The 57,671-nt window shown below is 70.4% G+C and carries 49 protein-coding genes (1 of these 49 running past the window's edge); 30 read left to right on the top strand and 19 right to left on the bottom strand.

Features of this window, described 5'->3' with window-relative positions; all coding sequences use genetic code 11:
- The 5 genes in view from EJK15_RS19855 to EJK15_RS19835 are tightly spaced (each overlapping or abutting the next) and all read right to left on the bottom strand, a layout consistent with a single transcriptional unit that may run on beyond the window.
- On the bottom strand, positions 1-417 hold the 5' portion of the coding sequence (locus EJK15_RS19855; protein WP_206060982.1) for an ABC transporter ATP-binding protein. It extends 288 nt beyond the left edge of the window; the window shows 417 of its 705 coding nt (coding positions 1-417); it begins with the start codon at positions 415-417; the stop codon falls past the left edge of the window.
- Positions 414-1,190 carry an ABC transporter ATP-binding protein gene (locus tag EJK15_RS19850; protein ID WP_138711941.1) on the bottom strand — a complete coding sequence of 259 codons (777 nt, stop codon included), beginning with the start codon at positions 1,188-1,190 and terminating at the stop codon, positions 414-416. Before EJK15_RS19850 ends, EJK15_RS19855 begins: the two co-directional genes overlap by 4 nt.
- Positions 1,187-2,188, bottom strand: coding sequence for a branched-chain amino acid ABC transporter permease (locus EJK15_RS19845; RefSeq protein ID WP_138711940.1), 1,002 nt, complete (start codon positions 2,186-2,188; stop codon positions 1,187-1,189). The genes EJK15_RS19850 and EJK15_RS19845 overlap by 4 nt, the downstream gene beginning before the upstream one ends.
- On the bottom strand, positions 2,185-3,057 hold the full coding sequence (locus tag EJK15_RS19840) for a branched-chain amino acid ABC transporter permease (protein ID WP_138711939.1): 873 nt from the start codon (positions 3,055-3,057) through the stop codon (positions 2,185-2,187). Before EJK15_RS19840 ends, EJK15_RS19845 begins: the two co-directional genes overlap by 4 nt.
- Positions 3,054-4,262 carry an ABC transporter substrate-binding protein gene (locus tag EJK15_RS19835; protein WP_138711938.1) on the bottom strand — a complete coding sequence of 403 codons (1,209 nt, stop codon included), beginning with the start codon at positions 4,260-4,262 and terminating at the stop codon, positions 3,054-3,056. The genes EJK15_RS19840 and EJK15_RS19835 overlap by 4 nt, the downstream gene beginning before the upstream one ends.
- Positions 4,263-4,549: 287 nt before the next feature.
- Here EJK15_RS19835 and EJK15_RS19830 point away from each other — a divergent pair, with 287 nt between their 5' ends.
- The 9 genes from EJK15_RS19830 to EJK15_RS72835 all read left to right on the top strand — a co-directional run bounded on the left by EJK15_RS19830 (position 4,550) and on the right by EJK15_RS72835 (position 14,345).
- Positions 4,550-5,416, top strand: a complete 867-nt coding sequence (locus tag EJK15_RS19830) for a 3-hydroxyacyl-CoA dehydrogenase family protein (protein WP_138711937.1) — start codon at positions 4,550-4,552, stop codon at positions 5,414-5,416.
- Complete coding sequence (paaZ, locus tag EJK15_RS19825) at positions 5,413-6,957, top strand: phenylacetic acid degradation bifunctional protein PaaZ (protein ID WP_138711936.1); 1,545 nt, start codon at positions 5,413-5,415, stop codon at positions 6,955-6,957. The genes EJK15_RS19830 and paaZ overlap by 4 nt, the downstream gene beginning before the upstream one ends.
- Positions 6,958-7,000: 43 nt before the next feature.
- Positions 7,001-8,479, top strand: a complete 1,479-nt coding sequence (boxB, locus tag EJK15_RS19820) for a benzoyl-CoA 2,3-epoxidase subunit BoxB (RefSeq protein ID WP_138711935.1) — start codon at positions 7,001-7,003, stop codon at positions 8,477-8,479.
- Between the two features lie 128 nt (positions 8,480-8,607).
- On the top strand, positions 8,608-10,293 hold the full coding sequence (gene boxC, locus EJK15_RS19815) for a 2,3-epoxybenzoyl-CoA dihydrolase (protein ID WP_138711934.1): 1,686 nt from the start codon (positions 8,608-8,610) through the stop codon (positions 10,291-10,293).
- 2 nt (positions 10,294-10,295) lie between these two features.
- Complete coding sequence (locus EJK15_RS19810; RefSeq protein ID WP_240777067.1) at positions 10,296-11,876, top strand: benzoate-CoA ligase family protein; 1,581 nt, start codon at positions 10,296-10,298, stop codon at positions 11,874-11,876.
- Positions 11,876-12,874, top strand: coding sequence for an NAD(P)/FAD-dependent oxidoreductase (locus tag EJK15_RS19805; RefSeq protein ID WP_138711933.1), 999 nt, complete (start codon positions 11,876-11,878; stop codon positions 12,872-12,874). Before EJK15_RS19810 ends, EJK15_RS19805 begins: the two co-directional genes overlap by 1 nt.
- Before the next feature lie 14 nt (positions 12,875-12,888).
- Positions 12,889-13,218 carry a ferredoxin gene (gene fdxA, locus EJK15_RS19800; RefSeq protein WP_138711932.1) on the top strand — a complete coding sequence of 110 codons (330 nt, stop codon included), beginning with the start codon at positions 12,889-12,891 and terminating at the stop codon, positions 13,216-13,218.
- 28 nt (positions 13,219-13,246) lie between these two features.
- Positions 13,247-13,774, top strand: a complete 528-nt coding sequence (locus EJK15_RS19795) for a gamma carbonic anhydrase family protein (RefSeq protein ID WP_138711931.1) — start codon at positions 13,247-13,249, stop codon at positions 13,772-13,774.
- Positions 13,775-13,787: 13 nt separating this feature from the next.
- A complete protein-coding gene (locus tag EJK15_RS72835; protein WP_206060981.1) occupies positions 13,788-14,345 on the top strand; it encodes a DUF6158 family protein in 558 nt (185 codons plus the stop codon).
- Between the two features lie 32 nt (positions 14,346-14,377).
- Here EJK15_RS72835 and EJK15_RS19785 read toward each other — a convergent pair whose 3' ends face one another.
- Together EJK15_RS19785 and EJK15_RS19780 are read right to left on the bottom strand one after the other, a co-directional pair.
- Positions 14,378-15,121 (bottom strand): enoyl-CoA hydratase/isomerase family protein, encoded by a 744-nt coding sequence (locus EJK15_RS19785; protein ID WP_206060980.1) that lies wholly within the window; start codon positions 15,119-15,121, stop codon positions 14,378-14,380.
- Positions 15,122-15,222: 101 nt separating this feature from the next.
- A complete protein-coding gene (locus tag EJK15_RS19780) occupies positions 15,223-16,257 on the bottom strand; it encodes a zinc-dependent alcohol dehydrogenase (protein ID WP_206060979.1) in 1,035 nt (344 codons plus the stop codon).
- A gap of 158 nt (positions 16,258-16,415) precedes the next feature.
- On the opposite strand from EJK15_RS19780, the gene EJK15_RS19775 reads away from it, so the two are divergent.
- Positions 16,416-16,865 (top strand): MarR family winged helix-turn-helix transcriptional regulator, encoded by a 450-nt coding sequence (locus EJK15_RS19775; protein ID WP_138711929.1) that lies wholly within the window; start codon positions 16,416-16,418, stop codon positions 16,863-16,865.
- Positions 16,866-16,919: 54 nt separating this feature from the next.
- On the opposite strand, the gene EJK15_RS19770 is transcribed toward EJK15_RS19775, so the two are convergent.
- A complete protein-coding gene (locus EJK15_RS19770) occupies positions 16,920-17,261 on the bottom strand; it encodes a DUF190 domain-containing protein (protein WP_138711928.1) in 342 nt (113 codons plus the stop codon).
- 144 nt (positions 17,262-17,405) lie between these two features.
- Between EJK15_RS19770 and EJK15_RS19765 the strand changes: the two genes are divergently transcribed.
- Positions 17,406-17,789, top strand: coding sequence for a DUF190 domain-containing protein (locus tag EJK15_RS19765; protein ID WP_138711927.1), 384 nt, complete (start codon positions 17,406-17,408; stop codon positions 17,787-17,789).
- A 69-nt stretch (positions 17,790-17,858) separates the two neighbouring features.
- Here the strand turns inward: EJK15_RS19765 and EJK15_RS19760 are convergent, their stop codons facing one another.
- Positions 17,859-18,554 carry a GntR family transcriptional regulator gene (locus EJK15_RS19760; protein WP_138711926.1) on the bottom strand — a complete coding sequence of 232 codons (696 nt, stop codon included), beginning with the start codon at positions 18,552-18,554 and terminating at the stop codon, positions 17,859-17,861.
- Positions 18,555-18,717: 163 nt separating this feature from the next.
- The gene (locus EJK15_RS19755; RefSeq protein WP_138711925.1) at positions 18,718-18,900 is read right to left on the bottom strand and encodes a hypothetical protein; all 183 of its coding nucleotides are present in this window, start codon (positions 18,898-18,900) and stop codon (positions 18,718-18,720) included.
- Between the two features lie 258 nt (positions 18,901-19,158).
- Here EJK15_RS19755 and EJK15_RS19750 point away from each other — a divergent pair, with 258 nt between their 5' ends.
- The 4 genes from EJK15_RS19750 (at position 19,159) to EJK15_RS19735 (ending at position 27,516) form a co-directional block, all read left to right on the top strand.
- Positions 19,159-20,067 (top strand): GNAT family N-acetyltransferase, encoded by a 909-nt coding sequence (locus EJK15_RS19750; RefSeq protein WP_206060978.1) that lies wholly within the window; start codon positions 19,159-19,161, stop codon positions 20,065-20,067.
- A 197-nt stretch (positions 20,068-20,264) separates the two neighbouring features.
- Entirely contained in the window at positions 20,265-22,286 is a 2,022-nt protein-coding gene (locus tag EJK15_RS19745) for an alpha/beta fold hydrolase (RefSeq protein ID WP_138711923.1), read from the top strand.
- Positions 22,287-22,417: 131 nt separating this feature from the next.
- On the top strand, positions 22,418-26,245 hold the full coding sequence (locus tag EJK15_RS19740; protein WP_206060977.1) for a Pls/PosA family non-ribosomal peptide synthetase: 3,828 nt from the start codon (positions 22,418-22,420) through the stop codon (positions 26,243-26,245).
- Positions 26,242-27,516, top strand: coding sequence for a M1 family metallopeptidase (locus EJK15_RS19735; protein WP_138711960.1), 1,275 nt, complete (start codon positions 26,242-26,244; stop codon positions 27,514-27,516). The genes EJK15_RS19740 and EJK15_RS19735 overlap by 4 nt, the downstream gene beginning before the upstream one ends.
- A gap of 10 nt (positions 27,517-27,526) precedes the next feature.
- Here EJK15_RS19735 and EJK15_RS19730 read toward each other — a convergent pair whose 3' ends face one another.
- A complete protein-coding gene (locus EJK15_RS19730) occupies positions 27,527-28,084 on the bottom strand; it encodes a CGNR zinc finger domain-containing protein (RefSeq protein ID WP_206060976.1) in 558 nt (185 codons plus the stop codon).
- Between the two features lie 92 nt (positions 28,085-28,176).
- Between EJK15_RS19730 and EJK15_RS19725 the strand changes: the two genes are divergently transcribed.
- From EJK15_RS19725 to EJK15_RS19715, 3 genes are all read left to right on the top strand, one after another.
- Positions 28,177-28,656: a DinB family protein gene (locus EJK15_RS19725; protein ID WP_138711921.1), complete on the top strand. Its 480-nt coding sequence runs from the start codon at positions 28,177-28,179 to the stop codon at positions 28,654-28,656.
- Positions 28,653-29,855, top strand: a complete 1,203-nt coding sequence (locus EJK15_RS19720; RefSeq protein WP_138711920.1) for a MalY/PatB family protein — start codon at positions 28,653-28,655, stop codon at positions 29,853-29,855. The genes EJK15_RS19725 and EJK15_RS19720 overlap by 4 nt, the downstream gene beginning before the upstream one ends.
- Before the next feature lie 344 nt (positions 29,856-30,199).
- Positions 30,200-32,338 (top strand): discoidin domain-containing protein, encoded by a 2,139-nt coding sequence (locus EJK15_RS19715; protein ID WP_138711919.1) that lies wholly within the window; start codon positions 30,200-30,202, stop codon positions 32,336-32,338.
- A gap of 14 nt (positions 32,339-32,352) precedes the next feature.
- On the opposite strand, the gene EJK15_RS19710 is transcribed toward EJK15_RS19715, so the two are convergent.
- The gene (locus tag EJK15_RS19710; RefSeq protein ID WP_138711918.1) at positions 32,353-33,552 is read right to left on the bottom strand and encodes an RNA-guided endonuclease InsQ/TnpB family protein; all 1,200 of its coding nucleotides are present in this window, start codon (positions 33,550-33,552) and stop codon (positions 32,353-32,355) included.
- Positions 33,553-33,695: 143 nt separating this feature from the next.
- On the opposite strand from EJK15_RS19710, the gene EJK15_RS19705 reads away from it, so the two are divergent.
- Together EJK15_RS19705 and EJK15_RS19700 are read left to right on the top strand one after the other, a co-directional pair.
- A complete protein-coding gene (locus EJK15_RS19705; protein WP_138711917.1) occupies positions 33,696-35,396 on the top strand; it encodes an alpha-galactosidase in 1,701 nt (566 codons plus the stop codon).
- Positions 35,397-35,549: 153 nt separating this feature from the next.
- Entirely contained in the window at positions 35,550-36,452 is a 903-nt protein-coding gene (locus EJK15_RS19700; RefSeq protein WP_138711916.1) for a CHRD domain-containing protein, read from the top strand.
- A gap of 263 nt (positions 36,453-36,715) precedes the next feature.
- Here the strand turns inward: EJK15_RS19700 and EJK15_RS74605 are convergent, their stop codons facing one another.
- A complete protein-coding gene (locus EJK15_RS74605; RefSeq protein WP_240777071.1) occupies positions 36,716-37,024 on the bottom strand; it encodes a cytochrome P450 family protein in 309 nt (102 codons plus the stop codon).
- Between EJK15_RS74605 and EJK15_RS19690 the strand changes: the two genes are divergently transcribed.
- Both EJK15_RS19690 and EJK15_RS19685 read left to right on the top strand, forming a co-directional pair.
- Positions 37,006-37,392 (top strand): hypothetical protein, encoded by a 387-nt coding sequence (locus tag EJK15_RS19690; protein WP_138711915.1) that lies wholly within the window; start codon positions 37,006-37,008, stop codon positions 37,390-37,392. The two genes, EJK15_RS74605 and EJK15_RS19690, sit on opposite strands and share 19 nt — an antisense overlap.
- Positions 37,393-37,796: 404 nt before the next feature.
- Positions 37,797-39,560, top strand: coding sequence for a thioesterase domain-containing protein (locus tag EJK15_RS19685; RefSeq protein WP_138711914.1), 1,764 nt, complete (start codon positions 37,797-37,799; stop codon positions 39,558-39,560).
- Between the two features lie 78 nt (positions 39,561-39,638).
- On the opposite strand, the gene EJK15_RS19680 is transcribed toward EJK15_RS19685, so the two are convergent.
- On the bottom strand, positions 39,639-40,541 hold the full coding sequence (locus EJK15_RS19680; RefSeq protein ID WP_138711913.1) for a ParB/RepB/Spo0J family partition protein: 903 nt from the start codon (positions 40,539-40,541) through the stop codon (positions 39,639-39,641).
- 433 nt (positions 40,542-40,974) lie between these two features.
- Between EJK15_RS19680 and EJK15_RS19675 the strand changes: the two genes are divergently transcribed.
- The 7 genes from EJK15_RS19675 to EJK15_RS70710 all read left to right on the top strand — a co-directional run bounded on the left by EJK15_RS19675 (position 40,975) and on the right by EJK15_RS70710 (position 50,168).
- Positions 40,975-41,241 carry a hypothetical protein gene (locus EJK15_RS19675; protein WP_138711912.1) on the top strand — a complete coding sequence of 89 codons (267 nt, stop codon included), beginning with the start codon at positions 40,975-40,977 and terminating at the stop codon, positions 41,239-41,241.
- A 308-nt stretch (positions 41,242-41,549) separates the two neighbouring features.
- Positions 41,550-42,419, top strand: coding sequence for a diiron oxygenase (locus tag EJK15_RS19670; RefSeq protein WP_206060974.1), 870 nt, complete (start codon positions 41,550-41,552; stop codon positions 42,417-42,419).
- Positions 42,420-42,430: 11 nt separating this feature from the next.
- Entirely contained in the window at positions 42,431-43,255 is an 825-nt protein-coding gene (locus EJK15_RS19665) for an aminoacyl--tRNA ligase-related protein (RefSeq protein WP_138711911.1), read from the top strand.
- A 41-nt stretch (positions 43,256-43,296) separates the two neighbouring features.
- Positions 43,297-43,515: an acyl carrier protein gene (locus EJK15_RS19660; RefSeq protein ID WP_138711910.1), complete on the top strand. Its 219-nt coding sequence runs from the start codon at positions 43,297-43,299 to the stop codon at positions 43,513-43,515.
- A gap of 17 nt (positions 43,516-43,532) precedes the next feature.
- A complete protein-coding gene (locus EJK15_RS19655) occupies positions 43,533-48,545 on the top strand; it encodes a non-ribosomal peptide synthetase (RefSeq protein WP_171074417.1) in 5,013 nt (1,670 codons plus the stop codon).
- 4 nt (positions 48,546-48,549) lie between these two features.
- Positions 48,550-49,362 carry a hypothetical protein gene (locus EJK15_RS70715; RefSeq protein ID WP_171074416.1) on the top strand — a complete coding sequence of 271 codons (813 nt, stop codon included), beginning with the start codon at positions 48,550-48,552 and terminating at the stop codon, positions 49,360-49,362.
- Positions 49,363-49,388: 26 nt separating this feature from the next.
- Entirely contained in the window at positions 49,389-50,168 is a 780-nt protein-coding gene (locus tag EJK15_RS70710; RefSeq protein WP_171074415.1) for a 4'-phosphopantetheinyl transferase family protein, read from the top strand.
- Here the strand turns inward: EJK15_RS70710 and EJK15_RS19645 are convergent.
- The 5 genes from EJK15_RS19645 to EJK15_RS19625 all read right to left on the bottom strand — a co-directional run bounded on the left by EJK15_RS19645 (position 50,150) and on the right by EJK15_RS19625 (position 56,053).
- A complete protein-coding gene (locus tag EJK15_RS19645) occupies positions 50,150-51,538 on the bottom strand; it encodes an aspartate aminotransferase family protein (protein ID WP_138711908.1) in 1,389 nt (462 codons plus the stop codon). The genes EJK15_RS70710 and EJK15_RS19645 overlap by 19 nt on opposite strands.
- Positions 51,535-52,866: a methylaspartate mutase gene (locus EJK15_RS19640; protein ID WP_206060973.1), complete on the bottom strand. Its 1,332-nt coding sequence runs from the start codon at positions 52,864-52,866 to the stop codon at positions 51,535-51,537. The genes EJK15_RS19645 and EJK15_RS19640 overlap by 4 nt, the downstream gene beginning before the upstream one ends.
- A gap of 64 nt (positions 52,867-52,930) precedes the next feature.
- Complete coding sequence (locus EJK15_RS19635; RefSeq protein WP_171074414.1) at positions 52,931-53,386, bottom strand: cobalamin-dependent protein; 456 nt, start codon at positions 53,384-53,386, stop codon at positions 52,931-52,933.
- A gap of 27 nt (positions 53,387-53,413) precedes the next feature.
- Entirely contained in the window at positions 53,414-54,622 is a 1,209-nt protein-coding gene (locus EJK15_RS19630) for a fatty acid desaturase (protein ID WP_240777066.1), read from the bottom strand.
- 15 nt (positions 54,623-54,637) lie between these two features.
- A complete protein-coding gene (locus tag EJK15_RS19625) occupies positions 54,638-56,053 on the bottom strand; it encodes a pyridoxal phosphate-dependent decarboxylase family protein (RefSeq protein WP_138711906.1) in 1,416 nt (471 codons plus the stop codon).
- A gap of 489 nt (positions 56,054-56,542) precedes the next feature.
- Between EJK15_RS19625 and EJK15_RS19620 the strand changes: the two genes are divergently transcribed.
- Positions 56,543-57,671, top strand: a 1,129-nt coding sequence (locus tag EJK15_RS19620) for an ACP S-malonyltransferase (protein ID WP_171074413.1), incomplete at its 3' end; no start/stop codon positions are given.

The raw sequence follows: 57,671 nt of genomic DNA, 5'->3' as shown, positions 1-57,671 counted from the left end.
CTGCTCGCCGCCGGACAGCTGGTCGCCCCGGTTGCCGCGGCGCTCGGCGAGCCGCGGCATCAGCTCGTAGACCCGCTCCGGCGTCCAGCCGTCGCGCCCTCGCCCGGCCGCGATGCGCAGGTTCTCCTCCACGGTGAGCGGCGCGAACACCCGGCGGCCCTGGGGGACGATCGCGACGCCGCTGCGGGCGACGGTGTGCGCGGCCGCCCCGGCGAGCTCGCGGTCGCCGACGCGGACGCTGCCGGAGTACGGCTTGAGCATGCCCATGACCGTGTGGACGAAGGTGGTCTTGCCGGCGCCGTTACGGCCGAGCAGCGCGACCACGCCGCCCGCGGGCACGGTGAGGTCGACGCCGTCGAGCACAGTGCTGCCCGCGTAGCCCGCGCGCAGGTCGCGCACGGTGAGCACGTCCGTCATCGGGGGCCTCCGGTGAAGAGATCGTCGGTTCTGGCCGAGCCGAGGTAGGCGCGCCGCACCTCGTCGTCGGCCCGGATCAGCTCGGGCGGCCCGGAGGCCAGGACCCGCCCCAGGTGCAGGACGGTGACGCGGCGGGCCAGCCGGAACACCACGTCCAGGTCGTGCTCCACGATCAGCAGGGTCAGGCTCTCCGGCAGCCGTTCCACCAGCTCCGCGAACCGTTCCGTCTCGGCCGCGGACATGCCCGCCGTGGGCTCGTCGAACATGACGAGGGAGGGCTCCGCGGCGAGCACCATCGCGACCTCGAGCTGCCGGCGTTCGCCGTGGGAGAGGGCGGACGCCCGGTCGGCGGCCCGCCCTGCCAGCCCGACCGACTCCAGGTGACGGCGGGCTTCGGCCTCGGTACGCCGGAAGCGCCGCGCCGCCCGGTCGAACCGGTACGCCACCCGCTGGATCCGCTGGACGGCGAGCGCGACGTTGTCCAGCACCGAGCAGTCCAGGAAGAGGCTGGAGTGCTGGTAGGTGCGCAGCAGCCCGCGCCGGGCCCGCTCGTGCTCGGGCAGGGCCGTGACGTCCACGCCGTCGAACAGCACGCTCCCGCCGGTGGCCGGAAGCGTTCCCGCCACGGTCGCGAACAGCGTCGACTTGCCGGCGCCGTTCGGCCCGATCAGGGCATGCCGCTCGCCCGGCACCACCGCCAGGTCCACGTGGTCGACGGCGGTGAGCGAGCCGTAGGAGCGGGTGAGCCCGCGCAGCTCCAGAAGAGGGGTCACGACGGGCTCTCCTTTCTGCGGCGGCCACCGGCGAGCCCGGCCAGACCGCGCGGGAACAGGAAGACGACGGCGACGAACACCAGGCCCAGCACCAGCGGACCGTGCCCGCCGATGGAGGCCGACAGGTTGTCGCGCACCAGCAGCACCACGGCCGCGCCCAGGCACGGCCCCCACAGGCTGCCCGCCCCGCCGATGACGACGCTGAGCAGGGCGAGCGCCGCCACCTCGAAGCCCAGATCCCCTGGTGAGACGAACCTGGCCTGCGCCACCCACAGCGCGCCGCCCGTGCCCGCGACGGCTCCCGCCAGGCAGAAGGCGCCGTACCTGGCGAGCGCCGGGCGGTAGCCGAGCGCCCGCATCCGGGACTCGTTGTCGCGGATGCCGCGCAGCGTCCTGCCGTACGGGGACCGGACGACCAGCGCCACCGCCGCGAACACGGCGACCGCCACGGCCAGCACCCACCAGTAGACGAACCCGGCGGCGAGCATCGGCGGGCCGCCGAACAGGGTGATCGGCGGCATCCCGGCCAGGCCGTTGCCGGCGCCCAGCGCCGGCCAGGTGTCGGCCACCTGATGCACCGACTCGCCGATCGCGAGCGTCAGCATGAGGAACACGATGCCCCGGGCGCGGACCGCCACCCATCCGGTGACGGCGGCGGCGACCAGGCCGGCCACCAGCCCGGCGAGCGCCTGCACCATCGCGTCCGAGGTGATGTGCAGCCCGACGAGCACGGCCGTGTAGGCGCCGGTGCCGAAGTAGGCCGCCTGCCCCAGCGTGGGCAGGCCCGTGACCCCGGTCAGCAGGTCGACGCTGAGCACCAGCACCGCGAAGGCCAGCATCCGCGTCATCGTCGTCACCGGATACGCCCCCAGCACCACCGGCGCAGCCACCAGCAGCGCGATGACGGCCACGGCGAGCACCTTCTTACGGTGCGCGGGCCGGGCCGTGGCACCGGCCACGGCTTCCGCCCGGTCGACGGTCGATGTCGTCGTCTTCATGCGCGCACCGCCCCGCGGGCGGGAAGCAGCCCGGCCGGGCGCAGCAGGAGCACCAGGCCCATCGCGGCGAAGACCAGGAACGAGGCGTACTCCGGCAGCAGCGATGTGCCGAGCGCCTGCACCTGCCCGATCAGGACCGCGCCGAGCAGCGCGCCCCGGACCGAGCCCAGGCCGCCGATCACCACCACGACCAGCGCGAGCAGCAGCACCTTCTCGTCCAGCCCCGGCTGGGCGCCCAGGATCGGCCCGGCCAGCACCCCGCCGACGGCCGCCAGCGCGGCTCCCGCCGCGAACACCCCCACCAGCACCCGGCCGGTGTTGATGCCCAGCGCCGACACCATGCCGCGGTCGGCCACGGTCGCGCGGATCACCGAGCCGAGCGGGCTCCGCTCCACCAGGACGTAGACCGCCACCGCCAGCACCACCCCGAACCCGATCACCAGTAGCCGGTAGACCGGATAGATCTCGCCGAACACCGCGACGCTCCCCGCGAACGGCCCGGGCGCGGCGATGGAATGCACGTCGTTGCCGAAGACCACCGACAGCGACTCGGCGACCACCAGGGAGATGCCGAGCGTGAGCAGGGCCTGGTCGAGATGGTGCGGCGTGGCCCGGGTCAGGCCCGCCAGCACGCCGCCGAGCAGAGCCCCCGCCACGGCGGCGACCAGCACCGCCAGGACGAAGGCCGCCAGGCTCGCGCCGTCGGCGGCCAGCGCCACCGCGATGTAGGCGCCCACCAGGTAGACCGCGCCGTGCGCGAGATTGAGCACGTCCATCATGCCGAACACCAGCGACAGCCCCAGCGCGATGGCGAACAGCAGCGAGCCCATCGCCAGCCCGTTGAGCACGCTCACCAGATGTCCGGTCATTGCACCGCGCTCAGCTCGCCGACGACCGCGTTCACGACCGTGCCGCCGCTGGAGCGGACCTCGCGCAGGTAGTACTTCTGCTCGGCGTCCTGGTCGGCGCCGAAGCTCCACTGGCCGCGCGGGCTGTCGACCGGGCCGACGCCGCCCAGTGCCTTGACCAGCTCGTCGCCGGTGCCGCCCGGAGCCTTGGGCAGCGCCTTGTCGAGCACGGCCGCGGAGTCGTAGGCCTGCACGGCGTACACCGTCGGCGCCTCGTTGTACGCCTTGCGGTAGGCGGCCACGAACTCCTTGTTGCGCGGGGTGTCCAGCTCGGTGGAGTAGTGCAGGGAGGTCTTCACGCCGGCCGCGGCCTCGCCCTGCGCGTCCAGCACGCCGCCCTCGGTGAGGAAGCCCGTGCCGTACAGCGGCGTGCCGTCGGCCAGCCCGAACTGCCGGTACTGCTTGACGAAGCTCACCGCCTCGGCGCCGGCGTAGAAGCTGTAGACCGCCTTGGCGCCGGAGCCGCGGATCGCCGACAGGAAGGGCTGGAAGTCCTGCGTCTTGCCGAACGGGGTGTACTTCTCGCCGGCGACCTTGCCGCCCGCCGCCTCGAAGGTCTTGCGGAACCCGGCGACCATCTCCTTGCCCGCGGCGTAGTCGGCGGCGATGAGGTAGACGTCGCCCTTGACCTCCTTGGCGACGGCGGCGCCGAGCGCGGCGCTGACCTTGCCGTTGGCGAAGCTGGTCCGCCACACGTACTCGGACTTGCGGGCGCCGGTGATGTCGTTCGCGCCCGCGTTGGCGATCAGCAGCGGCTTCTTGGACTCGTGGAAGAAGTCCCGCAGGCCGAGCGCCGTGGCGGAGTTGACCACCCCGACCACCGCGGTCACCTGATCCTGGGTCACCAGCTTCTGGGCGGCGGGCACGCCGGTCTGCGGGCCCTCGCCCTCGTCGGCGCTGACGACCTCCGCCGTACTCCCGCCGAGCTTGCCGCCATGCTGGTCGAGGTAGAGCTGGAAGCCGTTGCGCATGTCCTCGCCGAGCGGCGCGTACACGCCCGAGAGTGGCACCAGCAACCCGATCTTCACGGCGCCGGCGGCCTGCTCGCCGCCGGACTGGCTGAGGCTCGAACCCGCGCAACCGGTCAGCACGAGGGCGCCCGTCGCGACCACGACAACGGTCGTGCCCGGTCGTAGTGCGCGGAGTACAACGGAGAGAACACCCATGGCGACTCCTCGGGAGATCGGCGTCGGCGCGTCGCGCTGACATGGTGGGCACAGAATCTACAGTTCCGTGTTGAGGCGTCAAGGGTCTGTAATTAATCGAGACCTGTGTCGTAACGTACTCGTGCCTGCTGGGCGGCGGTCAGAGTGATGTTGTACGACGCGCTTAGGGAGGCCGTTCCGAGGTTCCGCGGTGTCCAGGGCGCTCGATTTGCTACATCTGACTTCCGTAACGCAATACAAGTGTGGCAAGTTTAGGGTGTGCACGTACATCGAGGTGAGAGATGGCCATGATCGGGACCACCCCCGCACTGCCGGAGCGCTGCGGGGTGGTGGGCGGCGGGCGGATGGGCGCCGGCATCGCCCACGCCCTGCTCCTCGCCGGCCGCGACGTGACGCTGGTGGAGCGCGACGGGCAGGCCGCGGCCGCCGCCCGGGACCGGGTGGCCCGCGCCGTCGAGGGCAGCGCCAAGCGAGGCCTCGTCGCGGCCGCGGACGAGCCGATGTCCCGCCTGGCCACGGTCACCGGCCAGGCCGGGCTGGCCGGAGCCGGGCTGGTGGTCGAGGCGGTGCCCGAGGACCTCGATCTCAAGCTCGCCACGCTGCGCGCCGTCGAGGACGCCGTCGAACCGGACGCGGTCATCGCCTCCAACACCAGCAGCATCTCGCTCGACACGCTCGCCGAGGCGCTCGCCCGGCCCGAGCGCTTCCTCGGGCTGCACTTCTTCAACCCCGTCCCCGCGAGCAGGCTCGTCGAGGTGGTCATCGCGACCGCCACCGGCCCCGCCCTCCGGGACCGGGCCGTCGCGTGGGTGACGGCGCTCGGCAAGACCGCCGTCGTCGTCAGGAACGCGCCCGGCTTCGCCAGCAGCAGGCTCGGCGTCCTCCTCGGGCTCGAGGCGATCCGCATGGTCGAGTCCGGCGTGGCCGCGGCCGAGGACATCGACGCCGCGATGACGCTCGGCTACGGCCACCCGACCGGGCCCCTGCGGCTCACCGACCTGGTGGGCCTGGACGTGCGGCTGGGCATCGCGCGCTACCTCGAACGCGAGCTGGGCCCCCGCTTCGCCCCGCCTGAGCTGCTCGTCCGGCTCGTCGAGCAGGGCCATCTGGGGCGCAAGACCGGCAAGGGCTTCTACGACTGGAGTGAGGCATGACGCTGCGGAGCTATCTCGAAGGGGCCTGGCACACCGGCGCGGGGGAGGGGGTCCCGGTCGCCGACGCGGTGACCGGCGAGACCGTCACCCGGGTCACCAGTGAAGGGCTCGACCTCGCCGCCGCGGTCGCGTACGCCCGCCGCACCGGCCTGGCGGCGCTCGGCGAGCTGACCTTCCCGCAGCGCGCCGCCGCCCTCAAGGCGGCCGCCCTGGCGCTGCAGGAGCGCAGGCAGGAGCTGTACGAACTGTCGGCGCGGGCCGGGGCGACGCGCCGCGACGCCGCGGTGGACGTGGACGGCGGCATCGGCACGGCGCTCGTCTACGCCGGTCTCGGCCGCAAGGGACTGCCCGACCACACGCTGATCGTCGAGGACGACCCGGTGCCGCTCGGCAAGGGCGGCACGTTCGCGGGCCGGCACATCCTCACCACCCCGCGCGGGATCTCCGTGCAGATCAACGCGTTCAACTTCCCGGTCTGGGGGATGCTGGAGAAGCTCGCGCCCGCCCTGCTCGCCGGGCTGCCCACCATCGTCAAGCCCGCCACCCCGACCGCGTACATCGCGGCGCACGCCGTGCGGATCATCGAGGAGTCGGGAGCGCTGCCGCCGGGGGCGATCCAGCTCGTCGCGGGAGGTGTTCCCGGCCTGTTCGACCTGCTCGGCGGGCAGGACCACATCGGGTTCACCGGGTCGGCGGACACGGCCGCCCGGTTGCGCTCCGACCCGGCGGTCACCCGCCGCTCGGCGCGCTTCAACGCCGAGGCCGATTCGCTCAACTGCTCGGTGCTCGGCCCGGACGCCGTGCCGGGGCAGCCGGAGTTCGACCTGTTCGCCGACGCGCTCGTCACCGAGATGACGGTCAAGGCGGGGCAGAAGTGCACCGCCATCCGCCGCGCGTTCGTGCCGGCGAGCCTCATCGACGCCGTCTCCGAGGCGGTCGCGGCCAGGCTCGCGCAGGTCGTGGTGGGCGCGCCGGACGCGGCGGGCGTCACGATGGGCGCGCTCGTCGGCCTGCAGCAGCGCGAGGACGTGCGGGCGGCGGTCGCGCGGCTCGCCTCGGCCGGCTCGATCGTGTCCGGCGACCCGGACAAGGTCGAGGTCGCGGGGGCGGACGCCGAGCGCGGCGCGTTCCTGTCGCCGCTGCTGCTGCGCGTGGACGACGTGGCCCGCCAGGAACCCCACGAGGTGGAGGCGTTCGGGCCGGTGAGCACGCTCATGCCGTATGGCGGCATCGCCGAGCTGGGCGAGCTGATCGCCCGCGGCGAGGGATCCCTGGCCGGCTCGGTGGTCTCCAGCGACGGGGACTTCGTCCGGCAGGTCGTGCTCGGCGCGGCCGCCCACCACGGCCGTATCCTCGTGCTCGACCGCGACAGCGCGGGGGAGTCCACCGGGCACGGCATCCCCATGCCCCAGCTCGTCCACGGCGGGCCCGGCCGCGCGGGCGGCGGCCAGGAGGAGGGCGGGCTGCGTGCCGTGTACGCCCACCTCCAGCGCACCGCCCTGCAGGGTGGCCCGGCGTTCCTCGACTCGATATCGCAATAACGTCAAAGAACGGTAGAACTTTTCCCGTGACAGGAGAGCAGCGATGAGCACCGACCCCCGTACCGGCTCCGCCCCCGCGCCTTCCGGCCCGCTCAGCCGGGTCGACTACAGCGAACGCATCCCGAACAACGTCGACCTCGCCGGCGACCGCCGCCTGCAACGCGCGCTCGAAGGGTGGCAGCCGAAGTTCCTCGACTGGTGGAAGCAGCTCGGCCCCGCCCTGCCGACCAAGGACGTCTACCTGCGCACGGCCGTCGCCGTGGGCCGGGACGGCTGGGCCCACTTCGAGCACGTCCCCATGGACGAGTACCGCTGGGGGATCTTCCTCGCCGAGCGGAACCCCGACCGCAAGGTCAACTTCGGCAAGCACAAGGGCGAGCCCGCCTGGCAGGAGGTGCCCGGCGAGCACCGGGCCGACCTGATGCGCCTGATCGTCGTGCAGGGCGACACCGAGCCCGCCTCGGTCGAGCAGCAGCGCGTTCTCGGCAACACCGCGCCGAGCATCTACGACCTGCGCAACCTCTTCCAGGTCAACGTGGAGGAGGGCCGCCACCTGTGGGCCATGGTCTACCTCCTGCACGCCTACTTCGGGCGCGAGGGCCGGGAGGAGGCCGAGCAGCTGCTCAAGCGCAACTCCGGCGACCTCGACTCGCCCCGCATCCTCGGCGCCTTCAACGAGGAGACCACCGACTGGCTGCAGTTCTTCATGTTCACCTACTTCACCGACCGGGACGGGAAATACCAGCTCGGCACCCTGAAGGAGTCGGCCTTCGACCCGCTGGCGCGCACCTGCGAGTTCATGCTCAAGGAGGAGGCCCACCACATGTTCGTGGGCACCACCGGGGTCCAGCGGATCCTGGAGCGCACCGCGGAGCTCATGAAGGAGCACGGCACGGCCGACGTCTTCCCCCATGGGGGCATCCCGCTGGACGTGATCCAGAAGTACCTGAACTTCCAGTTCTCGGTCTCGATGGACCTGTTCGGCTCCGAGCAGTCGACGAACGCCGGCAACTACTTCACCTCCGGCCTCAAGGGCCGCTGGATGGAGACCCGGCGCAAGGACGACCACGTCCTGCTCGACGCCACCCGCGAGCTGAGCTACGTCGAGGACGGCCAGATCACGACCAAGACCGTGCCGATGCTCAGCGCGCTCAACCTCGACCTGCGCGACGAGTACGTCGCCGACTGCGCCAACGGCGTGCGCCGCTGGAACCAGGCGCTGGAGGACGCCGGGCTCGCCGAGCGGCTCTACCTGCCGCACGAGGGCTTCAACCGCAAGGTCGGCGTGTACGCGGGGCATCACATCACCCCGGACGGCGAGGTCGTCGACGAGGCCGCCTGGCAGGCCCGGGACGCCGAGTGGCTGCCCACGCCGCAGGACCGCGAGAACGTGGCCGCCCTCATGGTCCCCGAATACGAATACGGCAAGTTCGCCGGCTGGATCGCCCCGCCCCAGACCGGCATCAACGACCAGCCGGTCGAGTTCGACTACGTGCACCTGGCCGAGGAAGGCCTCCTCTAGTTCACGGGCGGCGGCCTCGTCGTCCATGCGCGCCCGGCAATAAATGCTACAGACTCTTGACGTTACATCCAAGAAACGTCGAACATTAGGAACCAGGTCACTTGTCCCCCCGCCAAACGGAGCCCGCAATGACTGTCCCCGCTGAACCTTCGCCTCCACCGGTGGTCCACTTCGCGACCTCCCCGGACCGCTACCGCCACTGGACGTTCCAGGTGGACGGGGCGGTGGCCACCGTCACGCTGCGCGTCGACGAGCACGGCGGTCTGGTCCCCGGCTACGAGCTCAAGATGAACTCCTACGACCTCGGCGTCGACATCGAGCTGTACGACATCGTCCAGCGGCTCCGCTTCGAGCACCCCGAGGTCAAGGCCGTCGTGCTGACCGGCGGCCTGGACCGGATGTTCTGCGCCGGGGCCAACATCCGGATGCTGGCCCAGTCCTCGCACGCGTGGAAGGTGAACTTCTGCAAGTTCACCAACGAGACCCGCAACGGCATCGAGGACGCGACCGAGCACTCCGGCCAGACCTGGATCGCCGCGCTCAACGGCACCGCCGCGGGCGGCGGCTACGAGCTGGCGCTTGCCTGTGACCAGATCGTCCTCGTGGACGACGGGTCCTCTGCCGTCTCGCTGCCCGAGGTGCCGCTCCTCGGCGTGCTGCCGGGCACCGGCGGCCTGACCCGCGTCGTGGACAAGCGGCACGTGCGCAGGGACCGGGCCGACATGTTCGCCACCAAGTCCGAGGGCTTCCGCGGCGGCACGGCCGTCGAGTGGGGCCTGGTGGACGCCACCGTGCCGCGCAACGCCTTCGCCGCGGAGGTGGCCAGGCTGGCGGGCGAGGCCGTGGCGTCGTCCGGGCGGCCCCCGGGCGCCGAGGGCGTGACCCTGACGCCGCTCGACCGCAAGGACGAAGGCGACCTCATCACCTACCCGTACCTCTCCGCCCGCATCGACCGGGCGAACCACGTCGTCGAGATCACCGTGGCGGGCCCGCACGACGCCCCGCCGGCCGCCGCCGCCGTGTCGGCCCAGGGCGCCGACTACTGGCCGCTGGCCGTGACCCGCGCGCTGGACGACCTGATCCTGCATCTGCGTACCAACGAGCCGGATCTCGGCATCTGGGTGCTGCGCGCCGCCGGCGACCCGGAGCGGGTGCTGGCCTACGACGCGCAGCTGCGCGAGCTGGCGGGCGACTGGTTCGTCAACGAGGTGCGCCACTACTACAAGCGCACGCTCAAGCGGCTCGACGTCACCAGCCGCAGCCTCATCGCCGTCATCGAGCCGGGCACGGCCTTCGCCGGCCTGCTGGCGGAGCTGGCCCTGGCGGCAGACCGGCAGTACATGCTGGAGGGCGTCTACGAGGACCGCGACGACGACGCCGTGCCCGCCACCATCCGGCTCAGCCCGTCCAACGACGGCGACTTCCCGATGGGCAACGGCCTGTCCCGGCTCCAATCGAGATTCTGGGGCAACGAGCACGACCTGGAGGCCGTCCGCGGCAAGATCGGCGAGCCGCTGGACGCCGTCGCCGCGCAGGAGCTCGGCCTGGTCACCATGGCCCTGGACGACATCGACTTCGAGGACGAGCTGCGCATCGTGCTCGAGGAGCGCGCGTCGCTGTCGCCCGACGCGCTGACCGGCATGGAGGCCAACCACCGCTTCGTCGGCCCGGAGACCCTGGAGACGAAGATCTTCGGACGGCTCACCGCCTGGCAGAACTGGATCTTCATCCGCCCGAACGCGTCCGGCCCCGACGGCGCCCTGCGCCGCTACGGCTCCGGCCGCAAGGGCGACTACGACCTCGAGCGGGTCTGATCATGAGCGAGCGACCCATGGACACAGTCGGCACTCAATTCAACGCCGGAGACTGGCTCACCCATCGCCACGTGGCGGAGGGCCGCGGCGACCGGGTGGCGGTCCGCCGCGACGGCGTCACACTCACGTACACCGGGCTGTCGGACCTCGTCGGCACCGTCACCGCCGCGCTGCGCGCCCTCGGCCTGCGCCGCGACGACCGCGTGCTGTTCGTCACCAACGACGACGTGCCCATGTTCGCCGGGATCCTCGCGGCCTTCTGCGGCGGGTTCGTGGCCGTGCCGGTCTCGACCATGCTGGGGGCGAAGGAGCTCGGCACGATCATCGCCGACGCCGGCGCCGCCGTCGTGGTGGCGAGTCCCGCGTACGCCCCTCAGATTCAGGAGGCCCTCACCATGGCGCCCGAGGTGCGCCACCTGGTGTGGGACGGCGACACCGTGCCTGCCCCCGCCCCAGCCGCGATCACCTCCTGGACCTGGGCGGAGCTGCTCAAGGCCGGCGAAGGGCAGTCACGCGAGCCCGCCGCCACCCCGGAGGACTCCTGGGCCCTGTGGCTCTACACCTCCGGCACCACCGGCACCCCCAAGGGCGCCATGCACCGCCACGCCAACATCCGGCACGTCTGCCAGACCTACGGCGACCAGGTGCTGGGCATCAGCCCCGGCGACGTCTGCTTCTCCGTCGCCAAGCTCTTCTTCGCCTACGGCATCGGCAACTCGATGTTCTTCCCGCTCTCGGCCGGGGCCGCGACCGTGCTGGAGCCACGCCGCCCCACCCCCGCCGTGACCGCCGAGCGCATGGCCGCGGAGCGGCCGACCCTGTTCTTCGCCGTCCCCACCTTCTACGCCGCCCTGCTCGCCGCCGACCTGCCCGACGACACCTTCACGTCGGTACGGCTCGGCACGTCGGCCGGCGAGGCGCTGCCCGCGCCGCTGCAGGAGCGGTTCACCCGCCGCTTCGGCGTCGAGATCATCGACGGCATCGGCTCCACCGAGGCGCTGCACATCTTCCTGTCCAACCGCCCCGGCGAGGTGCGCCCGGGCACCACCGGCAGCCCGGTGCCCGGCTACGAGATCGAACTGCGCGACGCCGACGGGACGCTCGTGCCCGACGGCGAGCCCGGCTCCCTCCACGTGCGCGGCGAGTCCATCGCCCTGGGCTACTGGCGGCGCACCAACGCCAGCCGCACCGTGTTCTTGGGCGAGTGGCTCAACACCGGCGACACCTACGTGCGCTCGCCGGACGGCTTCTACACCTGCCTGGGCCGCAGCAACGACCTGCTCAAGGCGGGCGGCATCTGGGTGTCGCCGACCGAGGTCGAGGCCCGCCTGCTGGAGCACCCGGACGTCGCCGAGGCGGCCGTGGTCGGCATGGCCGACGAGCACGGGCTCGACAAGCCGGTCGCCTGCGTCGTCACCCGCGGGGAGGTCACCGCCGAGGAGCTCATCCAGTGGTGCCGCGACGGCCTGGCCGCGTTCAAGCGCCCCCGTCAGGTGGTCTTCCTCGACCAGCTGCCCAAGACCGCGACCGGCAAGATCCAGCGTTTCCGGGTGCGCCAGATCATCGCCGAGGGGATGAGCTGATGAGCGCGCTCGAGGTCGACGTGCTGATCGTCGGAGCGGGGCCGGTCGGCCTCTTCGGCGCCTACTACGCCGGCGTGCGCGGCCTGCGCACGGCGGTCGTCGACTCGCTGAGCCAGGTCGGCGGCCAGGTCAGCGCGATGTACCCGGAGAAGCAGATCTTCGACATCGCCGGGTTCCCCGCCGTCTCCGGCCGTCGCCTCATCGGCAACCTGGTCGAGCAGGCCGCGCCGTACGACCCCGTGTACGTGCTCGGCCAGGAGGCCCAGCGGCTCGACCGCGTGCCCCGTGACGAGGGGCCCGACCTGCTCGTGGTCAAGACCAGCGCCGGAGTCGAGATCGCCGCCGGGGCCGTCATCGTGACGGGCGGCATCGGCACCTTCACCCCCCGCCCGCTCCCGGCAGGGGAGGAGTTCCTCGGCAGGGGCCTGGAGTACTTCGTCCCCGACAGCGCCGGTTACGCGGGCAAGGACGTCGTGGTCGTCGGCGGCGGCGACAGCGCCGTGGACTGGGCCCTCATGCTCCACCCCGTCGCGCGGACCGTCACGCTCGTGCACCGCCGCGCCGCGTTCCGCGCCCACCACGGCTCGGTCGAGGCGCTCAAGGCGTCCCCCGTGGAGATCATCACCAACGCCCAGGTCACCGCCACCCTCGGCGGCGAACGGCTGGAGCACATCGAGGTCGGCGCGGCCGAAGGCACCCGCGCTCTCCCGTGCCAGCGGCTCGTCGCGGCCCTCGGCTTCACCGCCAACCTCGGGCCGCTCCGCGAATGGGGGCTCGACCTGCACGACAACCGTCACCTGGTGGTCGACTCCGCGATGCGCACCAACGTGCCCGGCCTGTTCGCGGCCGGCGACATCGCCGACTACGAGGGCAAGGTCCGCCTGATCGCGGTCGGCTTCGGCGAGGTGGCGACGGCCGTCAACAACGCCGCCGTGCACCTCGACCCCGCCGCCCAGCTCTTCCCGGGGCACTCGACCGACAACCCCGCCCCGGTCTAGTTCAGGAGATCCACATGCCGTACGTCATCGCCGCACCCTGCATCGACGTCATGGACAAGTCATGCGTCGAGGAGTGCCCGGTCGACTGCATCTACGAAGGGGACCGCAAGCTCTACATCAACCCCAAGGAGTGCATCGACTGCGGCGCGTGCGAGCCCGTGTGCCCCGTCGAGGCGATCAGCCAGGACCGGCGGGTCGCCGCCGAGCACGCCGATTTCGTCGAGGACAACCGCCGCTTCTTCGTCGAGGCCCTGCCGGGCCGCGACGCGGCCCTCGGCGCGCCGGGGGGTTCGCACAAGACGGGCCGCGTCGGCGTTGACACGCCTCTGGTCGCGGGCCGGTAGGGCCGTGCTCGCCAACGGGAGGTGACCGATGCCCATCTACGCCCTCGGAGACCAGGTCCCCCGGATCCATCCGGACGCCTACGTCCACCCGGACGCCGTCGTCATCGGCACCGTCGTCATCGGCGCGGAGTCGTCGGTGTGGCCGGCGGCCGTGCTGCGGGCCGACTTCGGCCGCATCGAGATCGGCGAGCGCACCTCCATCCAGGACGGCACCATCCTGCACACCACCGAGCGGTGGCCCACCGTGATCGGCAGCGACTGCGTCGTCGGGCACCGGGCCCACCTCGAAGGTTGCACGGTCGAGGACCGCTGCCTCATCGGCTCGGGTTCGGTGGTCCTGAACCGCGCCGTGGTGCGCGCGGGCTCGGTGGTCGGCGCGCAGGCGCTCGTACCCGAGGGCCTGGAGGTCCCGGCCGGTCACATGGCGCTCGGCGTGCCCGCCCGCCCCAGGCCGATGGACGGCACCGCACAGAGCGAGTGGATCGACTTCGGCGTGAACGAGTACCGCGACAACGCCAAGCGCTACCGGCACGAACTGCGCAGGCTCGACCCGTGAAGGAAAGAGACCGATGACTCACCACGACGTCCACGGCCGGCCGGCCGCCGAGCTCAGCGACGAGGAACTGGAACGGCAGGGCGCCCTGGCGCACGCGACGCGCAACTGGGTCTTCCTGCACGGCAGCGCCGAGCAGTTCGCCCGCCACACCTCCCGCATGTTCGAACTCGAACGCGAGTACCTGCACCGCTTCCCGAAGCGGACCTGGCAGGGCTCCGGCGGCGCCGGAGAGAATCGCGAGGCCACCGCCGACGCCTGGCGTGAGACCGTGCTCGGCATCATCGAGCAGCTCACGATGCTGCTGGAACTGCCCGGCCCCCAGCCCGCAGGCGCCCCCGCCGCCGACCCCGTCCGGACCTTTCTCCAGCGGATCGCCGACGCCGGCGATCGGATGCACAAGCTGGAGGCGCACCAGGCGGCCCGCGAGGCCGGGCTCGAGCGCGCGGCGGTGGCCGATCTGTACAAGGCGGAACCGCCGCTGATCGTCACCGAGGGCCACGACCGGGTGCTCACCGCCGCCGGCCGCGCCCACCTGACCGCCGGCACCCACAGCACCGCCGGCACCGCCTGACGGCCGGCACCCGGAGTTCTTCGCTGTCGTTTCTAGTGGCGCCGCTCCAGGAACGCGGTCATGCGCTCGTGCTTGTCCTCGGTCTCGAACAGCACGGCCTGCGCCACGTTGTCGAAGCTCGGGTGCGCGCCGGGCGGAGCGGCGAGCGCGAGCTTGGTCAGCCGCAGCGCCAGCGGCGCGTTCCTGGCGATGCGCGAGACCAGCCGATCCGCCGCGGCCGGCAACTCGTCCTCGGGGACCAGCTCGTTCACCAGCCGGACCGCCAGCGCCTCCTCGGCCGACAGCACCCTCCCGGCGAGCAGGACCTCCTTGGCCAGGGGCTCGCCGACCAGCTCGCGCAGCCGCCAGCAGGCCCCGGCCGCGGCCATGATGCCGAGCCCCGCCTCCGGATTGCCGAACCGGGCCCGCGGGGTGGCGATGCGGAAGTCGCAGGCGTAGGCCAGCTCCGCACCGCCGCCGAGGGCCGGTCCGTCGATCGCGGCGATCGAAGGCATCGGCAGCCGCGCGATCCGTTCGAACAGGCCGCTGTTGATGCCCGCCAGCGCGTCCTCGCGGCGGCGCTCGCGCAGCTCCCGGATGTCCGCGCCCGCGGCGAAGATCCCGCCGGCCCCGGTGATCACCAGGATCCGGGGCCGCCTCTCCAGCTCGGCGCACACCTCATGCAGGTCCGCCACCATCGCCGCGTCGATCGCGTTGCGCACGTGCGGGCGGTCCAGCCGGACCAGCACCCGGTCCCGCGCGTCCTCGATCTTCAATGTGTCGTTCAGCGGAAGCACCCCAACCAGTATCCACTACATTCTCATGATGCGTCGCAATACCAATGTAGAGTAAAACTGGGCGGCAGTCACGCGGGCCGAGCTGCTGAACCGGGCCCGGCCTACCGCTGGTCGTCGAAGGTCACGACCACCTTCTCGGCCGCTCCCGGCGTCAGCGCGAGCTGGAACGCCCGCTCGACGTCGGGGAAGGGCACGCGGTGGCTGATCAGCTTCGCGAAGCGCTCCCAGTGCTCGGCGAGTTCCGGGGTGACCTCGAAGATCTCGGTGGGGTACCCCATGGACGCCGTGAAGGTCATTTCGCTCCTGAGCATCGCGGCGATGTCGATGGGCGCCATCTTCTTGTGCGCCGCCACCATGACGAGCTTCGCCCCCCACTTGGCCGAGGCCAGCGCGGTGTTGACGACCGCGGGGACGCCTGCCGCGTCGATGTAGATGTCGGTGCCCGGGCGGGCCGCGCCGAGGGCGTTGGCCCCCGTGCCGTGCAGCTCCGTGAGGCGTGCCGTCACGTCCTCGCGGGAGGAGTCGATGACGGCGTCCGCCCCGACGGCCAGCGCCTTCTCGAGGCGCGAGGGGATGACGTCGGCCACGGCGACGTGCTCGACCCCGCGGAGCTTCAGCCAGATCGCCGCGCCCAGCCCGATGGGACCGGCCCCGAACACCACGACCTTGTCCGTCGCCCGCGCCTCGGACCGGTTGACGCAGTGCCGCGCCACCGCCATGGGCTCGTTGAGAGCGGCCACGTCGAAGGGGACCGTGTCGGGGAACACCGCAAGGCTCTTGCCGACGACGGCGTCCTCGATGAGCAGGTACTCGCGCATGGCGCCCAGTGCGCCGCCGTTGCCGATGATGCCGGAGGGGGCGGCCATCGGGTTGACGACGACGCGGTCGCCCACCTTGAGGCCGGTGACGTCCGCTCCGACCTCGATGACCTCGCCTGCCGGCTCGTGCCCCAGAGGCAGCGCCGCCGTACGTCCGTCCGGGCCCAGCGGCATGCCGCCCATCTGCACGAAGCTCACGTCGGTGCCGCAGATGCCGCACGCGCGTATCCGCAGCAGCACGTCGCCGGGGCCGGGGGCCGGGCGCTCGAGGTCTACCACTTCGACCGCGCCGGCCGCGCTGGTCTGTACTGACTTCATGGTTGGCATGAGGGTCCTCTTCCTGCTCGACGGTGATGTGCACGTTACACATCATGTGCGTGATGCACAATATATGCGCGATGCACATGAATTGTGGTATACATACCGACGTGCCCAGGCAGAACCTCGGAGTCGCGCAGATCGGGAGAAGGACCGGCATGGACGAGCTCGCTTACTTGATCGAGTACGAGACCATGCTGCTCGGACGGCACGTCCACCTGGCCCACGCCAAGCTGGACGGCGAGCGGCTGGACCGCAGCGCCTACATCCTGCTCAGCCGCATCCGCATGCAGGGCCCGATGTCCATCGGACAGCTCAGCGACGCCTTCGACCTGGACGTCTCCACCCTCAACCGGCAGACCGCCGCCTTGATGCGGTCCGGACTGGTCGAACGCATCCCCGACCCGGAAGGGGGCATCGCCCGCAAGTTCCGCATCACCGGCGAAGGCGAGCGCCGCCTCGACGCCGAGCGGGATGAGCGCACCCATACCTTCGAGAGCATCCTGGCCGACTGGACGCCCGAGGAGGTCGCCACCTTGGCCGGCTGCCTCAAACGGTTCAACACCGCCATCGAGCGCCTCTCCGGACGACCCTGGCCGCGCCCCTGACCCGTCACCTGGGACGGTGCTCCGCGTTGCCCAGGGCCGCTGTGAGCGGCAAGGTCATGCGGTGCCCCCGCCCGCGTAGCGATAGACCTCGACGGGATCCTTGATGATCAGTCCCTCGGCGACCAGCTCGTCCAGTTGCGCGACGAACTCGGAGATCTTCTCCTCGGTGTCCACGATGACGACGGCGATGGGCAGGTCCTCGCTGAGGGACAGGATGCGGGTGGTGTGCACGCGCGACGCCGCGCCGAAGCCCTCGAATCCGCGGAACACGCTGGCCCCGGCCAGCCCTCGCGCGTGGGCGCGGTGCACGATCTCGGTGTAGAGCGGGCGGTGGCCGTACTGGTCGTCCTCGCCCACGAGGATCGTCAGCCGGGTGGCTCTGCCGTACAGCCTCATTGGCTCGCCTCCTGACACGTGCCTGTTCTCATTGTGCGCCGCAGGTAAGAGGACGGATGCCCGCCGCGCGGGATGGGAACGTGACCGGTGAGCGGCCGGTCTGAACGGCCTGCCGGCCGAGCCAGCGGCGAGAGGACACCGCCCATGAGACTGCACGGACCGGCGGCCCGGCTGACGATCTTCATCGGGCAGTCGGACCAGTACCACCACAAGCCGCTGTACGCCGAGATCGTCCACCGAGCCCACAAGAAGGGACTGGCCGGCGCGAGCGTGTTCCGCGGGCTGGAGGGGTATGGCGCCTCCTCCCGCATCCATACTCCCCACCTGCTCTCGCTCGGCGACGACCTCCCGATCGCGATCGTCATCGTGGACGCCAAACCCAAGATCACCGGCTTCCTCGCCGAGCTCGACGAGCTCGTCACCGAGGGCTTGGTGATCATCGACGACGTGGAGGTCTACCGCTACGTGGGAGGCGAAGACGACCAGCGCGCCGGGCCGCACCGCAGCCGGTGGCGGCCGGCGGGCTGAGGCACCGATCGCGCGGTCGACCGTGGCCGTCCAGCCGGGCGCCGGATGAGCGCGCCGGCGCGCGGCGACTCAGGCGGGAGAAGGGGTGCCGCGGGTGTCTGCTTGATCGCGTGCATGTGCGCGCAGGGCCTCGATGACGCTGGCCAGGTGGGCGTGCGCGGCGGCCTGGGCCGCCTCCGGGTCGCGGGTGCGGATCGCCTCGATCAGCGCCAGGTGCTCGCTGAGGGACTGCTGCGGCCGCCCGGGCCGCAGGGCGAGCTGGAACCGGTGCCGGACCAGCTGGGCGTTGAGCCGCTCCAGCAACTCGACCGCCGGTCGTTGCCCGGAGATGTCGCGGACGCAGGCGTGCAGCTCGCGGTTGAGCGCCGAGTACGTCAGCGGCTCGCCGTCGGCGACCGCCTTGACCATCGCCTCGCCCAGGGCCGTGAGCTCCGACAGCTGCTCGTCGGTGACCCGCGCCGCCGCCTTGGCCGCGCACAGCCCTTCGAGGACCATCCGGCACTCGGTGATGGCGACCGCCTCCTCGACGCTGACGACCCGCACCCGGGCGCCCCGGTTGCGAATGCGCTCGACCAGCCCTTCGGCGGTCAGGTCGATCAGCGCGGCCCGGATGCTCCCCCGGGTCACCCCGAACCGCTCCGCGAGCTCGCTCTCGACGAGGCGCTGGGCGGGCACCATGTCGCCCTGCGTGATGGCCTCGCGCAGTCCCGCGAGCGCGTGCTGTTTTGCCTGCTCACCGCTGATCGGGCCGTCTTCGTGCGGCATGGGTCGCCCTTCTCTGTGAATGCCTGACGAGGCTAAACCTAGGGCGACAGATGGGCAACAATGTTGTTCAGCATATTGTGCCGAGTGGGCGCGCCTGAAAGCGGCCTCCGCGTTGGACCGCGAAGGCCGCCGAGTTTCCGAGACCGGGCAGGCGGGCTAGCGCCTAGAACGACATCGACGGTCCGCCGGACACCTGCGTCAGGCCCGCCTGCAGCTCGCGGGCACGGTCGCGGATGTCCTGCGGCACGTCCTGGCGCTCGCCGGCCTGCTGGAGAAACTCCGTTATCGAACGTACGACATTCTGCACGGTGTCGCCGGCGGAGCCCGCACCAAAGCTCTGAGTCATCTTGATCCCCCATCACGATCGACTGCTTTCGGTATTCGAACGTAACGGTAAGTATCCACAAGGGCCAGGAGGCTCGCGGGCGCCGGCCGGTGTGCCGGCAGCCGTGTCCTCGACCCGCGCCGCACCGCCCCAAGGCGCTCCTGCTGGACGAGGCCACCAACCGGCGCGACGCCGCCAGGACGGCCGGCACGAACGGATAATGGAACGCTTTCTCGCACGCTCGCCAATATGCTTATCGCCCCCATGGAGAGGAAATCGATGGTGAACGTCGAATGGGCCGCGCTGGCCGACGGGAACATCGCGGAGATCGCCGATCTCGCCCGCAGGTGCATGGTGCGCGATGGCGGGCTCCGGGCGACCACATCGCCGGGCTTTCTGGCGCGGCGATACGCCGGTGCCGGAGTAACCGCCGTGGGCGCCTTCGGCGACGGTGAGCTGCTCGCTTGTGGAGCGGTGCGTCCCATGAAGGCGGCGTCCGCCATAGCCGCGCTGGTCGATCCCGCTCACCGCGGGCGCGGCCTGGGGTCCAGCCTCCTCGACCGGCTACTCGACGTGGCGAAGCGGCAATCAGAACGCCTCCAGGTGGAGACCGAGTCGCTGACGCAGGAGGCCCATGAGCTTTTCCTGTCGCGGGGTCTCCGGCAGACGTTCGCCGAAGATGTCTGCCGATGCGACCTGACGCGTCCCCTTTCGCAAATTCCCCTTCCCCAGGGCATTCGGCTCGAGGAATGGACGGCGAACAATCAAGGCGCTTTCTATGAGGCCTACCAGGCTTCTTTTGCGGATCGTCCCGGCTTTCCCGGCTGGTCGCAAGAGCAGTGGATCGACTGGCTGGTCGACGACGAGTTCCTGCCCCAGTGCTCCCTGGTGGCGCGAACAGCCGACGGGACGCCCGCCGGCTTCGTGGCCTGCGCGGAAGGGTTTCTGGTCCAGGTCGGCTCCATACCGGAATGGCGGCGGGGCGGCCTCGGAAGGGCACTCGCCGCCACCGCCATGGAACGCATGCGCCGTCATGGCGACACCGAGGTCTTCCTGGACATCAACGTCAACAACCCCGCGTCCGCCGCCCTCTTCCAGCGTCTCGGATTCTCCGTCATCGCCCGGCGCGCCCGATACGAGCCGCTCGCGAATGGCGAGCGGTCGCAGGTGAGCTCTCCGGTGACGTGAACGCCGCTGCCCCCGGCCAGGCCCTGCGCCCGCTGGAAGAGCGGCAGGTCCTCGTCGGGTAAGGCTCTCCCTACCTCGGATACACCGGGTGGCGGCAATGAGCCGGGGAGGTGCCCGCACCAGACTCGATTCCGATCGAGTCGCGACGCGGGGCGAAGCGTCGCCCCTCCCACTTCACTCGCACCAGAGGGATCGCCATGGCTCTGCGGCCGCAATTACGAGGTTTCACCGGCGCCCGGATCGTGGCTCTGGCGGTGATCGGGCTCATGGCGGCCGGGCTCGCCTACCTGGGACTGCCGGACGGCTCTCGACCGGCGGTGCCCGCGGGCGCGCGGCCCGGCGATCTGACCCTGCGGCCGTGTACGTACGACACCGAAGAGGGAAGCCTCGCGGCCGACTGCGGCACGCTGGCGGTCCCGGAGAACCGGCGGGATCCGGGCTCGAACCTGATCGCGCTGCCGGTGGTCCGCCTCCGGGCCACCGGCGGTGATCCGGCGGAGCCGATCTTCCGGTTGGGAGGCGGCCCGGGCATCACGAACATGTCGTTCCCGGCCGCGAGCCGCCTGACCGACCGCCACGACGTGGTCCTCGTCGGCTACCGGGGCGTCGACGGGTCGGCGGTCCTCGACTGCCCCGAGGTGACGTCGGCGCTGCGGCGGTCGGCCGACTTCGCGGGCGAGGAGTCGTTGCGCCGGTACGCCGGGGCGTTCGCCGGCTGCGCGCGGCGGCTGGCCGGGGAGGGCATCGATCTCGCCGGCTACTCGCTGCCCCAGCGCGCCGACGACCTCGAAGCGGCGCGCCGGGCCCTGGGCTACGAGCGGATCAACCTGATCAGCTCGAGCGCGGGGACCCGGACAGCGATGATCTACGCCTGGCGCCATCCCGAGTCGATCCACCGATCGGCGATGATCGCGGTGAACCCGCCCGGCCACCTCCTGTGGGATCCGGCGATCACCGATGACCAGCTCGGCCACTACGCCAGGCTGTGCGGCAAAGACGACGGGTGCGCAGCACGTACCGGCGATCTCGCCGCCGCCATGCGCGCCACCGCGGCGGACATGCCCGGCCGCTGGGGGCTCCTGCCGATCAAGGAGGGAAACGTCCGAACGGCCACGTTGTCGGGACTGTTCCACACGACCGAGGCGGCCGCGCCGCTGAACGCGCCGACGATGATCGACGCCTGGCTGGCGGCGGCCGGCGGCGACCCGAGCGGGTTCTGGGCCTTGTCGGTGCTGGCCGACCTGGTCTTCCCGGAGTCGTTCGTCTGGGGCGAGTTCGCCGCGTCGGGCATGATCGACGCGGAGGCGGTCGACGCCTACTACAGGAGCGGCGGCGATCCCGGCTCGATTCTCGGCAACGCCGCCGCCGACTTCCTGTGGGCCGGCGGGCGGCTGACCAAGGCGTGGCCGGCGAGCCCGGACCACGCGGCCTACCGGCAGGTGCGGCCGACGGAGGTGGAGACGCTGCTGATCGGCGGCACGGTCGACTTCTCGACCCCGGCGCAGGTCGCCACCGACGAGTTGCTGCCCGCATTGCCGAACGGTCATCAGGTGATCCTGGCCGAGCTCGGGCACTCCGACGACTTCTGGGCCTACCGGCCCGACGCCGGCAAGCGGTTGCTGAGCGCGTTCTTCGACCGTGGAGAGGCCGACGACTCCCTGTACGACACGCGCGAGGTCGAGTTCGAGGTCGGCGCCCTCACCATGTCCACCGTCGCCAAGATCCTGGCCGGTACGCTGGCCGGCCTCGCCCTGATCGCGATCGCGCTGCTCGGCGGGATGGCCCGCAGAGTCCGTCGCCGGGGCGGCTTCGGGCCCGGGGCGAGCACCTGGCTGCGCGCTCTCGCCCCCCTGATCGCAGGCCTCGGCGGCTGGTGCCTGGCCGTCCTGATCGTGTCGAGCCTGTGGCCGGCGGTGTTCGCCGGCAGCCTCGCCGTGGTCGTGGTATCCGTGGGCACCGCGATCGGGCTCGGCGTCTACTGGGCTTGGGTCCACCGCGACTGGTCGCCCCGGACCCGGTACCGGGGCCTGGCGGCGGCGCTGGCCGGATCCTTCCTGGGGGCCTGGCTGGGCTTCCACGCCGGCGAGGGCCTGGCCGGCGCGCTCACCGCGATCGTCGGTGCGGCCATCACCGCCAACCTCGCCCTGCTCACCCTCGACATCATCCGCGACAAGCGCACCGAGGAGCCCGCCGTCATCGGCAGCGGTCGACCGGAATAGGACGGGCGGCGGCGCCGTTGGGCACGGGGGTGGCGCGAACGCCACGACGGTGGCGGATGATTCGGATCCCATGGCATATGCCTCAGGGGACACCGACCGCCTGACTCAGGGAGCAGCGTTTGCGTCAGAACTTGGCTGATTTACGCCCCAGAACCGAGTCCGCGATCTATCCCGCGGGCCTGCTGGCGCCGCCACCCCGCACGCTCCTCGACATCCTCGACGAGACCGCGCGCCTGCATCCCGAGGCGCCCGCGCTCGACGACGGCACCGTCTGCCTCGACTACCGCGCGTTGCGCGCCGAGGTGGACCGGATCGCCGCCGAGCTCGCGGAGGCCGGGATCGGCCGCGGCGCCAGGGTCGGCGTGCGCGTCGCGTCGGGCACCGCCGAGCTGTACGTCTCCATCCTCGCCGTGCTCGCGGCCGGCGCCGCGTACGTGCCCGTCGACGCCGACGACCCGGACGAGCGGGCCGAACTGGTCTTCGCCGAGGCCGCGGTCGACGCCGTCATCACCGACAAGCTGACGGTGCGCGGCGACGCGAGGACGGCTCCCGCGACGCCCGTACCGGACGACGACGCGTGGATCATCTTCACCTCCGGGTCCACCGGCAAGCCGAAGGGCGTCGCGGTGACCCACCGGTCCGCCGCCGCGTTCGCCGACGCCGAGGCGGGACTCTTCCTGCCGGAGCGGCCGCTGGGCCCCGGCGACCGGGTGCTGGCCGGGCTCTCCGTGGCCTTCGACGCCTCGTGCGAGGAGATGTGGCTGGCCTGGCGGAACGGCGCCTGCCTGGTGCCCGCCCCCAGGGCCCTGGTACGCACCGGGATGGACCTGGGACCCTGGCTGGCCGCTCAGCGCATCACGGCCGTCTCGACCGTGCCGACGCTGGCCGCCCTCTGGCCGGTCGAGCACCTCGGCGGGATCCGGCTGCTCATCTTCGGCGGGGAGGCATGCCCTCCCGAGCTGGCGGAGCGGCTGGCCGTACCGGGACGAGAGGTGTGGAACACCTACGGGCCCACCGAGGCGACGGTGGTGGCCTCCGCGGCGCGGCTCACGGGCGACGGGCCCGTACGCATCGGGCTGCCCCTCGACGGATGGGACCTGGCGGTGATCGGCGGCTCGGGCGAGCCGGTGGCCATGGGGGAGACCGGCGAGCTGGTCATCGGGGGAGTGGGCCTGGCCCGCTACCTGGACCCGGTGAAGGACGCCGAGAAGTACGCGCCGCTGCCGTCGCTGGGCTGGGAACGCGCCTACCGCAGCGGTGACCTGGTGCGCGCCGACCCCGAGGGTCTGATCTTCGTCGGCCGCGCCGACGACCAGGTGAAACTCGGCGGGCGCCGGATCGAGCTGGGCGAGGTGGACGCCGCGCTGCAGGCGTTGCCGGGCGTCACCGGCGCGGCCGCCGCCGTCCGCACCGCGGGCGGCGGGCACCAGGTGCTCGTCGGGTACGTCGTCACCGGACCCGGCTTCGACGCCGGCGAGGCGCGCGAGCTGCTGGCCGACTCGCTGCCCGCCGCCCTGGTGCCCCGCCTGGCGCCGGTGGACTCCCTCCCGACCAGGACCTCCGGCAAGATCGATCGCGACGCGCTGCCCTGGCCGCTGGCCGAGCCGGCCGCGCCCGCGGAAGAGCTGACCCCGGCCGAGGCGATGCTGGCCGAGCGGTGGACCGGCATCCTCGGCGTGGCTCCCGAAGGCCCCGGCGCGGACTTCTTCGCCGACGGAGGCACCAGCCTCGCCGCGGCCAGGCTGGTGTCCGTGCTGCGCCCCGACTACCCGGACGTGGCGGTGGGCGACGTGTACGCGCAGCCGACGCTCGCCGGGCTGGCGCGGCTCCTGGGCGCGCGGGGCGAGCGCGAGTCCGCGCGGCCGCCGGTCGTCCCCATGCCCCGGCGGGCCGCACTGGCCCAGTCGGCGCTCATGATCCCGCTGCTCACCGCCGGCGCGATGCGCTGGATCGTGCTGCTCGCCGCGCTCGGCAACCTGCTCGCCCCGCCGTGGGCGCCGGCCCTGTCGTGGTGGTGGGTGGCCCTGGGCGGGCTGGCGTTCGTCACCCCCATGGGGCGGATGGGCCTGTCCGCGGCGCTCGCCCGGCTGCTGCTGCGCGGCGTGCGGCCGGGCAGCCACCCGCGCGGCGGCAGTGTCCATCTGAGGCTGTGGTTCGCCGAGCAGTTCGCGGCCAGGCTCGGCGTCCCCGACCTGGCCAGCGCGCCGTTGATGACGTGGTACGCCCGGCTGCTCGGCGCCCAGATAGGCGCGGACGCCGACCTGCACTCGCCCCCGCCCATCACGGGACTGCTCAAGATCGGCCGGGGCGCGTCGGTCGAGCAGGAGGTCGACCTCAGCGGCCACTGGTACGACGGCGACCGCCTGCACCTCGGCGAGATCCGGATCGGCGCCGGCGCCACCGTCGGCTCCCGCGCGACGCTGCTCCCCGGTGCACGGATCGGGAAGAACGCCCAGGTGGCCCCGGGATCGGCGATCGCCGGCACCGTACCCTCGGGCGAACTCTGGGCCGGCGTGCCGGCGTTCAGGCAGGGCAAGTCCCGCAGGAGGCGGCCCCCCGAGCGGGCGGCCCGCTCCCGCCTCTGGGCGTTCCTGTACGGCCTGACCGCCATCGCGCTCAGCCTGCTCCCCGTGGTCGCCGCCGGGGCCGGCCTCGCCGTCCTGGCCGCGTTCGCCCGGGACGCCCGCACGCTCGGCGCGGCGCTCACCGCCGCCCTGCCCGCCGTGCCCCTGGCGACAGTCACCGGCATGGCCGCCTTCGCCCTGATCACGCTGGTCAGCGTGCGGCTGCTCGGCCTGCGCCTGCGCCCCGGCCACCACCCGGTGCACAGCCGCCAGGCCTGGCAGGCGTGGGCGACCGGACGGCTGATGGCCTCGGCCCGCGTCTGGCTGTTCCCGCTGTACGCGAGCGTCCTGACCCCCGCGTGGCTGCGCGCCCTCGGCATGAAGGTGGGCCGCGGCGTCGAGCTGTCCACGGTCCTCGCGCTGCCCACGATGACGTCGGTCGGCGACGGAGCCTTCCTGGCCGACGACACGATGGTCGCCCCGTACGAGCTCGACGGCGGCTGGATGCGCATCGCGTCCGCGCGGATCGGCAAGCGCGCCTTCCTCGGCAACTCCGGGATGACCGCGCCCGGCCGCAAGGTGCCGAAGGACGGCCTGGTCGGGGTGCTGTCGGCGACGCCGAAGAAGGCCAAATCCGGCTCGTCATACGTGGGCATGCCGCCCATGGAGCTGCGCCGCACCGCGGAAGAGGGCGACCGGCGCCGCACCTACGATCCGCCCGCGCGGTACAAGGCCGCCCGGGCGCTCGTCGAGGCGTTCCGCGTGGTGCCCGCCATGTTCGCGGTCGCGCTCGCCGTCCTGGTCGCCGCCGCCTTCGAAGGGCTCGCGGCCCGGTACGGCTTCGCCGCGGCGGCCGCTCTGGGCGGCGTGGTCATGCTGGCCGCCGGGGTGCTCGCGGCGGCGGTCGCGACGGCCGCCAAGTGGGCCCTGGTCGGCCGGATCAGGGCCGGGAACCGGCCGCTGTGGAGCTCGTTCGTGTGGCGCAACGAGCTGGCGGACAACTTCGTCGAGGTGCTGGCGGCGCCCTGGTTCGCGCAGCCGTGGCTGGGGACCGCGCCGTTGAACGTGTGGCTGCGCTCGCTCGGGGCACGCATTGGTCATGGGGTCACGTGTGACACGTACTGGCTGCCCGAGGCGGATCTGGTGAGCCTCGGCGACGGCGCGTGCGTCAACCGGGGTTGCGTCCTGCAGACGCACCTGTTCCACGATCGGGTCATGAGCATGGACGCGGTGACGCTGGAGGCGGGCGCGACGCTGGGCCCGCACGGCGTGGTGCTGCCGGCCGCCCGGGTGGGCGCCGACACCACGATCGGGCCGGCCTCGCTGGTCATGCGCGGCGAGGCCGTGCCGGGCCGCACGCGTTGGTTCGGCAACCCCATCTCGGCGTGGCGATGACGTCGTACTTTCCCAGGCACGGCGATCACCGGTACGGCGTCTCGCACTACGACCTGACGCTCACGTACCGGGTCCCGGCCAACCGGCTCGACGGCGTGGCCCGGCTGACGGTGTTGTCCGCCGGGCCTCTCACCACCCTCGACCTGGACCTCGGCCAGTTCCGGGTCTCGGGCGTCACCGTGGACGGCGCCGCCGCGCGTTACTCGCACAGCCAAGGCAAGCTGCGTGTGACCGTGCCCCGGTTGCTGCCCGTGGGAGCGCGCGCCGACGTCGAGGTCCGCTACTCGGGCAGTCCCGTGCCGGTGCGGAGCTTCTGGGGTGGCCTGGGCTGGGAGGAGCTGACCGACGGCGCCCTCGTCGCCGGCCAGCCGATCGGCGCCCCCTCCTGGTTCCCGTGCAACGACCGGCCCGGTGACAAGGCGTCGTACCGGATCTCCGTGACCACCGCGTCGCCGTACCAGGTCATCGCGAACGGCGTGCTCGTGGCCAAGCGCCGCGCGGCCGGGACCACGACGTGGATCTACGAGCAGGCCGAGCCCATGGCGAGCTACCTGGCGAGCGTGCAGATCGGGCGCTACCAGCTCTCCGAGATCGCCGGAACCCGGCTGGCCCACCCGGCGCGGCTCGCCACCCGCGTGCGGCACGACTTCGGCCGGCAGGGGGAGATGATGGCGCTGTTCACCGACCTGTTCGGGCCCTATCCGTTCGCCGGCTACACCGTCGTGGTGGCCGACGACGACCTGGACATCCCGGTCGAGGCCCAGAGCATGTCGGTCTTCGGCAGGAACCACGTGGACGGGGGGCGCGGGTTCGAACGGCTGATCGCGCACGAGCTGGCGCACCAGTGGTTCGGCAACAGTCTCACCGTGGCCTGCTGGCGCGACATCTGGCTGCAGGAGGGCTTCGCCGCCTACGCCGAGTGGCTCTGGTCGGAGGCGTCGGGCGGTCCGCCCGCCGCCGACCTCGCCCGGCGCTGGCACGACCGGGTCGCCCGGCTCGCGCAGGACTTCGTGCTGGCCGACCCCGGCCCGCCCATGCTGTTCGACGACCGTGTCTACAAGCGGGGCGCGCTGACCCTGCACGCGCTGCGCCGGGCCCTGGGCGACGAGGTCTTCTTCCCCGTGCTGCGCGCCTGGACCGCCGAGCGGCGGCACGGGAGCGTCACCACCCAGGAGTTCGCCGGGCACGTCCAGCGGCACACCTCGCGATCGGTCGGGCCGCTGCTGTCCGCCTGGCTGTACGACAAGCCGCTTCCTCCCCTGAACCCGTGACCCGCGCAGGTCACTGAGGGGTCTTGGCACCTGCCATGCTCTTTCGCGACCGGTAGTTCGCCGCCTTGACGCGGTTGCCGCACTCCTCCATCCCGCACCACTGCCGATTGCCGGCCCGGGAGCGGTCGATGAAGATGCGGGTGCACTCCGCGCCCGCGCACTCACGGATCCGCAGCCCATCGATCTCGCCCAGCAGCCCGGCCGCCGAGCGGGCCACGCCGGAGGCGATGGCCCCGGCGTCGCCGGCCCGCACGACGCCGGAGGGCGTCAGGGACATCCGGGCCGGCGTGCCGTTCGTCTCCTCGTTCACCAAGGCCAGATCGTCGACGGGCCACGGACGCCCGCGCATGCTGTGGATCACGAGCCGATAGATCGCCTCGCGCAAGGTACGCAGCCGCCGCAGGTCCGCGGCGTCGAGGGCGGGCTCCTCGGTGAGGATGCCCGCCTCCACCGCCCATCGCGCCAGGTCACCGGGCATGCCCAGCAACTCCTCAGGTTCGCTCCGCCGCCACTTGAGCGTGCCGGCGAAGTCGAGCGCCAGGTTGCCACTCACGAATACGAAGCTCACGTCACCATCTTGACAGGTGACGGCTTGGAGTCGCAATGTTGTCGTCACCTGCTCAACAGGTGACGGAGTATCTCGACGGCCGAGGAGCCGAGTTGATCACTGATGAGGACTACCTGTACTTCGCGTACCGGGCCCTGGACGGCATGATCGGCATCGTGGCGGAGCTGGGCGACGAGCTTGCCAACCGCAGGCCGCCGTTGCCCGGGGCGAACTCGCCGTACGCGCTGCTCACCCACTCCCTGGGAGTGGTCTCCTACTGGGCCGGCGCGCTGGTCGCGGGACGCGAGGTCGTCCGCGATCGCGACGGCGAGTTCACCAGTGCGGGCACGCTGCGCCCGCTCCTCGCCAAGGCGGCGATCGTACGCGCGCAACTCGCCGAGGACGTGCGGGCCGCCGTGCCGGGCGAACGACTCCGCACCACCCCGCCGCCCGGCTTCCTCGGCCCCGACCGCGAGCTCACCCAGGGCGCGGCCCTGCTCCACGTCTACGAGGAGCTCGCGCAGCACCACGGCCAGATGGAGATCCTGCGCGACGCCCTGCTGGCCGGGCAGCCCACGGGGAGCGGCAGGTGAACCACGAGCCGTCCGGGCCGTTCGAGGCCATCGACGTCGCGCGCCTGCGCTCGGGGTACGGCGTCAAGTGGGGATCGCTGCCCGCCCGCACCATCGGCGCCTGGGTCGCCGACATGGACTTCGGGGTCCCGCCCGCCGTACGCGAGAGCGTCATCCGCGTCACCGAGCGCGAGGACTTCGGATATCCGTTCTGGCCCGGAGAGGATCCGGTGGCCGAGGCGTTCGAAGAACGGATGGCCGGGCGTCACGGATGGAGGCCGCGACCCGGGCGGACGCGCGTGTTCACCGACCTCATCCAGATCCTCCAGGTCATGATCGAGCACGCCACCGAGCCGGGTGACGGCATCGCGCTCCACGTCCCCGCGTACCCGCCGTTCCTGGCGAGCATCGCCCGCTCCGGCCGCCGGATCGTGCCACTGCCGATGCGGTGGAGCGAGACGGGCTGGGGCTTCTCGGCCGAAGGGCTGACCGGTCGCCTGCGCGATCACGGATGCCGCATGATCGTCCTGGTCAACCCGCACAACCCGACCGGCCGCGTCTTCACCCCCGAGGAGCTGACCCCCGTCGCCGAGGCGGCCGAGGAACTGGACCTGGTGGTCCTGGCCGACGAGATCCATGCCGACCTCGTCTTCGCGCCGCACCGTCACGTGCCCTTCGCCTCGCTCGGCGCGCCGGCCGCCGCACGTACGATCACCGCGACCTCGGCCACCAAGGCGTTCAACATCGCCGGCCTGCGTTGCGCCGTCGCCCACATCGGGGCGGATCGCGTCCAGAACGCGCTGGCCAAGGCCCCCTTGGACTACTTCGGCACCCCCAGCATCCTCAGCCGAGCCGCCACCGTGGCCGCCTGGAGGGAGGCCGGCGCCTGGCTCGAGGACCTCATGCGAACCCTCGACGCCAACCGGCTCATGGTCGCGCGGTGGGCGGCGGCCTTGCCATGGGACCTGCGCCACCACACCCCGCAGGCGACCTATCTGAGCTGGCTGGACTTCGCCGGCACCCCGATCGGGGACCGCGCCCCCGCCGCCCGTCTCGAGCGCCGGGCGGGGGTCAAGCTCAGCGAGGGGGCCGAGTTCTCCCAGGACACCGAGGTCGACACGGCCTCGTTCGCCCGCCTCAACTTCGCGACCAGCCCGGCGAACCTCGAGGAGATCCTGACCCGCATCGCCGCGGCTCATCGCCGGAACGGCCCGATCTGATTCGGCCGATCGGTCGGGCGGCAACGCATACTTTCGGACGTCCAAGACATCCCATGTATCACTTGGGAGCTGGCGAGATGTGATGCCGGACCATCGATTCGGCGCGGCCGGGCGGCGAGGCATGGCTCCGATCTCCGTGCGCCTTTCCGGCACGAATCCATGCTCGGCGCCTGCCCACGGCCCGCATGCATCGGATGTGTCGACACAAAAGCTTAGGAAACTTTCCTAAAAATTGGATCGTTCCAAGAGTTGACGCCTGTGGCTCTTTATGGGAACACGATGGAAAGCTCCAATCTCTGCCCGAGGCATCCCCCGACCAGGAGCACCCCCTAGGAGAAGCCACCATGTCCCGTGCCTTGCCGCGGACGGCGGTCCTCGCCGTGCTCGCGTTGCTGCTCGGCCTGCTCACCGCCGTCCCCGCGCGGGCCGACCTGCAGCATCCCCGCCAGGCGTTCCTGCGCGGCTCGATCGCCGGCCTCTTCCTGCACTGGGGCCAGCGCACCTCGCCGCAGCACAACAGCTGCAGCGCCTGGGAGGCCGACGTCACCAACGGCGGCTGGAGCGCCTCCTACTGGGTGAACGAGGCCAGGAAGCTGCACGCCCAGTACATCGTGCTGGCCACCTTCCACAGCAGGCTCGGGTACGCGCGCCCGTACCCGTCGGAGATCCCCGGCTCCTGCCGCACCACGCGCGACTTCCTCGGCGAGCTGATCGACGCCGCGGACGCGCAGGGCCTGAAGGTCATCCACTACATGACCGACGACCCGCAGTGGCACAACGAGGGGCTGTCGTCGGGATCGTGGCTGAACTCCGCGGCCTTCTCCAGCCACGTCGGCCACACCGTGGACCTGACCACCCGGGACGGGTTCGGCGAGTTCAGCTACCTGCAGTTCTTCGAGCAGATGCGGCGCTACCCGAAGCTGGCCGGGTTCTGGATCGACAACGACAACGCCTACTGGGAGCGCAACGGCCTCTACGCCAAGATCTACCAGCAGCGCCCCGACATGACGATCTCCAACAACAACGAAGACACGCCGATCATGGACATGATCAGCAACGAGCAGAAGACCGGCATGACGCCGTCGTACGACTACCCGCAGGCGATCTACACGGCGCTGCCCCGCCTGATCGAGGCCGACTTCAAGCTCCCCACCGGCGGCCCCTGGTGGTACGGCGGCTCCGATCAGGCCGTGGACCGCAAGCTCACGCTCGGCCGGCTCATCACCAACGCCGGATCGTCGGTCAAGGCCCTGATGGCCGAGACCCCCATGGTCAACGGCCGCTTCCCCGCCCAGCAGGCCGGCTTCAACACCTTCGCGAACACCTACCTGCAGGCCATCCGGGAGTCGCTGGCCGGCACCGAGGGCGGCGGCTACATGTACGGCGGCCTCAAACCGGGCTTCTGGAACAACGGCGCGCACGGCGTGACCACGATCGCCAAGAACGACCCGAACCGCCACTACGTCCACGTGATCACGCCGCCGTCCGGCAGCACGCTTGCGCTGCGGGACAACGGCTACCGGATCACCTCGGTGACGAACCTGCGCACCGGCGCGCCGGTCTCCTTCACCCAGTCGGGCGGCACGCTGACGCTGAGCGGGATCACGAGCTGGGACCCGTACGACACGGTCTTCAAGGTCATCTCGAGCGGCCGCCAGGGCATCTACTCCGGTGTCACCCTCTCGGCGAACTCCTCCACCAGCGGCCACGGCGCCGCCGCCGCGGGAGACGGCGACTACCTCACCTACTGGGACAGCAACGCCGCCGAACCCGCCACGCTCACCTTCGACCTCGGCTCCGCCAAGCGCATCCGGTACCTGGCGATCAACCAGCGGGAGGACTCCACCGTCCACCCGGCTTCCGGCTCGGCGCGGATCTCCGGCTACCAGGTGCACGTCAGCGCCAACGGGTCGAGCTGGGGCAGCCCGGTCAAGACCGGCACCGTGCCCAACGCGCGCGGCGTGCAGTTCATCGACCTGACCGCCGTCACCGCCCGCTACGTCAGGCTCACCAAGACCGGCCACCACGGTGCCGCCCGCTGGCGCGTGGACGAGGCGTGGATCGGTGGCCAGTACGCGGGCGGCTCCGGCACCCGCCACGAGGCCGAGAGCGCGACGATCTCCCAGGGCGCCGTCGAGTCCAACCACGCGGGCTACTCCGGGTCCGGCTTCGTCAACGGCGACAACGTGGCGGGGTCGTACGTGGAGTGGACGATCCCGTCCACGGCGGCCAGGACCGCCACGATCGCGCTGCGCTACGCGAACGGCACGACGGCCAACCGCCCGTCGGCCGTCTCCGTCAACGGGACGACGGCGTACGCGTCCCGCGACCACGCCGCCACCGGCTCCTGGAGCACGTGGGCCACCGACACCTTCACCGTCCCGCTCACCGCCGGGTCCAACACGTTGCGGGTGACCGCGACGACGGCCGGCGGCAACCCGAACCTCGACTACATCGACGTCGAGACAGGAGGCCTCTCTTGACTTCCTCCCCACGCCTAAAGGCGGGGGATTCCAACCTTCACAGGCTGGGGTTCCTGCTTCACGGGCGACTGCACCCGAGAGGACTCGGAGTGTCTGACGTCACCTCCACAGGCCGACACGGCAAGACCTGCCGCCAGGATGTTCTTCGCGGCGTTGACGTCCCGGTCGTGCCGGGTGCCGCAGCCCGGACACGTCCAGTGCCGGGTTTTGAGCGAGAGTTCGGCGAGCAGGTGCCCGCACGCCGAGCAGGTTTTCGAGCTCGGGTACCAGCGGTCGATCACGACAAGGTGGCGGCCGTACTTGGCCGTCTTGTACTCCAGCATGCGGCGGAAGGCGCCCCACCCGGAGTCGGAGATCGCCTTGGCGAGAGACCGGTTGCGGACCATGCCGTTGATGTTCAGGTCTTCGATCACGATCACATCGTGGTCGCGGACCAGACGCGTGCTGGTCTTGTGCAGGAAATCCGCCCGGGACGCACGGATCTTCCGGTGCGCTCGGGCGACCTTCGCCTTCGCCTTCTTGCGGTTGTTCGATCCGCGTTGTTTGCGGGCCATACGCCGCTGATAGCGGGCGAGGTTGCGTTCCCGCTTCGCCAGCTTCCGAGGATTGGCGATCTTATCGCCCCCGGAGGTGACCGCGAAGTCCTTGACGCCCAGATCCACGCCGACAACGGCGCCGGTAGCCGGAGCCTGATCCGGATCGGCAACCTCGACGGCGAACGACACATGCCAGCGTCCGCACGGGTCACGCGAGACGGTCACCGTGGACGGGTCGATCGAGGCAGGGTCAACCTCGGGCCACGACCACACGAACTCAAGCGGCGCGTCGGTCTTCGCCAGGAACAGGCGACCTTCTCGCCAGCGGAACCCCGACCGGGTGTACTCCGCGCTCTGGCGGCCGGTCCGGGACTTGAACCTCGGGTAGCGGGCGCGCCCGGCGAAGAAGTTGGCGTACGCCCGCTGCTGAGTGCGCAGCACCTGCTGCAACGGGACCGAGGACACCTCGTTCAGCCAGGCGAACTCCTCGCTCCGCTTGAGCTGGGTGAGGAAGGCGTTGGCCTGCGGCACGTTGGTGGAGACGCGCTCTTGATGCCAGCGCTGGTGCCGCCAGGCGAGCGTCTGGTTCCACACCACGCGCACGCACCCGAACGTGCGATTCAATACCGCAGCCTGTTCGGGGCTCGGGTAGGCCCGACACTTGTACGCCGTCCGCACACCCAAGATCTTAGCAGGACGCATCGATTCTGCTTAACGTCATTCCACCTTGTCAGCGAGGCTGACGCCCATGTGCCGCTACGCGGCAGGTTCGCCTTCCTCCCCAGGGCTGAAGCCCGAGGTCTCCAGCGAAGGAGCAGTCGATGAAAGCGGTGCTCTCCGCGTTAGCGCTCGTCGCCGCGTGCCTGGTCGTGCCCGCCGGCCCGGCCGCCGCCTCGGACAACGGGCTGTCGATCAGGCCCGCTATGGGCTGGAGCAGTTGGAGCTTCATCCGCCGCTGGCCCGACGAGAACAAGATGAAGGCGCAGGCGGACGCACTGGTCAGCAGCGGCCTGGCCGCCAAGGGCTACGTCTACGTCAACCTCGACGACTTCTACCAGAAGTGCGACGCGAACGGCTTCGCCGTCGACTCCTACGGCCGGTGGGCGGTCGACACCGCCAAGTTCCCGTCCGGGATCAAGGCGCTGGCCGACTACGTGCACGCGAAGGGGCTGAAGTTCGGCTTCTACGTCACGCCCGGCATCGCGAAGAACGCCGTCACCGCCAACACGCCGATCGAGGGCACCTCGTACCGCGCGCGGGACATCGCTGACACGACGCAGACGCACAAGAACTACAACTGCAAGAACATGTACCGGCTCAAGTTCTCCCATCCGGGCACGCAGGCGTTCATCAACTCGTGGGCGAACCAGATGGCCTCCTGGGGCGTGGACTACCTCAAGATCGACGGAGTGGACGCCACCACGATCGCCGACGTGGAGGCGTGGGACCGGGCGCTGCGCCAGACCGGCAGGCCGATCAACTTCGCGCTGTCCAACAACCTGCCGATCGCCCAGGCCACCACCTGGCGGCGGCTGGCCAACAGCTGGCGCACCCAGGGCGACATCGAGTGCTACTGCGGCTCAGGCCCGAACGGCAGCGGCTACCCGCTCACCGACTGGGCGCACGTGGTGAGCCGGTTCAACTCGGCGGCCTCGTGGCAGCCGTACGCGGGTCCCGGCGGCTGGAACGACTACGACTCGCTGCAGATCGGCAACGGCGACCAGGTCGGGCTCACCGCCGACCAGCGCCGCTCGCACATGACGCACTGGGCGATGATCGCGAGCCCATTGCTGCTCGGCACCGACCTGACCGCGCTCACCTCGGTCGACCTCGCGATCTTGCGCAACGACAGGCTCATCGCGGTCAACCAGGACGGCGTCGCCGCGCAGCGGATCGTCAACAGCGGCGTCAACCAGGTGTGGCGCAAGCGGGAATCGAACGGCGACTACATCGTCGCGCTCTACAACACCGGCACGTCCGGCAACTCGACCGTGAGCGTCACCTGGTCGCAGGCAGGCTTCACCGGACCGGCCGCGGTCACGAACCTGTGGTCGGGCGCGTCGGAGGGCACCGTGGCCTCCTCCTACAGCGCCACGCTCCGGCCGGGGGAGACGCGCCTCATCCGCGCTCGCCCGCTGGCCGTCCAGCGGTACGAGGCCGAGGACGCGACGATCTCGCAGGGCGCCGCCGAGTCCAACCACGCCGGGTTCTCCGGCGCCGGGTTCGTCAACTACGTCAACGTGACCGGCTCGTACGTCGAGTTCACCGTGACCTCCGCCGCGGCCGGGAACGCGACGCTCACCCTGCGCTACTCCAACGGCACCACCGCCAACCGCCCGATGACCATCACCGCGAACGGCACCACCCTGACCCGCGACTTCAACGGCACCGGTAGCTGGGCCACCTGGGCGGACTCGACCTTCACCGTGCCGCTGGCGGCCGGCGCGAACACCGTCCGCGCCACGGCCACCACCGCGAACGGCGGCCCCAACGTCGACTACGTCGACGTCTCGTCCCCCTGACGAAGTCCTCGCCGAGCGGACAGGCCAGGGGACGGATTACCGAGAATGTGTATTTATCCGCAATTCATGATTGAACCCTTCCTAGGAGGCCGCCCGTACCACAGGCGTCCGACCATTTAGGGCCTCGCAGACGAGGCAACTGAAAGGCCAACCATGAATATGCGCACCCTCACCGTCCCCGGCCTGGTCGTCGCCACGACGATGATCGCTTCCTCCCTCACGCCGGCGACCGCGCAGGCGAGCACCGCCATATACCTGGCCGCCTCGCTCGTGGGCGAGAACGAGGTACCGGCGCCGGGGACGAAGGTCGGTGACGACGACGCCAGCGCGCTCGCCGTGTTCCGGATCCGTGGCAACCAGGTCGACTACGCCATCCGCTGGGACAAGGTGACCGCGCCGAGCGGATTCCACATCCACAAGGGCGAGGACGGCGAGAACGGCGACGTCGTGATCCCGTTCTTCGGCGTGGCGCTGCCCAACACGCTCCACGCCGTCAAGGGCACGGTCCAGGTCAAGGACGGCAACCTGCTCGCCCGCATCGTCAACAACCCCGACAACTGGTACGCCAACCTGCACAACGCCGAGTTCGCCGGCGGCGCCGTACGGGCTCAGCTCCACCAGATCCGCCCTGTGGAGCTGGAGAGCGTGCTGGCGCACGGATTCACCAAGGAAACGCTCACCTCGCAGGCCAACGGAGATCAAGAAGTGAAGGCGCCCGACACGAGGGTCGGCGACCCCAACGGCCATGCCGAGTGGCTGGTGCAGGTGCAGGGCACGCGTGTGTGGTTCGCCTCCACCTGGGCGAAGGTCGGCAAGCCGACCGCCGCGCACATCCACCGCGCCCCGAAGGGCACGAACGGGCCCGTGGCGGTGCCCTTCTTCGCCGCCGAGAAGGGCCTGCCGAAGGGCGTCAACGGCCTCGCCGGCTCCGCGACCACCACGGCCGACGTGGCCGGCCGCATCGCGAACAACCCGAAGAACTGGTACGCGAACCTGCACACCGCGCAGTTCCCGGGCGGCGCGGTGCGCGGCCAGCTCTACAAGGGCGACTGGTAAGACGCCCGGGAGGCGGACCGCGGTGTCGTGGGGACGGGCTCGCACGGCGCGTGCGCTTCCCAGGTGGCTCTCCGCCTGGACCGGGCGGCCGGGGCAGGCGATGCCGATCGCCTAGCGCGCGGGCAGGGCTCCAGGAAGCGGATCTGCCCGCCGGGTTTGAGTACCCGCGCCGCCGCGGCTTCGGCCCATGGCGCGGGCCATCCTCGGATACGCCCGGCCGAAGATCGGCCGCCGCACGCTCGCCTTCGTCGAGGACCTGCCGGTCACCAGGTGACCGGCAGCGCGGTCAGGCCGGCGGTCAGCACGTCCGTGTCGAAGGAGAGCTCCTCCACCGCTGTGGCGATCCGGGACGGATCGGCGACCAGCGCTTGCCACTGTTCCGGGTTGGCCAGCAGCCACATCGCGCCCTTGCCGATCGCGGAGACCGTGGTCTCGTGCCCGGCGAACAGCAGGAACATGCCCATCGCGGCGGGGTCCTCGTACGGCACCCCGAGCAGCTCGCAGATGACCGCGATCGGCAGCGGCAGCGCCAGGGCGGCGTGCAGGTCGGCGGGTGGGCCGGCGGCGGCCACCGCCCCGGCCGAGCAGGCGCGGCACCGGCGAGTTCGACGAGACCACCATTCCCGCGCTGCTCCGCGCCGCCGCGGCCGACCCCGACGGCTTCCGGCTGCTGTTCCGCTACGCCGTTCGTGAGCCCGACTTCCGCGACCTGATTGACTCCATCACGGCAGCCTCCCGCGAGATCGCCCACCACAACCTGGCCAGGAGGATTCCCCCGGGTCCGTGGCTGGACTGGGCCGCGGGCCTGATTCCCACAATGACCATCGAGGCCGTCATCGCCTGGCTGGACGCCGGCCGGCCCGACCCCGATCAGGCCGCCGACCGCATCGGCCAGGCCGTCCACGGCGTCATGGCCGCCGCCCAGCCCCTGGGCCCCTGACCGCCCTTCCGGGCACGCACCCTTTCCGGGTCCGGGCCCGGGGGATACACAGAAGTGGGTGAGCTTTCTGTGTGCCCTATGGTCGGACTGCGCTCAGCTCCCACCAGGCTGCTGCGACAACCCGGCGAGGAGGTCTTGCACCTCCTTCGATTCACCGCGCCTCACGGCGCAGACCGTACAGTCCCGCACAGACAGGTTGAAGATCAAGCGGAGGGCGCACACCAAGAGGAGCCGGGCTCGTCGTCACTTGACGTGGACCTGCTCTTTCAGGGATGAATGACACTCATGCGTCGCCTCCTGGGGAGCCCGGAGGGGCTGGGCCGGAATTGGCTCCACCCGGCGCTCACCGAGGCGGGGGAGACCGCGAGCCGGTCTGGCGGAAACATAGAGGAGTTCGTGTTCTGATGCATTCGAGGATCGCGGATGAGGTACGCGAGCTGACGACAAGCCTGCGCCGGCTGGGCGTGCGGCTCCGGGTCGAAGACGGGAACCTCCGGATGGAGGCTCGCCGGGGTGTGGTGGGACCGGAGCTGCTGGCGCGGGTCGCGGAGCAGAAGGATGCCATCATGCGGGCTCTGTCCGCTGACGTCGATCCGGCTCAAGTGCCCGGTGGGTCGGCTGCGCCGATTCACCTGGAGGATGTCCACGAAGCGGGAGACTTCCGAAGCGTCCGCCTGGAACTCGGCGCTGACGTGGCTTCAGCGGTCCGGAGGTTCTGCGAGGAGAACGCGCTTGCGCCGCCGCTGTTCTACCTCGCTGCTTATGCTCTTGCCCTGCGGGACATCGGTGGTCGTCCCGAATCGGTGGTGGGATTTCCGGTTGAGGTGCGGGCAGATGCCGGAGCGTCCTCGACGGCCGGTCCACCGGTCAATCTCGAGCTGATCCGAGTGGCTCCCGACAGTGAACAGACCATCCAGGAATACCTCGGACAGATTCGCTTCCAGATCACCTCCGCCGAGCGGAGAAATATCCACGAGGATCCGGTGGTGGACGGATTCTTCGACTACGTGGGTGCCGAGGGGCCTGACGCCGGCCTCAGCGGGGGCAACGCGGTCACTCTGAGCGTGGTGGACGAGCCCGGACGAATCGGGCTGGAGGTGGCGCGGGGCAGCGAGGAGGTCGGCGAGGATTTTTGCCGCGAGCTGGCGGTGAAGATCAGCATGCTGGTTCCGGAGATGCTCGGGGATCCCGAACGGTCGCTTGCGACGCTGACGTCAGGAGCGGCTGCTCCCGTTGGCCCGGGCGGCTCACCATCCGGGTTGGGCGGTCCCGGCTCCAAGACGCCTTCTGAGGAGGCGGAGCGTAGCGCTGCCCGCGACGCGCACGACCTGTTCGGAGTCGTTCTCCCTCTGAGGCCGGCCGGCACCGAGCCGCCGCTGTTCTGCGTTCACCCGGCGCTCGGGCTGAGCTGGTGCTACGTGATGCTGCTCGGCCACCTGGCCCAGGACCACCCCGTGTACGGCCTGCAGACGGCGTCCCTGCGGTCCCCCGGATACCTCGCGTCGAGCGTCGAGGAGATCGCGGACGGCCATCTTCGCGAAATCCGCAGAATCCAACCGCACGGCCCGTATCACCTCCTCTCCTGGTCGTTCGGTGGTCTCATCGCACACCGGTTGGCGGTGCTGCTCCAGGAGTCAGGAGAGGAGGTGGCCGTGCTGGCCGTCATGGACGCGGCACCGCTCCCGGCGCTCGGGGAGGTCAGCGAGGAGGAGCTCGTCCGGGAGGCGCTCAGCACCCTGCTCGGCAGCGACGAAGCGGCCGACCTGGCGATGGCCGAGTTGCCCGCGGACGCTACCGCCGAAGACCTGAAGCGTCAGATCAAAATCCACAACCCGACCTTCCCCGAACTCGGCCTCGCGACGATCGAGAGGCTCATGGCGTCCACGGTGAACCATTTCCGTCTGCTGCTGGACCATGTGCCAGGAGTCTTCGACGGTGAGCTGACGTTCTTCGCCAGCACGTCCCGGCAGCCCAGCCGGATCGTGGTTGATCCGCGGCGCTGGGACGGCCACGTGCGCGGCGTCGATCGGGTTGAGCTGGACTGCGGCCACCTGGACATGGCCGGCCCGGAAGCCATGGCGCGCATCGGCGCGCATCTCAACACCCGGATGAAGTCCTGGAGCAGAGACGGAGCCGAGGAGGGTACAGCTCCCTCAAGGGACCGCTGATCTCCGTCGTCGACCTGAGATCACGCCGGTCTTCTGAGTGGGACGGAGCCGGGTGCGCCGGAGAGCCATCACATACGGTCAGACGTCATCGACCATCTCGGCGATCTCCGACCATGTCCGAGCACATTCCCTCGCCACCTTGGAGATGGAGGCCAGGCAGTGCGGCGGAATGTTATCCGCGACCTCTGCCCACTGCGTGGTCGTCACGGTCCTGGAGTCCAGCCACCTGAGCAGCATGCGGCCGGATTCGGAATAGCGAAGTGACGGATCCCGCCGCAGGATGTCGATCACCCGTGTGAGGTCGATCCGCTCCGCGGTGCCGGCGGGGCCGTTCGCCGATGCCTTGTGCTGAGACACATCCTCTTCGGCGGACCTCAATCGCTCGGGCACGGGGTCTTCGCCCGCGAGGACGCGCCGGCGCACGTCCTGCGCGGTCGCGATCGAGATCCCCGCCGCTTGCGCGATCTCCCGGAGCGTCGCATCCGGGTGCTCGGCAAGCACCTCACTGGCGACCAGCCGCCCCTTCGCGGCGTTCAGCGGCCGGACTTTACCGTCTGCGCCGGTCCTGGCCGTGGCTTCCCCAAACCTGTCGTTCTGCTTGCGCATCGACGCCACGGTCGCCGCCGCCAATCCTGCCGACAACGCGATCGCCCGGTCGGAGAGATGCGGGTGCGACCAGATGATGCGTGCCGCGGCCGCCTTCCGATCGGCCAAGCACAGCGGTAAACCATGTGAGACGTTCGCCTGAACCCCGAACCGGAATGCCTCGTCGGGGTCTCCGTGGAAGAACTGCACCTCGATGTCGGAGCGGCCGAGCAACCGTGCGGCAGTCAGACGGTGCATTCCGTCGATGACGCGCATGGTGTCGAAATGCACGAGTATGGGCGGAAGCGGATTCTCCACCTCGGCGAGTGCGTGAACATGGTCGAGATCGACTCCCTGACAGCGTGGTGAATCCGCCTCCGTCAAATCATCGAGCATCACGCGTACGATATCGTCAGCGACAAAACCGCTCCCTCGGTTCGTCAACTCTGAAACGCTTCTCTCCACGAAGCTTCCTCCCGATAGTTACGGCGATCGCGGATCGCCATGATCATGGCGTTGTCTCCACGTGGGCGGGCCGTCGCGTTGACGTCGTCGGGCCGCGATGAAGGAGCGTGGTCCGCAGAGCACCGGCATGGATGTATTGGCGGAGCATGCACAGCCGTCTCCCTTAATGCGTGCGCGATCCGGGCTGAATATAAGGTCGGGCGGTATGTTCGCGGTATGCGGGAAAGCGCTGTCCTCCTGACCTGGGCCTCCTCTATGCGGGAAAGTGCTGTCCTCCCGACCTGGGCCTCCTCGCGCTCAGTGGCTTTCCGCGGATAGCCGTCAACCGCCGCACGATCCCCCGATCGGCGGCGTGCTCGGCCGCGTGGACACGATCGAGGATCGTCACTGCGTGACACCAATGGTGCGAAGCTGTTCAACCGGTTGCTTTGAGCAGTTGAAAGTTTCGGTGCCGGCCGGGCCGGTCTGGGTATCCGTCCGTGCCGTCTCGTGGACGGCTCTGGATCAACTGACGCCGGGCGTGATAATGGCGGGAGTCGGAAAAGCCGCGGCGATTCGTGGTGCGTTCGACGTGGCGCTCGTCCAGGCTGACGCTCCTGGGACGGATATGGCAGTGTGCTGCCGCACGTGATGGACTGTGCTCCTCTCTCGTATTGGGGTTGGTCGCGACCAATGTTGAATACCGCGGCGAAAGTCCCCATACACCGATCTCCGGAAAGTCCGCGGTCGGTGGTGGAGCGCACCGAAAGAGATTTCATGACTGCGGATTGCGAGTCGGTGTGGATTCAGTGGGGTGGGTGATTCGGGGAACCAGGCTTCCCGAGCCCATGAAACCGGGTGTTCGAGGCCGTCGACGCCGGCGGACCACGATGCCGATCGATGTGAACGCCAGTGGGGGCAGCGACTTCGAATTCTGCCTCGTGCCGGGGACGGGAGGACATGATGTCGGCGCTTGAGTGGACACAGGAGTTCTCCAAGGCCGTCAACAGGCTCACGGAGGCCTCGGTCGAGGACTACTACAACCCCTATCGCGCCTTCCAGTGGCCGGACGAGATCAAGCCCGCGTCGCTGTGGATGAGCAGGGAACTGCTCTCGATTCACGGCACCGCGGTGGAGCGGGACATCCCGCCGGAGCGACTGGTCGAGCTCTCTCGCTGGGAGAGCGTCAACCTCTACAGCCTGATCGCCCACGGGATCAGGGAGCTGCTCATCGAGGTGATGCGCCGCATCCACACCCCCGGCTACGAGATCCCGACGCCCTATTTCCACCACTTCATCGGCGAGGAGAACGAGCACATGTGGTTCTTCGCCGAATTCTGTCTCCGGTACGGCGGTCGCATCTATCCAGACCGGCGCATGGTCTTCCCCGCCGCCGAGCGCTCGCCGGAGCTGAACAACTTCATCGTGTTCAGCCAGATATTGATCTTCGAGCAGATCGGTGATTTCTTCAATGCCAGGATGGCTGCGGATCCTGGCCTCCCGGAGACCGTCCGGGAGGTGAACCGCATCCACCACCGCGATGAGTCCCGGCACATCGCCTTCGGCGGCCAGTTGGTCTCTGCGCTCTTCAATCAGGTCAAGGCCGGTCATTCGGCCGACGCCGTGCGGGACGTCGCCGGTTATCTGCGTCGCTACATCGATCTCATCATCCAGATGTTGTACAGCGTGGACGCCTACCGCGACGCCGGAATCGCCTCGCCGTCACGGTTCCGCGCCACCGTGCTGGCCGACCCTGCCCGGCAAGCCGTGCACGACCGCATCACCGAACGAACCGTCTCCTTCTACCGGCGTATCGGCCTGTTCGACTGATGGGAGCACCCATGACCATGTTCCTCGCGCCGGGAGTCGTGGTGCTCGACTCCGCTGAGGCCGAGATCTTCGGTGCTCTGGACGCCCGTTTCCTCCGCATCGCCGAACAACTGGGCGCACGGCCGATCGTCGGCCCGGCGATGCTCCCCGCCGAGCTGCTGACCCGGCTCGACTTCTTCGCCAACTTCCCCCACCTCGCGCTCCCGGTATCCGGGTACGCGGAGGAGGTGGTTGCACGGCTGGCCGGAAAGGAGCAGCAGGCACCCACGCCCGAGGACGCTTTGGAGCCGACAGGCTGCCTCCTGCCGACGGCCACCTGCTACGGGCTGCTCATGATGTTCCGGCAACAGAAGCTCCAGACGTCACGGTTGCTCACCGCGATCGGCAGCTGCTACCGCAACGAGAAGGTCTACGACGGCCTACGCCGCCTCAGGGCATTCCACATGCGGGAGGTTCTCTACGTCGGAAGCAAGGAAGGCGCGGTGGAACATCTGCGCAAGGCGGGAGACCAGGTGCGCGACCTGGCCACAGGGCTCGGCATCGAACTCGATGAGCTGCCGGCCACGGACCCCTTCTACCTGGACGAAGGCTCACGTGCGCTGCTCAGCCGGATGGATCCGGTCAAGATCGAGTTCGTGGCCACGGACGGCACCGCGATCGGCTCGGTCAACCGCCACCGCAACTTCTTCGGCGAGCGGCTGGGCATCGAGCACGACGGTGCTCCGGCCTACAGCAGCTGTCTCGCCTTCGGTGTGGAACGGTGGGTCCACACCTTGATCCGAACACACGGCGGGGCCGAGCGCGCCCTTGCCGTTGTCCACGGTTCGATCGGATAGGAGACCAGGGCATGGATCTCAGGGGAGTCAAGGAGGCCGGGGTGGACGAGATCGTCGCCTGGATCCGGTCGAAGAACCCCGACCTGGAAGGCGACGTTCCTCCGGGCACCGACCTGATCGAGACCCGGCTCATCGAGTCATTGGCGTTCCTGGAGTTCATTGGCCTGTTGGAAGAACTCTCCGGCAAACCGATCGACGTCGGCTCACTGGCGATCGACGACTTCCGCACCCTGGACCGTATCGCTGAGAGGTTCCTGTAACGATGGGATCCCGGAGCGTGGCCGCGAAACTGCTGGCGACGCGTGTCGCTTGCTCCGGCCCGGAGTCGGTCGTGGTGTGCGGCCAGGTGGCCGTATCGCACCGGGAGTTGGATTCCAGGGCCGCCGCAGTGGCCGGCGCGCTGGCGCGGCATGGGGCCGGACGGGAGTCGATCGTGGCCGTCGTGGCGCCGCGGGGGATCGGCGCGGTGACCGCGATACTGGGGGCTTGGCAGGCCGGGGCGGCCTACCTGCCCATCGACCCGGCCTACCCGTCCGAGCGGATCGCGTGGATGATCGAGGACGCTCGGCCCTCCGTCGTGGTGCTGGGAGCGGACACGCAGGTGGCGGTTCCGGCAGGGCTGCCGACGGTCCGCGTCGATGCGGCCGGCTTGGTCCTCGATGACGGTGTCGTGGTGGCTGCCGCGTCGCAGGAGGAGGGGTCGGCGGTGCGGACCGGCATGGGGGCGCCGAGCCGGGCCGGCGTGGCCGGCGCTCTCGATGCCCTGACGCCGGACGACCTCGCGTACGTCATCTACACCTCAGGCTCGACCGGACGCCCCAAGGGCGTCATGATCACTCACGGGGCGCTGGCCGCCTTCCTCACCGCCATGGAACGGCGCTTCCCGCTCAAGCCCGCGGACCGGCTGGTGTCGGCCACGACCTTCGGCTTCGACATGTCGGTGCCGGAGTACCTTCTGCCATTGCTGCGCGGCACCCGCCTGGTCATCGCGACCGCGGACCAGGCCCTCCACCCGAGCGCTCTCGGCGAGCTGATGGCCGGATCCGGCGCCACCATCATGCAGGGGACCCCGACCCTGTGGCGCGAGCTGCTTGCGGAGTGTCCCAGCGTCGTCGACGGTCTCGAGGTCCTCGTCGGCGGCGAGGCTCTCCCGGCCGCGCTCGGTGCCGAACTCGCCGCCCGGGCGCGGCGGGTGACGAACCTGTACGGGCCTACCGAGGCGACGGTGTGGGCCACGTCCGCGGAGGTCGACGGGACCGGGACGGGCACTGCGCCGATCGGTGTCACCTTCCCGGATGTCGACGCGCACATCCTGGACGAGCGGCTGCGCATGGCCCCCTCCGGGACAGTCGGTGAGCTCTATCTGTCCGGGCTTCAGGTGGCACGAGGGTACCTGAACCGCCCGGAACTGACGGCGGAGCGCTTCGTCGCGGACCCATTCGCCGCAGGCGGACGGCGGATGTACCGAACGGGGGATTTGGCGGTCCGTAACGCCGACGGCGTTCTGGAGTATCGCGGCCGGACGGATGCGCAGGTCAAGATCCGCGGCTTCCGGGTGGAGCCGGGGGAGGTCGAGGCCGCGCTGGAGCGCCTGCCTGGTGTGCACCAGGCGGCGGTGGTGGCGCGGCCGGACGCTGAGGGAATCCCGCACCTCGTGGCCTACGTGGTGGGCGAGAACTTGCAGGCCTCCAGGCTTGCCCGAGGACTGCTGGCCGTAGTTCCGCGGCACCTGGTGCCCGAGGCGTTCCAGGTCGTCGATCGACTGCCACTGACCCCGAACGGCAAGGTGGATCGCCAGGCGCTCCCGGATCCGGGCTCCGGCGCCCTGGGTGACCACGCACGCCGCGCGCCCGCGTTCGACGATCACGCACACCGCGCGCCGCGGACCGCCGTCGAAGAAGCGGTGTGCGGCCTGCTGGCCAAGGTGCTCGGGATCGGCCGAGTCGGGATCGGCGACGATTTCATCGCTCTCGGTGGTACTTCGCTGCACGCGGCACGCCTGGTGGGTCACCTTCGCGCGTCGCTGGGCGTCGATTTCCCGGTCCGGCACGTCTTCGAAGCCGCGACCGTCGGAGAGCTCTGCGAGATGATCGGGGACACGGACGAAGCCGCCCCGCACCGGGACTCGGGCGATCACGCCGGGCACGCATCGCGCCCTTCCTACGCGCAGCGACGTCTCTGGTACCTGAACCGCCTGAACGAGGCGGACCTCGGCTACAACCTCGCCTATGGTGCGCGTTTCAAGGGTCCGCTCGACACGGACGAGCTCCACGCCGCGCTCGCCGACGTTGTGGCCCGTCACGAATCCCTCCGGACGCTGTTCGTCCAGGAGGAAGGAGTCCTACGGCGCCGGGTGCTGGATGCGGCGGCCTGCCTGCCGTGCCCGGCAGCCGAGCAGGCGAGCCCGGAAGACGTCCAGCGCGTGTTCGACGAGACCGCGGCGCACCGTTTCGACCTCGAGAGGGAGATTCCCGTCCGGTACCGCCTGCTGCGGATCGCGCCGCAGGACCACGCCCTGCTCGTCGTGGTCCACCACATCGGTTTCGACGGCTGGTCGAAGACCCTGTTCGTCGACGACCTCGCCACAGCGTATGAGGCCCGGTCCCGGGGTGCGGAGCCGGGCGGGAAGCCGTTGTCCGCCGGCTATTCGGACTATGTCCAGTGGCAGGAATCCATGCTCGGTGATCCCGCCGATCCTGACAGCCGATATGCCCGCGAGCTTGCCTACTGGCGTGGGGCTCTGGAAGGAATGCCCGACGAACTGGCGCTGCCGAACGATCGGGCGCGGCCGGCTCGCGGGAGCGGGCGAGGCGGGAAGGTCGAGGGCGAGCTCGACCCGCTGTCGCACCGTGCGCTTGCCGCTCTGGCCCGTGAACACCGGGCCAGCGTGTTCATGGTTCTGCAGGCGGCCCTCGGCGCGCTGCTCACCAGGCTGGGATCCGGAACCGCCCTCCCTATCGGGTGCCCGGTGGCCGGCCGGACCGAGCGGGCGTTCGACGAAGTGATCGGAATGTTCGTCAACACCCTGGTCCTGCCGACCCGGACGGACGGCGACCCGACGTTCCGCGCTCTCCTGAGCCGGATCCGCGCGAGCGATCTGGAGGCCTACGCTCATCAGGAGCTGCCGTTCGACCTGCTGGTCGAGGCGGTCAACCCGCCGCGCAGCGCGGCGCGCAACCCGCTCTTCCAGGTCATGCTGGCTCTGGAGAGCGAGCCTGAGCCGCCGCTCAGGCTGCCGGGGCTGTCCGGCGAGCCGTTGCGGGCGGGCCTCGATTTCAGTCGTTTCGACCTGACGGTCATCGCCACCGAGCGGCGTGACAGTGATGAGGAGCCGGCAGGGGTGGGCCTGGCACTCGAATACTCCGCAGACCTCTTCGACCGCGAGACGGCCGAGCTGATGCTGCGCCGGTTCGCACGGTTGCTCCGGTCGGCCGTCCAAGCACCCGACCGGAGGTTGTCAGAGCTCGACGTCATGGACGAGGCCGAGCTGGGGCAGGTGCTGGGCGACTTCGCCCATGGTGCCCGAAAGTCCTTGGCGACCGATGCCTCCGCCCTGGTGGAGTCGGCCGTGACGGCCAACGGGCCGCATCCCGCCGTGGTGTGCGGCGAGGTCGTGATCTCCTACGCGGAATTCGGCGCGCGTGCCGAGGAAGTGGCGGAGGCCCTGACGCGGCACGGTGCCGGACCTGAGGCGTTGGTGGCGATCGCGATGCCGCGCGTGGCCGGGGCTGTCGTCGCGATGCTGGGAGCCTGGAAGGCCGGAGCCGCTTACGTGCCCATCGATGCCGGGTACCCGGCCGAGCGCATCCGCTGGCTGCTCCAAGACGCGCGACCCGCCGTCGTGGTGCTGGAGGCGGGCAGCCCTGTCGCGGTTCCCGAGGGCGTTCCCGTCGTGCGCGTCGACGAGGCAGGACGGACGGCCGGGACGGACTCCGTGCGCGGACCCGCCGCGGGGCCCGGTGACGGCGGCGGGCGAGCACCGGACCGTGCGGCATATGTGATCTACACCTCCGGGTCCACAGGCCGCCCGAAGGGGGTGGTCGTCTCGCACCGGGCGCTCGCCAACTACCTGCAGTGGGCTTCCGAGACGTATCCGAGCATGCGCGGCAGGGTACCGGTGACCTTCTCCTTCGGCTTCGACGGCGCGGTCACCCAGCTCTGGGCACCGCTGACAGCCGGTGGGACCGTGGAGCTCGTCGACGTCCCGTCCTGGTTGGTCGATGAGCCCGATCCCGGTGCCGAGCGCCCGACGTTCCTGGAGCTGACGCCGAGTCAGTTCCCTCTTCTCGGCGATCCGGACGACCCGCGATGGCCAACGCGCGACCTGGTTCTCGGTGGGGAGGCGCTACACGGCGCCGCACTGGCCGAGTGGCGGCGGGATCATCCCCATGTCGACCTGACGAACCTTTACGGGCCGACCGAGGTCACCGTCGCCTGCACGTTCCACCGCATCGCCGCAGGAGAAGCGATCGGCGCCGACGCGGTGCCGATCGGACGTCCGGTGTGGAACGTCCGGTTGTACGTGCTCGATGAAGCTCAGCGCCCGGTCCCGATCGGCGTGGTGGGGGAGCTGTACGCGGCGGGGGCCCAGCTCGCGCGCGGCTATCTGAACCGGCCGGAGCTGACCCGAGAGCGCTTCGTCCCCGACCCCTTCGCAGCCGATGGGAGCCGGATGTACCGGACCGGGGACCTGGCACGGTGGACCGCGTCGGGCGTGGTGGAGTACGTCGGGCGGGTGGACGACCAGGTGAAGATCCGCGGCTTCCGGGTGGAGCCGGGAGAAGTCGAGGCGGCGCTGGAGCGGCTGCCCGGGGTGCGTCAGGCAGCCGTCACGGCCCGGCCCGACCCCCGGGGATCCCTGCGTCTGGAGGCGCACCTGGTTGGTGACTCCGTGCCACCCGTCGTCCTGTCACGGGCGCTCGGCGCGATTCTCCCCCGGCACATGGTGCCCGACGTGTTCGTGTTCGCCGATCGCCTGCCACTGACGTCGAACGGCAAGGTGGATCGTCAGGCCCTGCCCGTGTCGGTGCCGGAGGCGGAAGGAGTGGAAGGCGACTCGGGGCGGGAACCGCGATCGGGCGCCGAGAAGGCGGTGTGCGGCCTGTTCGCCGAGATACTCGGGGTGGACCACGTGCGGATGGATGACGACTTCTTCTCCCTGGGCGGCAATTCGCTGAACGCCGCGCGCCTGGTCGGCCGGGTCAGGACACTGCTCGGCGCGCGGATCGGTCTTCAGGACCTGTTCGAGGCTCCCACCGTGGCGATGCTCGCAGAGCGCTGCGAGGTCTGATCCGATGACCCTTTCCGCGAAGCTCAGCACTGCTTCGGGGCTGCACGTCCAGTGCCTGCGACCCGCGGTCGACGGCGGGGGAGCGCTTCTGGTCGTCGAGTTCCTCGGGGTGGAGGGCGGCGGCACCCTGGCCGGCGATCTGGCCGGCGGTACGGCGGACGTGGGCGTCTACCGTCTTGATCCGGTGTCCGGCATGGCCGACTCGCCGGACCGCTCGCTGCCCGGCATCCCGGCCCTCGCCGAGGACTACGCCGCCGCCCTTTCAGCCGCCGGCGCCGGCGTCTTCCACGTGGTCGGATACTGCGGCGGCGCTGCCCTCACCACGGCGATCGTCTCCGAGCTGGCGAAGCTCGGCGCGGACGTTCGATGTTGTGTGCTGCTCGCTCCAGGCTTCCCCGGAGCGGACGAGGTGCAGGCGGAGTTCGACGCGATTCTCGCGAAGGTCGGCGGTGGCGAAGGCTTCGTCCTCCCCGTGGGGGCCGCCCCCGCCGGCACGGTCCAGGCCATGGCCATGGCCCGTCTCGATGCCGGCCTGGCCGGCCTGGTCGATGGCCTCGACCTGGAGCGGGACGAGGCGGAGGTGTTCATGGCGGACCTGTCCGACCGCTACCGCGCATGGCTCGGCTTCCTCCTCATGTCGGCGAGCGTGGACACCTCCACCGGCTTGCGCTGCCGGACCGTCGAGATCTCACCGCCGGACCATGTCGCCGGCGGGGGTCCCGAGCGGGAGTTCGTGCCGTGGCCGAATGCCGCGACAGGATCGGATCTGCTCACCGACCCGCTGCTCGTCGAGTACGTCGTCCGGATCACGCGGTGATCGGCGGGCAGATCGGGAGCGAGCCCGTGGCGCTCCCTGACGCCGTCGAGGCCGGAGTGCCGGACTCCGAGGTCGATTGCGAGGTCTGGTACGTCCGCGCCGCGGCCGTACCGGAAGAACTGGTGGTGCTGCTGAACGAGCGGGATCTGCTGCGCCGAGGGCGACTGCGTGGAGTGGACGACCGCCGTCGTTTCGTTGCCGCATGGGCGCTGACCCGGCTCGTGCTGGCCGATCGGTGGGGTGGTGATCCCTCGGGCTTCGTCTTCGACCGTACGTGCCGGTATTGCGGAGGCGATCACGGCAAGCCGAAAGTGGTGGATCCGGTCGAACCGGACGTGGATATCTCGGTTTCCCACACGGGAGAGCTGGCCGTCCTGGCCGTGACATCGCGGGGCGCCGTCGGCGTCGACGTCGAGGACGCCTCGGTTCGCGAATCCGTCGGCCCTCACCTCGAGTCGTCGCTGTCCGAGTTCGAGCTCAGGGACTTTCGCGCGCGAGGCGGCGGTTACGCCGACTTCGTGGTCCGGTGGACCAGGAAGGAAGCCGTACTCAAAGCGGTGGGCAAGGGCCTGGCGGTCCATCCGGCCCACGTGGAGGTGACGGGTTCGGGCGCACCGCCGAGGGTGCTCGCCCTTCCCGCCGTGCTCGGGAGCCCGGACTCGTATTCGCTGATCGACGCGCCGCTGCCGGCGCCGTATCGGGCCGCGGTAGCGGTCGTCGGCCGAGCAGCGACCCTGCTGGTCCACGACGGCGCGGACCTGATCGGCACCGTCGCGGACCGTGGGGATCACGCGCCTTCGGCGTGACGATCCGCGACCGCGAGCGCCTCGTCGAGCATCGCCAGTCCCTCCAGGGCTTCGGCCTCGGTCGTGTTGCACGGCGGCATCACGTGGATCCGGTTGTAGTTCGTGGCCGGCCACAACCCGAGCCGGTGGCAGGCCGCCACCACCGCGGCCATGGGCGCCGCCGTGGCTCCTGACGAGGCGTAGGGCACGAGCATCTGACGGGTTCGGCGGTCGTGCACCAGCTCCACCGCCCAGAAGACGCCGAGCCCGCGGACCTCGCCGACCGAAGGATGGCGCTCGGCGAGCCGGCGCAACTCCGGGCCTATCACGGCCTCGCCGAGCCAGGCGGCGTGGTCGACGACGCCTTCCTCTTTCATCGCCGTGATCGTGGCGACCGCGGCGGCGCAGGCCAGCGGGTGACCGGAGTAGGTCAGGCCGCCCGGGAAAGGCCGGGTCCTGAAGGTGTCGTAGACCGCGTCCGAGACGACGACGCCGCCCAGCGGGACGTAGCCGGAGTTCACGCCCTTCGCGAAAGTGAGCAGGTCGGGCTCGATCCCCCAGTGGTCCACCGCGAACCACGCGCCGGTTCGGCCGAAGCCGGTCATGACCTCGTCGGCGATGAGCAGAATGCCGTGCCGGTCGCACAGCCTCCTGACACCGGCCAGGTAGCCGGATGGCGGCACCAGGATTCCAGCGGTCCCGACGACCGGCTCCAGAATGATCGCGGCTATGGTGGACGGCCCTTCGAATTCGATGACTTCCGCCAGATGCGCCAGTGCGCGCTCGCACTCCTCCGCCTCCGTCCGCGCGTTGAAGCTGGAGCGGTACAGGTAGGGCCCGAAGTAGTGGACGACGTTGGCGTCGGCGTGTCCGGCGTGCTGGTTAGGCCACCTGCGCGGGTCTCCGGTGAGGGCGATCGCCGTACTGGTCCCGCCATGGTACGAGCGGTAGGCAGCGAGGATCTTGGGGCGGCCGGTGTGCAGGCGCGCCATCCGCACGGCGTTCTCGTTGGCTTCCGCCCCGCCGTTGGTGAAGAACACCCGGTTCAGGTCGCCCGGTGCCAGCTCGGTGATGAGCCGGGCGGCATCGTTACGTTGATGGTTGGCCAGTGTCGAGGCCAGCATGCAGAGCCTGCCGGCCTGAGCCTGGATCGCCGCGACGACCTTCGGGTGCTGGTGCCCGATGTTGAGGTTGACGAACTGCGAGGAGAAGTCGAGGTATCGCTTGCCCTCGTAGTCCCAGAAATAGCGGCCCTCGGCCCTGTCGACCGGGATGGCGTCGACGTTTCCCTGCGTCGACCAGGACTGGACCAGGTAGCGCCGGTCGGCGGCGGTGACAGCCGCTCCGAAGGCGGGATCGGGCGCTACGGCGGAGGATCCGGAGGCTGTCACGGCAGTGGCCTTTCGTCGATTGCGGGCAACACAGTCCTCTCCTTGTCGAGGAAGTAGTTGATGTCGCGGGTGATCCGTTCGATCAGGCTGGTGGTGCGGTTGGCGGCCCCCGCCCGGGCGGACAGCTGCCGGGCGTGCCGCGAGCGGGTGGCGCTCGAGAACGGCAGCGCCCCGGGGTCGGCGTAGCGGACAGCACCGCCGCGGTCTCGCGCGGGCACCACGTCCGAGTGCGCGTGGACGCTGGCGCTGAACGGGATGTCGAGCCGTCCGGTCTGGAACGCCTCGACGACGCCGCCGAGCAGGTCCTCGGCGGAGAACAGCGGCTCCACGAGCTCGCCGACCTCCTGCAGGATCCAGGACTCCTCTTCGGCTATCCGGTCCTCGTCCACTCGGACGAAGTCGAGCAGGTCGCTGGTCCCCAGGATCGTGTTGAGGATGCCCTCGGTGTTGGCGGCGGCGTCCGGGATCCCGTAGCCCTCCTTGGCCGTCTTGCTGACCACCTTGCTCGCCCTTCCGAGCCGGGCGGTGAGCCCGCCGTACATGATCAGGAAGTTCGCGTACTGCGGGGTGCGGGGAAAGGGGCCCATGAACTCGTGCAGGACCGGGAAAACTTCGATGTCCGGCCCGAGGTAGCGCTGCCCTAGAACCCTGATGGCGCGCAGCGCGGCGATGTCCTGGTGCATCTCCCCGGACTGTGGGTAGGCGGGCGACACGCACCTGACGCCCTCGCGCGCCGCGGCCGCCGCCTCCAGCAGGGTGATCGCCAAGCTGATCGAGGGCGGCATGAGGACGGCGCTGAGCGTCCCGAACAGTTCACGGTCTACGAGGACGCCGTCCTTGGCAAGGACACCGCATACCGCGTCTATCCGCCGCCAGGATCCGAGCGTGGTCCTGAGCGGGATGTCCTTGGAATAGGGCAGGTTGTAGTCAATCCCGCCACCCTCGAACGACGTGATGCCGGAGGCCAGGGCGATGGCGAACAGATCGCGGGCATCCGGCGAGCCGTGCCGTACCTGAAGGGGGTGCGGGACACGGGCACGGAGTTCGCGGCCACGCCGCCAGCCGTGCGCGACCAGCGGATAACCGTTCAGGTCGCCGGGGGAGTCACACAACAGGCGTTGCGCGGTGGCGTACTGCCTGAGCCGGGTGTGCGAATCGATGGTGACGGTGAGGACATCGGCTCCGGTGGTGCTGAGCTCTTCGAGCAGCCGCAGCATTTCCCGGTGGCCACCGACGCCGCAGCGGGGCTGGACCGCCGGGCGTCCGGTGGCGTCCGCCATCCGCAGGACGTCGACGATGTGCGGGCCGGGTTCGCGGAGCTCTGCCATGATCTGCTCCCACCGCGGCAGCGTGGCCGTGAGGTGCGGGGAGAGCGCGAGATCGTCGAGAGGGCTAGCAGATTCGGGCGTCATGGGCCGGGGAGGCATGGGTGTCGCGCGCTGAGCGCAGCATGTCCAGGAGAGGCACGATCTGTGAGGCATCGGTCAGCAGATGATCGATACCGAGAGTCAGGAGCCGCCTGCGTTGTTCGCTCGTGGTGTCCTGGCCGACCGAGACGTTGCCGCCGACCACCAGCGGGCAACGTAGCCGCCCCGCCGCCCGCAGCGCCGGCAGTTCGGCGAGGTCCTGATAGGCATGTCCGTTGAGGCTGCCGATGAGCACGGCTTCCGCGTGCGGGTACTGGTCGCAGGCGGCGGCGAAGTCGCTCAGCGGGGTGCACACACCCAGGTTGATCACGGTGAAGCCCTGTTCACGCAAGTGCATCGCGATCAACTGGTTCGCCACGGCGTGCGCGTCGCTTTCGGACACGCCGAGGATGATCAGGCGCTCTCCGGCGTCGGCGGTCATGGATCCTCCCGGGGGTTCGTCGTCGGGTCAGTCGTCGAAAGCGGCGAAGACGTCATGGTGCTCGGCTGCGGCCAGCTCTCGTGAGTACTCCATTGGATCGGCCGCGCGCAGCGAGTCGAAGACCACGTCGATCGCGGGGATCAGACCCCAGACGTGCCGGTAGTGTGGATCGCCGGGCGTCAGCGAAGCGAGCCGGGCCTCCCGTTCGAAGATGTAGTCCGCCCAGCGCCGATCCATCGGGTGCCGGTGGTGGAAGTCGTGGCAGACGGTGTCGCCGGTCAGCACCAGATAGCGGGCGGGGAAGTGGACAACGGCCAGGCGGGCACACCAGCGTAGCCAAGCCAGCGCTCGGTGCCCGCCTGGCAGGCGGGGATCCGGGGCCGGCTCGCCGATGAAGATCGCGTTCGTCAGGCTGCAGAAGTAGGCCCGGCCGCGACGGTCGGTCTGGCCGGGGAGTGGGAAGGTGTGCTTGACACAGAGCCGGAGGGTGTTGCTCACCTGGAACAGGACGGTCACCGGTACGATCCAGGCGATCAGGACGAACGGCCAAAGCTGGAGCCAGGTCGCCAGGCCGGCCACGGTCGCATAGCCGGCGAAGGTCCAGACGCGCTCTTCGCGTGACATTCCCTTCACGTGCGAGCGGATCCGTGACGTCAGGAACCTGACGTGGAACACGGGTGACGCCAGCAGCCGGAGCACGCGGGACCACATCTCCCGGCGGGACATCCTCGGCTGAAGTCCCAGCCCGATCAGGAAGGCGCGGACCGTGGGGTCCCGGACGGTCATGTGGTGCAGCGCGTGGTGGTCGGCCACATGCTCGGCGCGGTAGTCATCGAAGCGCTGGACGATCAGCAGAGCGGCGATGACGCGCCCGAGCAGGTCGTCGGGGCGCCGCCGGCGCCACATGTTCCTATGCGCGCACTGGTGGTAGATCATCATGCGCAGATTTCGGAGGCCGTGCAGCGTGACCGCCCAGCCCGCCGGCAGCGCGAACAGAGCCAGGCCACCGGAGGCCAACGCCAGGCAGGAGATCGTGAGGCCGGCGGTGGTCGAGCAGATCGCGTTGATCAGATGGCTGGTCGGAGTGAAGCGAACCGGTCGTTGCCCGGCGTGGGGCTTGCCGGTGAGCAGGGTCAGGGGGACGGCGAAGGCACCGGGCAGGCGGCGCATCGACTCGCGTACCCCGTCCACGGGTGCGGAGATTCGCAGGCCCGAGGCCTCTGCCTCGTACTTCATCGGGGATTCCAAGGATCAGCCCTCCGCCTCGATCCTCCGGGCGGTCGTCAGGAACATCGCGATGACATCGTCGACCTGCTCGGGCGCTGTCTCGGGGTTCAGGAACAGCAGCTTGAGGTAGACCCGCTGGACGCCTGCGCCGTCCACCAGGTGCGTGCGGGCCAGCAGGAGACGCCCGGTGGCCATCAGCTCGCGGCGCGCGGCCCCATTGACCTCATCGGCCTTGCCGGGATCGTCGGTGAGGTACCGGAAAAGGACCGCACCGAGAGGAGGGTGGGCGACGAGCTCCAGGCGCGGCTCTTCGCGGATCCGTTCCGCTGCGTGGATGGCCAGGTCATGGCAGGCGTCGACCATGGCGCTCAAGCGCTCACGGCCGAGGCAGCGGAGCGCTACGAGGATCTTGAAAGCGTCCGCGCGACGTGTCGTCTGCAACGACTCGCCCTGCAGGCCGTGATAGCCCTGCTCTGTGTCGTCGGCGGAGGTCAGACAGGTCGTGGTCGCCAGGCCGAAGGAGTCCTGCAGGTCGCCGCGAGACTTGACCAGCAGCATCGCCGAGGAACTGGGCAGCCACCCGAACTTGTGCAGGTCCATGGTGACCGAGTCGGCCTCCGAGAGGCCGTCCAGCAGGGGGCGCAGCCGCTCGGAGAACAACGCGCCGGCTCCATAGGCGGCGTCGGCGTGCAGCCAGAGATCGTGCTCGCGCGCCACCTCCGCCAGCTCACGGAGCGGGTCGATCACGCCGAGGTCGGTCGAACCGGCAAGGGCGACCAGAGCCAACGGCAGATCCGTGCCGGGCAGGCCGAACAGCACCCGGCGGGCATCCGCCGCACTGGTGCGGCCGTCGGCGTCGACGGCGACCGGGATCAGCTGGTCCTCGCCGATTCCGAGGATTCGCAGCGCCCGGCCGATCGAGAAGTGGATGGCCTCCTGCGCGAGCACGACCGGGCGGCGGTGGAGACCGGCCACCCCTTCCTGGCCGGGACGACGGCTCAGACGGCGGGCCAGGACCGAGTCTCGGGCCATGGTCATCGCCATCAGGTTGGAGACGCTGCCGCCCGAGGTGAGGGTGCCCCCCGCGCCGGAGCCGTAGCCGATGAGGGTGGCCAGCTCGGCGGTGACGAAGCGCTCGATCTCGAGCGCGAACGGACCGCTCTCCCAGGCGTGCAAGGACTGGTTGAGGGTGGCCACGACAAGCTCAGCCGCCGCCGCGACAGCCAGTGAGGGAGGCTGCATGCGGGCCAGAGCCGCCGGGTGAGTGAGGTCGACCGATCCGGCGGCGAAGGCGCGGGTGACGTCGGCGAGGACATCGTGGGGCGCTCCGCCGAGTTCCGGGAGGAGCGGGCCGGCCATCAGCGCCCGGGCCGACTCGGCCACGCCGTGGTAACCACCGGCCGGACCGGGACCCGAGCGGTCGTGCCGTACCTCTGACATCACGTCCAGGGCGAGTTCGCACAGAGTTCGGAGATCTTTGAGTCCATCAGGAGTTCCAGCGAACGGGAATGCCCAGGCCGGATATTCGGGTGCGGCGGTCACGATGATTGTTCTCTTTCTCCTCGACCTGCTGATGAAGCCCCTGTTGAAGAAGTCCGCTGTTACGAGTGCAGATGGCGGAAATTGCAGTGGGGCGCACAGTACAGGATGTCGAGTTCCGTCATCAATGGACCTCTCCTGCACAGTTCTTCGCTCACTCACCTGGTTAGTGCGGCCCCTCCGGCGGGGCACCGTGCCTGGTCACGAGGCCGTTATGTGGAATTCTCCGATGTTCAACTGCTGAGACGTCCGGTTGAACGAGGGCGTGGGCCGTGGTTGACTCCCGTCTCGGCAATCGACCGGACGAGCTCATCACGGAGGTGAGGAATGTCGATTCCGTGGCCGAGGTTGGCGTTTCTTTTCCCCGGAGTGGGTTCCCAATATCCTGGAATGGCGGCCAAATGGTCCCGCCGGTACGGCACTTTTCGTGAGACCCTGAATGAGGCATCGGACGAGCTCGGTCTCGACCTGGCCGGACTGTGCGAAGACCCGGCGGCCGGCGACCGCTTGAATCGGCAGGTGGAGTCGCAGCTCGCTCTCCTGGCGATGGGGGTCGCCCTGTACCGGGTGTTCCGCGAGGAGATTGGCCTGCCGGTCACCCACCTGGCCGGGCACAGCCTGGGCGAGTACACCGCCCTGTGCTGTGCCGGCGCGCTGCCGCTGGCTGAGGCGGTGCGGCTGGTCCGGCTCCGGGGCGAGGCGGTCAGCAGGGCCGCCGAGGCGCTGGACGGCGGAATGATGTGGGTTCTTGATCTGGACGCGGACAGAGTGGAACGAGTCTGCCGGCACTGGACCGAGGACGGTTTCGCGGTCTATCCGGCCATCGTCGACGGCCCGCGCCAGGTCGCGATCTCTGCCCGCGGCACGGACCTGAGGCGTGCGGCCGCCGAGTTCGAGGCGCGTGGTGCGCGGGTGTTCCCCCTCCGTGTCAGCGGGCCCTTCCACAGCCCGTTGATGCGCCCGGCGGCCGAGGAACTGCTGGAAGCGCTGGCCGGCGTGACGATCGCCGAGACCGCGGTTCCCGTGCTCTCCGGCGTCGACGCTCGACCGCACCCCGGTGGTGCCGCCGGCGCGGCGCTCCTCGCCGACCAGCTTGTCCGGCCGGTGCGCTGGGACGGCGTGCAGAGCCGCCTGCTCACCGACGGTGTCGGTGCCGCCGTGGAGCTGGGGCCCGGCCGGGTCCTGAGCTTCATCGCGGCCAGGAACGGCGGACGGCTGCGCGCGTGGTCGGTCGATGACCATGCTGATTTCGACGCCGTCGGAGCCGAGCTTCATCTGGGGCGGGATGACGCGTCGCGAGTGCTCGACTCCTGTCTGCGGATTGCCGTCAGCACGCCGACACGACGACACGGGCCCGACATAGTGCGTCATTTCCGGCTCTTGGAGGAGCGACGGCGGACTTCGCTCGAGATCGAGCCCGCGGGAGTGGAAGCGGCCTTCGCTTGCCTCGGCGTACTGGACGACCTGCTGTCGGCCAAGGGGCTCGACCGCGCGGAGCGGCGACGTTCCGTCGCCGCTC

The organism is Nonomuraea basaltis (assembly GCF_005893125.1).
GTDB lineage: Bacteria > Actinomycetota > Actinomycetes > Streptosporangiales > Streptosporangiaceae > Nonomuraea > Nonomuraea basaltis.
This window is presented reverse-complemented; position numbering and strand designations above follow the sequence as displayed.

Bases quoted from the DNA above. Each gene is read 5' to 3' on its own strand.
- fdxA (WP_138711932.1), top strand. From the start codon at position 12,889: ATGCCGTACGTCATCGCCGCACCCTGCATCGACGTCATGGACAAGTCA.
- EJK15_RS19760 (WP_138711926.1), bottom strand. From the start codon at position 18,554: ATGCCGCACGAAGACGGCCCGATCAGCGGTGAGCAGGCAAAACAGCAC.
- EJK15_RS19705 (WP_138711917.1), top strand. From the start codon at position 33,696: ATGAAAGCGGTGCTCTCCGCGTTAGCGCTCGTCGCCGCGTGCCTGGTC.
- boxC (WP_138711934.1), top strand. From the start codon at position 8,608: ATGACTGTCCCCGCTGAACCTTCGCCTCCACCGGTGGTCCACTTCGCG.
- EJK15_RS19640 (WP_206060973.1), bottom strand. From the start codon at position 52,866: ATGGCAGAGCTCCGCGAACCCGGCCCGCACATCGTCGACGTCCTGCGG.
- EJK15_RS19810 (WP_240777067.1), top strand. From the start codon at position 10,296: ATGAGCGAGCGACCCATGGACACAGTCGGCACTCAATTCAACGCCGGA.
- EJK15_RS19735 (WP_138711960.1), top strand. From the start codon at position 26,242: ATGACGTCGTACTTTCCCAGGCACGGCGATCACCGGTACGGCGTCTCG.
- EJK15_RS19625 (WP_138711906.1), bottom strand. From the start codon at position 56,053: ATGTCAGAGGTACGGCACGACCGCTCGGGTCCCGGTCCGGCCGGTGGT.
- boxB (WP_138711935.1), top strand. From the start codon at position 7,001: ATGAGCACCGACCCCCGTACCGGCTCCGCCCCCGCGCCTTCCGGCCCG.
- EJK15_RS19630 (WP_240777066.1), bottom strand. From the start codon at position 54,622: ATGAAGTACGAGGCAGAGGCCTCGGGCCTGCGAATCTCCGCACCCGTG.
- EJK15_RS19700 (WP_138711916.1), top strand. From the start codon at position 35,550: ATGAATATGCGCACCCTCACCGTCCCCGGCCTGGTCGTCGCCACGACG.
- EJK15_RS19835 (WP_138711938.1), bottom strand. From the start codon at position 4,262: ATGGGTGTTCTCTCCGTTGTACTCCGCGCACTACGACCGGGCACGACC.
- EJK15_RS19750 (WP_206060978.1), top strand. From the start codon at position 19,159: ATGGTGAACGTCGAATGGGCCGCGCTGGCCGACGGGAACATCGCGGAG.
- EJK15_RS19745 (WP_138711923.1), top strand. From the start codon at position 20,265: ATGGCTCTGCGGCCGCAATTACGAGGTTTCACCGGCGCCCGGATCGTG.
- EJK15_RS72835 (WP_206060981.1), top strand. From the start codon at position 13,788: ATGACTCACCACGACGTCCACGGCCGGCCGGCCGCCGAGCTCAGCGAC.
- EJK15_RS19765 (WP_138711927.1), top strand. From the start codon at position 17,406: ATGAGACTGCACGGACCGGCGGCCCGGCTGACGATCTTCATCGGGCAG.
- EJK15_RS19680 (WP_138711913.1), bottom strand. From the start codon at position 40,541: ATGCTCGATGATTTGACGGAGGCGGATTCACCACGCTGTCAGGGAGTC.
- EJK15_RS19665 (WP_138711911.1), top strand. From the start codon at position 42,431: ATGACCATGTTCCTCGCGCCGGGAGTCGTGGTGCTCGACTCCGCTGAG.
- EJK15_RS70715 (WP_171074416.1), top strand. From the start codon at position 48,550: ATGACCCTTTCCGCGAAGCTCAGCACTGCTTCGGGGCTGCACGTCCAG.
- EJK15_RS19635 (WP_171074414.1), bottom strand. From the start codon at position 53,386: ATGACCGCCGACGCCGGAGAGCGCCTGATCATCCTCGGCGTGTCCGAA.
- EJK15_RS19795 (WP_138711931.1), top strand. From the start codon at position 13,247: ATGCCCATCTACGCCCTCGGAGACCAGGTCCCCCGGATCCATCCGGAC.
- EJK15_RS19840 (WP_138711939.1), bottom strand. From the start codon at position 3,057: ATGACCGGACATCTGGTGAGCGTGCTCAACGGGCTGGCGATGGGCTCG.
- EJK15_RS19775 (WP_138711929.1), top strand. From the start codon at position 16,416: ATGGACGAGCTCGCTTACTTGATCGAGTACGAGACCATGCTGCTCGGA.
- EJK15_RS19805 (WP_138711933.1), top strand. From the start codon at position 11,876: ATGAGCGCGCTCGAGGTCGACGTGCTGATCGTCGGAGCGGGGCCGGTC.
- EJK15_RS19780 (WP_206060979.1), bottom strand. From the start codon at position 16,257: ATGAAGTCAGTACAGACCAGCGCGGCCGGCGCGGTCGAAGTGGTAGAC.
- EJK15_RS19770 (WP_138711928.1), bottom strand. From the start codon at position 17,261: ATGAGGCTGTACGGCAGAGCCACCCGGCTGACGATCCTCGTGGGCGAG.
- EJK15_RS19830 (WP_138711937.1), top strand. From the start codon at position 4,550: ATGATCGGGACCACCCCCGCACTGCCGGAGCGCTGCGGGGTGGTGGGC.
- EJK15_RS19670 (WP_206060974.1), top strand. From the start codon at position 41,550: ATGATGTCGGCGCTTGAGTGGACACAGGAGTTCTCCAAGGCCGTCAAC.
- paaZ (WP_138711936.1), top strand. From the start codon at position 5,413: ATGACGCTGCGGAGCTATCTCGAAGGGGCCTGGCACACCGGCGCGGGG.
- EJK15_RS19715 (WP_138711919.1), top strand. From the start codon at position 30,200: ATGTCCCGTGCCTTGCCGCGGACGGCGGTCCTCGCCGTGCTCGCGTTG.
- EJK15_RS19685 (WP_138711914.1), top strand. From the start codon at position 37,797: ATGCATTCGAGGATCGCGGATGAGGTACGCGAGCTGACGACAAGCCTG.
- EJK15_RS19845 (WP_138711940.1), bottom strand. From the start codon at position 2,188: ATGAAGACGACGACATCGACCGTCGACCGGGCGGAAGCCGTGGCCGGT.
- EJK15_RS19755 (WP_138711925.1), bottom strand. From the start codon at position 18,900: ATGACTCAGAGCTTTGGTGCGGGCTCCGCCGGCGACACCGTGCAGAAT.